General features: G+C 70.1%; 60 protein-coding genes and 1 pseudogene (1 of these 61 running past the window's edge). 41 read left to right on the top strand and 20 right to left on the bottom strand.

What is annotated here, in order from left to right; genetic code table 11:
- The first annotated feature begins 29 nt into the window (after positions 1–29).
- The 9 genes from C1N81_RS03615 (at position 30) to C1N81_RS03575 (ending at position 6,166) form a co-directional block, all read left to right on the top strand.
- Positions 30–497: a hypothetical protein gene (locus C1N81_RS03615; protein ID WP_394426670.1), complete on the top strand. Its 468-nt coding sequence runs from the start codon at positions 30–32 to the stop codon at positions 495–497.
- Between the two features lie 83 nt (positions 498–580).
- Entirely contained in the window at positions 581–1,339 is a 759-nt protein-coding gene (locus tag C1N81_RS03610; protein WP_394426668.1) for a hypothetical protein, read from the top strand.
- A gap of 86 nt (positions 1,340–1,425) precedes the next feature.
- Positions 1,426–2,055 carry a TetR family transcriptional regulator gene (locus tag C1N81_RS03605; RefSeq protein ID WP_394426666.1) on the top strand — a complete coding sequence of 210 codons (630 nt, stop codon included), beginning with the start codon at positions 1,426–1,428 and terminating at the stop codon, positions 2,053–2,055.
- Between the two features lie 44 nt (positions 2,056–2,099).
- Positions 2,100–2,486, top strand: a complete 387-nt coding sequence (locus C1N81_RS03600; RefSeq protein WP_394426664.1) for a hypothetical protein — start codon at positions 2,100–2,102, stop codon at positions 2,484–2,486.
- Positions 2,487–2,558: 72 nt separating this feature from the next.
- Positions 2,559–2,915, top strand: a complete 357-nt coding sequence (locus C1N81_RS03595) for a hypothetical protein (RefSeq protein WP_394426663.1) — start codon at positions 2,559–2,561, stop codon at positions 2,913–2,915.
- 138 nt (positions 2,916–3,053) lie between these two features.
- The gene (locus C1N81_RS03590) at positions 3,054–4,031 is read left to right on the top strand and encodes a hypothetical protein (RefSeq protein ID WP_394426660.1); all 978 of its coding nucleotides are present in this window, start codon (positions 3,054–3,056) and stop codon (positions 4,029–4,031) included.
- A 98-nt stretch (positions 4,032–4,129) separates the two neighbouring features.
- Positions 4,130–4,846: an HNH endonuclease family protein gene (locus C1N81_RS03585; protein WP_394426658.1), complete on the top strand. Its 717-nt coding sequence runs from the start codon at positions 4,130–4,132 to the stop codon at positions 4,844–4,846.
- Complete coding sequence (locus tag C1N81_RS03580; protein WP_394426657.1) at positions 4,843–5,808, top strand: hypothetical protein; 966 nt, start codon at positions 4,843–4,845, stop codon at positions 5,806–5,808. Before C1N81_RS03585 ends, C1N81_RS03580 begins: the two co-directional genes overlap by 4 nt.
- Positions 5,798–6,166 (top strand): hypothetical protein, encoded by a 369-nt coding sequence (locus C1N81_RS03575; RefSeq protein WP_394426655.1) that lies wholly within the window; start codon positions 5,798–5,800, stop codon positions 6,164–6,166. Before C1N81_RS03580 ends, C1N81_RS03575 begins: the two co-directional genes overlap by 11 nt.
- A 14-nt stretch (positions 6,167–6,180) precedes the next feature.
- Here C1N81_RS03575 and C1N81_RS03570 read toward each other — a convergent pair whose 3' ends face one another.
- The 4 genes and pseudogenes from C1N81_RS03570 to C1N81_RS03555 all read right to left on the bottom strand — a co-directional run.
- Positions 6,181–7,434 (bottom strand): hypothetical protein, encoded by a 1,254-nt coding sequence (locus C1N81_RS03570; RefSeq protein ID WP_394426653.1) that lies wholly within the window; start codon positions 7,432–7,434, stop codon positions 6,181–6,183.
- Between the two features lie 286 nt (positions 7,435–7,720).
- A complete protein-coding gene (locus tag C1N81_RS03565) occupies positions 7,721–8,425 on the bottom strand; it encodes a beta-ketoacyl-ACP reductase (protein WP_394426651.1) in 705 nt (234 codons plus the stop codon).
- Between the two features lie 44 nt (positions 8,426–8,469).
- Complete coding sequence (locus C1N81_RS03560; RefSeq protein ID WP_394426867.1) at positions 8,470–8,868, bottom strand: hypothetical protein; 399 nt, start codon at positions 8,866–8,868, stop codon at positions 8,470–8,472.
- A 192-nt stretch (positions 8,869–9,060) separates the two neighbouring features.
- Positions 9,061–9,201 (bottom strand): annotated as a pseudogene (locus C1N81_RS03555) (helix-turn-helix domain-containing protein); the annotation flags it as partial.
- Positions 9,202–9,437: 236 nt separating this feature from the next.
- Between C1N81_RS03555 and C1N81_RS03550 the strand changes: the two are divergent.
- The 19 genes from C1N81_RS03550 (at position 9,438) to C1N81_RS03460 (ending at position 29,382) form a co-directional block, all read left to right on the top strand.
- Entirely contained in the window at positions 9,438–10,313 is an 876-nt protein-coding gene (locus C1N81_RS03550; protein ID WP_394426649.1) for an MmyB family transcriptional regulator, read from the top strand.
- 88 nt (positions 10,314–10,401) lie between these two features.
- On the top strand, positions 10,402–11,358 hold the full coding sequence (locus C1N81_RS03545; RefSeq protein WP_394426647.1) for an MBL fold metallo-hydrolase: 957 nt from the start codon (positions 10,402–10,404) through the stop codon (positions 11,356–11,358).
- Between the two features lie 310 nt (positions 11,359–11,668).
- On the top strand, positions 11,669–12,193 hold the full coding sequence (locus C1N81_RS03540; protein ID WP_394426646.1) for a hypothetical protein: 525 nt from the start codon (positions 11,669–11,671) through the stop codon (positions 12,191–12,193).
- Positions 12,194–12,713: 520 nt separating this feature from the next.
- Positions 12,714–13,295 carry a hypothetical protein gene (locus C1N81_RS03535; RefSeq protein WP_394426644.1) on the top strand — a complete coding sequence of 194 codons (582 nt, stop codon included), beginning with the start codon at positions 12,714–12,716 and terminating at the stop codon, positions 13,293–13,295.
- On the top strand, positions 13,250–14,206 hold the full coding sequence (locus C1N81_RS03530) for an ATP/GTP-binding protein (RefSeq protein WP_394426642.1): 957 nt from the start codon (positions 13,250–13,252) through the stop codon (positions 14,204–14,206). Before C1N81_RS03535 ends, C1N81_RS03530 begins: the two co-directional genes overlap by 46 nt.
- A gap of 19 nt (positions 14,207–14,225) precedes the next feature.
- Positions 14,226–14,915, top strand: coding sequence for an SAF domain-containing protein (locus C1N81_RS03525; RefSeq protein WP_394426640.1), 690 nt, complete (start codon positions 14,226–14,228; stop codon positions 14,913–14,915).
- Positions 14,915–15,730: a hypothetical protein gene (locus tag C1N81_RS03520; RefSeq protein WP_394426638.1), complete on the top strand. Its 816-nt coding sequence runs from the start codon at positions 14,915–14,917 to the stop codon at positions 15,728–15,730. Before C1N81_RS03525 ends, C1N81_RS03520 begins: the two co-directional genes overlap by 1 nt.
- Before the next feature lie 13 nt (positions 15,731–15,743).
- Positions 15,744–17,312, top strand: coding sequence for a CpaF family protein (locus C1N81_RS03515; protein WP_394426637.1), 1,569 nt, complete (start codon positions 15,744–15,746; stop codon positions 17,310–17,312).
- Positions 17,309–18,250, top strand: a complete 942-nt coding sequence (locus C1N81_RS03510) for a type II secretion system F family protein (RefSeq protein ID WP_394426635.1) — start codon at positions 17,309–17,311, stop codon at positions 18,248–18,250. Before C1N81_RS03515 ends, C1N81_RS03510 begins: the two co-directional genes overlap by 4 nt.
- On the top strand, positions 18,247–19,143 hold the full coding sequence (locus C1N81_RS03505; protein ID WP_394426633.1) for a type II secretion system F family protein: 897 nt from the start codon (positions 18,247–18,249) through the stop codon (positions 19,141–19,143). The genes C1N81_RS03510 and C1N81_RS03505 overlap by 4 nt, the downstream gene beginning before the upstream one ends.
- Positions 19,144–19,161: 18 nt before the next feature.
- Positions 19,162–19,365: a hypothetical protein gene (locus C1N81_RS03500; protein ID WP_394426631.1), complete on the top strand. Its 204-nt coding sequence runs from the start codon at positions 19,162–19,164 to the stop codon at positions 19,363–19,365.
- Positions 19,362–19,784 carry a TadE family protein gene (locus C1N81_RS03495; RefSeq protein ID WP_394426629.1) on the top strand — a complete coding sequence of 141 codons (423 nt, stop codon included), beginning with the start codon at positions 19,362–19,364 and terminating at the stop codon, positions 19,782–19,784. Before C1N81_RS03500 ends, C1N81_RS03495 begins: the two co-directional genes overlap by 4 nt.
- The gene (locus C1N81_RS03490) at positions 19,784–20,233 is read left to right on the top strand and encodes a TadE/TadG family type IV pilus assembly protein (RefSeq protein WP_394426627.1); all 450 of its coding nucleotides are present in this window, start codon (positions 19,784–19,786) and stop codon (positions 20,231–20,233) included. Before C1N81_RS03495 ends, C1N81_RS03490 begins: the two co-directional genes overlap by 1 nt.
- Before the next feature lie 11 nt (positions 20,234–20,244).
- Positions 20,245–20,697, top strand: a complete 453-nt coding sequence (locus C1N81_RS03485; protein ID WP_394426625.1) for a hypothetical protein — start codon at positions 20,245–20,247, stop codon at positions 20,695–20,697.
- A 2-nt stretch (positions 20,698–20,699) separates the two neighbouring features.
- A complete protein-coding gene (locus tag C1N81_RS03480) occupies positions 20,700–24,425 on the top strand; it encodes a LysM peptidoglycan-binding domain-containing protein (RefSeq protein WP_394426623.1) in 3,726 nt (1,241 codons plus the stop codon).
- A 190-nt stretch (positions 24,426–24,615) separates the two neighbouring features.
- Entirely contained in the window at positions 24,616–26,238 is a 1,623-nt protein-coding gene (locus C1N81_RS03475) for a DUF2637 domain-containing protein (protein ID WP_394426621.1), read from the top strand.
- A gap of 96 nt (positions 26,239–26,334) precedes the next feature.
- On the top strand, positions 26,335–27,636 hold the full coding sequence (locus tag C1N81_RS03470) for a hypothetical protein (protein ID WP_394426619.1): 1,302 nt from the start codon (positions 26,335–26,337) through the stop codon (positions 27,634–27,636).
- Between the two features lie 131 nt (positions 27,637–27,767).
- Entirely contained in the window at positions 27,768–28,118 is a 351-nt protein-coding gene (locus C1N81_RS03465) for a hypothetical protein (RefSeq protein WP_394426616.1), read from the top strand.
- A 322-nt stretch (positions 28,119–28,440) separates the two neighbouring features.
- Positions 28,441–29,382, top strand: coding sequence for an ATP-dependent DNA ligase (locus tag C1N81_RS03460; RefSeq protein WP_394426614.1), 942 nt, complete (start codon positions 28,441–28,443; stop codon positions 29,380–29,382).
- A 71-nt stretch (positions 29,383–29,453) separates the two neighbouring features.
- Here C1N81_RS03460 and C1N81_RS03455 read toward each other — a convergent pair whose 3' ends face one another.
- Positions 29,454–29,957, bottom strand: a complete 504-nt coding sequence (locus C1N81_RS03455; RefSeq protein ID WP_394426612.1) for a hypothetical protein — start codon at positions 29,955–29,957, stop codon at positions 29,454–29,456.
- 735 nt (positions 29,958–30,692) lie between these two features.
- Between C1N81_RS03455 and C1N81_RS03450 the strand changes: the two genes are divergently transcribed.
- The 5 genes from C1N81_RS03450 to C1N81_RS03430 all read left to right on the top strand — a co-directional run bounded on the left by C1N81_RS03450 (position 30,693) and on the right by C1N81_RS03430 (position 34,643).
- Positions 30,693–31,409 (top strand): prepilin peptidase, encoded by a 717-nt coding sequence (locus C1N81_RS03450; protein WP_394426610.1) that lies wholly within the window; start codon positions 30,693–30,695, stop codon positions 31,407–31,409.
- Between the two features lie 278 nt (positions 31,410–31,687).
- A complete protein-coding gene (locus C1N81_RS03445; protein WP_394426609.1) occupies positions 31,688–32,038 on the top strand; it encodes an SH3 domain-containing protein in 351 nt (116 codons plus the stop codon).
- 236 nt (positions 32,039–32,274) lie between these two features.
- Positions 32,275–32,811 (top strand): hypothetical protein, encoded by a 537-nt coding sequence (locus tag C1N81_RS03440; protein ID WP_394426608.1) that lies wholly within the window; start codon positions 32,275–32,277, stop codon positions 32,809–32,811.
- 100 nt (positions 32,812–32,911) lie between these two features.
- The gene (gene trpA / locus C1N81_RS03435; RefSeq protein WP_394426607.1) at positions 32,912–33,742 is read left to right on the top strand and encodes a tryptophan synthase subunit alpha; all 831 of its coding nucleotides are present in this window, start codon (positions 32,912–32,914) and stop codon (positions 33,740–33,742) included.
- 295 nt (positions 33,743–34,037) lie between these two features.
- Positions 34,038–34,643, top strand: coding sequence for a GNAT family N-acetyltransferase (locus C1N81_RS03430; RefSeq protein WP_394426605.1), 606 nt, complete (start codon positions 34,038–34,040; stop codon positions 34,641–34,643).
- 303 nt (positions 34,644–34,946) lie between these two features.
- On the opposite strand, the gene C1N81_RS03425 is transcribed toward C1N81_RS03430, so the two are convergent.
- The 4 genes from C1N81_RS03425 to C1N81_RS03410 form a co-directional block, all read right to left on the bottom strand.
- Positions 34,947–35,762, bottom strand: a complete 816-nt coding sequence (locus tag C1N81_RS03425) for a hypothetical protein (RefSeq protein ID WP_394426603.1) — start codon at positions 35,760–35,762, stop codon at positions 34,947–34,949.
- 162 nt (positions 35,763–35,924) lie between these two features.
- Complete coding sequence (locus tag C1N81_RS03420) at positions 35,925–36,710, bottom strand: SAM-dependent methyltransferase (protein ID WP_394426601.1); 786 nt, start codon at positions 36,708–36,710, stop codon at positions 35,925–35,927.
- 62 nt (positions 36,711–36,772) lie between these two features.
- On the bottom strand, positions 36,773–37,003 hold the full coding sequence (locus tag C1N81_RS03415; RefSeq protein ID WP_394426599.1) for a DUF397 domain-containing protein: 231 nt from the start codon (positions 37,001–37,003) through the stop codon (positions 36,773–36,775).
- Entirely contained in the window at positions 37,000–37,869 is an 870-nt protein-coding gene (locus tag C1N81_RS03410; protein WP_394426597.1) for a helix-turn-helix domain-containing protein, read from the bottom strand. The genes C1N81_RS03415 and C1N81_RS03410 overlap by 4 nt, the downstream gene beginning before the upstream one ends.
- Before the next feature lie 206 nt (positions 37,870–38,075).
- Between C1N81_RS03410 and C1N81_RS03405 the strand changes: the two genes are divergently transcribed.
- From C1N81_RS03405 to C1N81_RS03375, 7 genes are all read left to right on the top strand, one after another.
- Positions 38,076–39,578, top strand: coding sequence for a transcriptional regulator, XRE family protein (locus C1N81_RS03405; protein ID WP_394426595.1), 1,503 nt, complete (start codon positions 38,076–38,078; stop codon positions 39,576–39,578).
- Positions 39,579–39,671: 93 nt separating this feature from the next.
- Positions 39,672–40,634 carry an asparaginase gene (locus C1N81_RS03400; protein ID WP_394426593.1) on the top strand — a complete coding sequence of 321 codons (963 nt, stop codon included), beginning with the start codon at positions 39,672–39,674 and terminating at the stop codon, positions 40,632–40,634.
- Positions 40,635–40,674: 40 nt separating this feature from the next.
- Entirely contained in the window at positions 40,675–41,142 is a 468-nt protein-coding gene (locus C1N81_RS03395) for a PPC domain-containing DNA-binding protein (protein ID WP_394426591.1), read from the top strand.
- Between the two features lie 15 nt (positions 41,143–41,157).
- On the top strand, positions 41,158–42,483 hold the full coding sequence (locus tag C1N81_RS03390) for a hypothetical protein (RefSeq protein WP_394426589.1): 1,326 nt from the start codon (positions 41,158–41,160) through the stop codon (positions 42,481–42,483).
- Positions 42,480–43,067 carry an NUDIX domain-containing protein gene (locus tag C1N81_RS03385; protein WP_394426587.1) on the top strand — a complete coding sequence of 196 codons (588 nt, stop codon included), beginning with the start codon at positions 42,480–42,482 and terminating at the stop codon, positions 43,065–43,067. Before C1N81_RS03390 ends, C1N81_RS03385 begins: the two co-directional genes overlap by 4 nt.
- The gene (locus C1N81_RS03380; RefSeq protein WP_394426585.1) at positions 43,064–44,422 is read left to right on the top strand and encodes a hypothetical protein; all 1,359 of its coding nucleotides are present in this window, start codon (positions 43,064–43,066) and stop codon (positions 44,420–44,422) included. The genes C1N81_RS03385 and C1N81_RS03380 overlap by 4 nt, the downstream gene beginning before the upstream one ends.
- 16 nt (positions 44,423–44,438) lie before the next feature.
- Positions 44,439–45,194, top strand: coding sequence for a 2'-5' RNA ligase family protein (locus C1N81_RS03375; RefSeq protein ID WP_394426583.1), 756 nt, complete (start codon positions 44,439–44,441; stop codon positions 45,192–45,194).
- Between the two features lie 14 nt (positions 45,195–45,208).
- Here the strand turns inward: C1N81_RS03375 and C1N81_RS03370 are convergent, their stop codons facing one another.
- The 3 genes from C1N81_RS03370 to C1N81_RS03360 form a co-directional block, all read right to left on the bottom strand.
- On the bottom strand, positions 45,209–45,796 hold the full coding sequence (locus C1N81_RS03370) for an HAD family hydrolase (RefSeq protein WP_394426581.1): 588 nt from the start codon (positions 45,794–45,796) through the stop codon (positions 45,209–45,211).
- The gene (locus tag C1N81_RS03365) at positions 45,789–47,228 is read right to left on the bottom strand and encodes a PEP/pyruvate-binding domain-containing protein (protein WP_394426578.1); all 1,440 of its coding nucleotides are present in this window, start codon (positions 47,226–47,228) and stop codon (positions 45,789–45,791) included. The genes C1N81_RS03370 and C1N81_RS03365 overlap by 8 nt, the downstream gene beginning before the upstream one ends.
- A 155-nt stretch (positions 47,229–47,383) precedes the next feature.
- Positions 47,384–48,376 (bottom strand): hypothetical protein, encoded by a 993-nt coding sequence (locus C1N81_RS03360; RefSeq protein WP_394426576.1) that lies wholly within the window; start codon positions 48,374–48,376, stop codon positions 47,384–47,386.
- Positions 48,377–48,539: 163 nt separating this feature from the next.
- On the opposite strand from C1N81_RS03360, the gene C1N81_RS03355 reads away from it, so the two are divergent.
- The gene (locus C1N81_RS03355) at positions 48,540–49,037 is read left to right on the top strand and encodes an NUDIX hydrolase (RefSeq protein ID WP_394426575.1); all 498 of its coding nucleotides are present in this window, start codon (positions 48,540–48,542) and stop codon (positions 49,035–49,037) included.
- 1 nt (position 49,038) lies between these two features.
- Here the strand turns inward: C1N81_RS03355 and C1N81_RS03350 are convergent, their stop codons facing one another.
- The 8 genes from C1N81_RS03350 to C1N81_RS03315 all read right to left on the bottom strand — a co-directional run.
- Positions 49,039–49,704, bottom strand: coding sequence for a 3'-5' exonuclease (locus C1N81_RS03350; RefSeq protein ID WP_394426573.1), 666 nt, complete (start codon positions 49,702–49,704; stop codon positions 49,039–49,041).
- Entirely contained in the window at positions 49,692–50,792 is a 1,101-nt protein-coding gene (locus C1N81_RS03345) for a DegT/DnrJ/EryC1/StrS family aminotransferase (protein ID WP_394426570.1), read from the bottom strand. Before C1N81_RS03345 ends, C1N81_RS03350 begins: the two co-directional genes overlap by 13 nt.
- The gene (locus tag C1N81_RS03340; RefSeq protein ID WP_394426568.1) at positions 50,789–51,832 is read right to left on the bottom strand and encodes a radical SAM protein; all 1,044 of its coding nucleotides are present in this window, start codon (positions 51,830–51,832) and stop codon (positions 50,789–50,791) included. Before C1N81_RS03340 ends, C1N81_RS03345 begins: the two co-directional genes overlap by 4 nt.
- Positions 51,814–52,512: a nucleoside/nucleotide kinase family protein gene (locus C1N81_RS03335; protein ID WP_394426566.1), complete on the bottom strand. Its 699-nt coding sequence runs from the start codon at positions 52,510–52,512 to the stop codon at positions 51,814–51,816. The genes C1N81_RS03340 and C1N81_RS03335 overlap by 19 nt, the downstream gene beginning before the upstream one ends.
- A complete protein-coding gene (gene folE, locus C1N81_RS03330) occupies positions 52,509–53,111 on the bottom strand; it encodes a GTP cyclohydrolase I (protein ID WP_394426564.1) in 603 nt (200 codons plus the stop codon). The genes C1N81_RS03335 and folE overlap by 4 nt, the downstream gene beginning before the upstream one ends.
- A complete protein-coding gene (locus C1N81_RS03325) occupies positions 53,108–53,842 on the bottom strand; it encodes a WbqC family protein (protein WP_394426563.1) in 735 nt (244 codons plus the stop codon). Before C1N81_RS03325 ends, folE begins: the two co-directional genes overlap by 4 nt.
- Entirely contained in the window at positions 53,842–54,543 is a 702-nt protein-coding gene (locus tag C1N81_RS03320) for a PIG-L deacetylase family protein (protein ID WP_394426561.1), read from the bottom strand. Before C1N81_RS03320 ends, C1N81_RS03325 begins: the two co-directional genes overlap by 1 nt.
- Before the next feature lie 80 nt (positions 54,544–54,623).
- Positions 54,624–55,206, bottom strand: the 3' portion of a protein-coding gene (locus tag C1N81_RS03315) for a glycosyltransferase family 4 protein (RefSeq protein ID WP_394426559.1). The gene runs 530 nt beyond the window's last position; 583 of the gene's 1,113 nt are visible here — the last part of the coding sequence; its start codon lies off the right edge, out of view; it ends in the stop codon at positions 54,624–54,626.

Here is a 55,206-nt window from a genome sequence, read left to right as displayed (position 1 = left end):
CTGCCCGTCCCCTTGCTCCGAGGAGAGCCATGTCCGACGACCGAAACTCTCGCGCGTCCGCATACCGCTGTCAGCCGCTGCACACCGTCTACGGCCTGGTCGCGCTGCTCGCCGGGGCTGGAGTCCTTCTCCAGCAGCCGGTGATGCTCCTGTTTGTCTTCCCGCTCGCCGTCATCGCACGGGAGGTGAACCGTCTCGTCCGCACCTGGACCGTCTCCGGTCCTGCCGGTGAGACGGAGGTCGAAGTCGAGGTGGTCCTCAAGACCGGTTCGGCCTTCGCCCGGCGGGTGTGGGGTGTGGCGGCCGGACTGCTGGACGCGCTGCTGGTCGTGACCGCATTCGCGGTCTGCGCGGTGCTGCTGCGCGGCGACGGGGCCGTCCTCGTTCCACGCGGCTCGGCGGCCGACTACCTCGCGCTCGCCGGCGCAGCCGTATTCATCGCGGCGCACGCCTACACCCACCTCAAGGCCGCAGGGCCGGCACGCACCGACGCCTAGCCCCACCCGCCGGGAGGAGTCCCGGCCGGCGAGCCCCGCCGGATCCGCGCGGCGACGGGCACTGAAGAAAGGAACCCGATCCGATGGCCGGCGAACGCCAGCGGCACACCCGACCGCACCCGAAGGAGGCGGAGATCCGCGCCTTGTTGCGCGAGGGCTACCGCGATGCCGAGATCCGGCGGCGCACGGGCGCGGACGTACGCGCCATTGCCCGGCGCCGGGCGGAAGGCGGGTTCGGTCCGGCGACGATTCGACGTCGCGCGCCCCGAAAGCATCCGAAGGACGCGGAGATCCGCGCGCGCCTCGCCGCGATGAGCAGCGAGGCCATCGCCCGGGAAGTGGGCGTGGACCGGGCCGCCGTGCGCCGCATCCGCAGGGAGAGCGGCATCCGGTTCGTCCCGCCGACGTATGCGACCGCCGAGGAGAAGTGGCCCGACCGCGTCCGCCCGGCCGGGGAGGGGCACCTGGAATGGACGGGGGAGCGCAGCACGCGCAGCGGCTCGCCGGTCATGCGCTTCCGGGAGAAGTCCGTCAGCCCGGCCGCGGTCTCTTTCCGGAAGCGGACCGGTCGGGATCCGGTCGGCCAGGTCAAGGCGGAGTGCGGGTACCCGCATTGCATCGCGCCCGCCCACGTCGAGGACGAGCCCGGACGTCGGCGTCTGCGCGAGCAGTTCCGGTTCCTCACGGGCGGCACCACGCCCGCTCCCGTCTGTCGGCACGGTCACGACCAGGTTGTTCATGGTCGCTTCCAGCCGGACGGTGCCCCGTATTGCGCGGAGTGCAAGCGAGAGCAGAGGCCTGTGGCCTCCTCCGCGAGTCATGACCACCAGGGTGTTGCATAGTCACTTTTTGCAATGTACTGTGATGGTCATTCGGGTCGGGATGCCCTCCCGGACCGCCTTCCCCCGTGACGACTCAGGAGACGACTATGACCACCTCTCTCGCGACCCGCTCGGCCGACGGCCGCATCCCTGGACAGCGCGGCCTCAAGACCCGCCAGAAGCTCGTGGACGCGACGATCGCACTGCTCAACGCGGGTTCATACCGCAACGTGACAGTGAAGGAGATCGCCCTCCACGTGGGCACCTCGCCCGCGACCTTCTACCTGTACTTCGCGGGCGTCGAGGACGTCATCCTCGAAGCTGCCGCTCCACTCGTCGACGACACGACGGCTGCCCTTGCCGACTTCGAGGACGGTACCTGGGCGGCCGACGGCCTGCCCGGCGCATCGCGCCTCGTCGACGCGGTGCTGGACGCCTGGAGGCAGCACCGCCCGGTCATGCGGGTGCTGACCGCCGTCGCGGCCGAGAGCGACTACCGCTTCATGCAGACGTACGCCGCCGTCACCCGGCCTGTGGCCCGCGTGCTGACCGCCGCCATCGTGCCGCACCCGGCACCCGGCCCGGTGCCCAAGGCCGTCGCCCACAGCCTCGTGGCGACGCTCGCAGCAGCGGCCGGGCACGAGGGCAGCAGGCGTGTCGCAGGGCTGAGCAACAAGGCGCGGCGCGAGGGGCTTGCGCACCTTGTCCTCGCGAGCGTGACCACCGCCGCGCTGTAGCACTCACCTGCCACTTGGCCCTACTCCACTCCACCGGGGGACCCGTGTTCCAGCTCGTCTCGTTCGTCGTCGGCTTCATCACCGGCACGGTGATCGCCTTCATCGGCCACCGCAGGCAGCCGCTCTGGCGCCGCCGGGTGCTCCCGCTCTCGGTCGCCTCCGCCAGCCCCGAACTCGTCGCCGCCCTCTCCCTCACCGTCGTCGAACGGCACCCCGGCCTTCATCGCCAGGCCGCGTACGCCACCGTGAGCGTCTTCGAGCGCGACAGCCCCGATTCCACGGTCCACCTCTATCCGGCGCGCGGCCCCCGCCTCGGTTCCATCCGTCTGGATCCCGGCGGCCCGGGCCTGACGGGAGACCGGCCTGCCCGGCTGCTGTCTGACATGAGCCTTCCGTGCGGCGTCATGGTGATCCCCCTCGCCACGACCTGATCCCCTGGCGCTGCCGCTCCTGCCTCCCCCGGGGCGGCCATCCGGCCGCCCCGCCCAACCACCGGAAGACACATGACGTCTATCGACACCGCTCGCCACTTCCAGCCGCAGGGAACCTCCAGCGACATCTGCCGTGATCACAATCGGGCAGTCCTCGCTCCCGCCGTCGCCCTCGAAGCCCTCCGCCAGGGCTGGGGTCCGGACCTGACGGACGAGCAGCTCGACCAGTGCGCCGCGAGAGCCGAGCGCAATCCTCTGTCCGACACCTCACGCGCCGCCGTCCGCACCGCACTTGAGCCCGCCCTCTGTGAAGCCGACTCCGCGGAGGCCGTACACGAGCGGCTGTTCACGCTGCCGCCCGGCCATCCGCTTCGGATCCGCCTCGGCGACCAGGAGCACTTCCTCGTCCCCGTCCCCATCACGCTGTGACCTGACCGTCCGCCGGCTGCGAGCAGCAGGCGAGCGGCTGGAGCCCGGTGCCGCCACAGCTGCACCAGCCGCCGTCCGACAGCGTTTTGGCAGGATCCCCGTCGCCCGAAGAAGCAAGATCCGACACCAGGGGAAATCATGTCCGTTCAACTGCGCCGACTCCTGCCCACCGCGCTGCTCGCCGTCTCACTCCTCGCCTCCGGCTGCGCCGCCGGACACGACACCACGCCCAACCCCTCAGGCACCCACACGAACAGCACCGCGCCTCACCCGACGTCCGCCGCCGAACTGCCCAAGGGCATCGCGAAGGCGGGAACACAGCAGCCCGTCGACGGCGGCAGCTGGACCGTCGCCCTCCAGCGTCTCGAGCGCCTGCCGGCCGGCACCGGCCCCTCGAAGACGCCCGCCGGGTCGAGCGCCTACCGGACCCGGATGACCGTGACGAACACGCGGCCCCAGATCGCGATGGCCCCGCAGATCGCCCTGACCATTCGCTACGGCGATCTCGGACACGAGGCCCGTGTGATGCCGGCCCACGGCCCGGCGGACGAGCCCGTGCGGGTAACCCCGAACGGATCCGTCGACCAGGACGTGCGTCTGGTCCTCCCCGATCAGGCGCAGGGCCAGCGCGTCACCATGACCGTCGAGGCCACCCCTGAGGGCCTGGCCGAGCCGGAGCTGCTGTTCTTCGAAGGCGCCGTACCGGGCCGGCCGGCCACACCTTCACCGGCGCAGATGCCCGGCGGTCTCGACCGCCGGGAGGCCGTCACGCCTCTGGGGCGGTGGAACGCCGGAGTGCGCTTGTCGGAGGTTTCGCTCACCGGCGAGGGCGCCTCCCGCCGCGCCCGCCTGGAGCTGAGCGTGGCCAACGGCACCAGCGACCCGTTGCCCGGGCTCGGCACCACACTGCGGGTCCTGGGCGGCCAGGACCTTCATCTGATCACCACTGTCCGCCCGGCGTATGGCTACCACGACGCCGCCATCGCGCCGCACCGCACCGCCACCCAGACCGTCGGCTTCCGCATTCCCGCGGCCGCCACCGACGGCCCGGTGACCATCGAGGCCGTCGCCGCAGACGGCGCCCGCATCACCACCTTCCAGGGCCGTATCGGCTGATCCTTCGCAGGAAATCCGGGCGGCGTGTCACACCAGGCTCCGTCCTCGTACCTGTAGCAGGCGACGGCGCTCCCTTACGACACGAACAGGAACTCACCATGGCCCCTCGTCGCCTTCTCGCCGCCGGCCTCACGATCGTCTCCGCGCTTCTCGCTTCCGCCTGCGGCCCGTTGACCGCCGCGCCCTCCGGCGCCGAGGCGGCACCCGCCGGCGTCGTGGCAGCACCCGCCCTGGCGCAGCTGGAGACCTTGCCGGTCAAGCCCCACGGATCCCTCGCCGGATACAGCCGTGAGGCGTTCGGCCCGGCCTGGAGCGACGACGGCACCGTCGCCCTCTCGCACAACCACTGCCCGACCCGCCAGGACGTCTTGGCCCGCGACCTGACCGACGTGGTGCGGGCCAAGGACGGCTGCACCGTCCTTTCCGGCGTCCTGCACGACCGGTACACCGGCAAGACCATTCACTTCCACCGCGGCCCCGGAACCTCGCTGGCGGTGCAGATCGACCACATCGTGCCCTTGGCCCTCGCCTGGCAGTCCGGAGCCCGCCAGCTGAGCGCCGGGCAGCGGCTGAACCTGGCGAACGACCCGGACAATTTGGTTTCCAGCGACGGTCCGACGAACGCCGGCAAGGGCGCCAAGGACGCCTCCGCCTGGATGCCGCCGCGCAGCAGCACCCGGTGCTGGTACGCCGCCGCGCAGGTGAAGGTGAAGGCCAAGTACCGGCTCTCGGTGTCCGCCGCGGAGCGGACGGCGCTGCGGACGGCACTGCAGTCCTGCCCGGACGCCGGCCACGGCGAAGCGGGCCGGCGATGACGGGCCTGGCACCGTTCCCCCTGCCCTTCAGCGGCGACCCCGGCCGCTGGGAGTACGCCCTTCGGGTAGCGGACCGCCTGTTCTGGGACGCGGGCACGGACCTGGTGGTGCCGGAACGCACGCGCCAGGGATGGCTGCGCTGGGAGGTGGTTGCTGACGAGCAGGCACAGCTTCACGGTCGCCTGCGGGAAGCCGGACTCCTCGACCCCGCCCAGCACCGCGGCTGGCGCTGGCTGTGCCGGGCCGTACGGGGGCACCGGTCGCCGACGTATATACGGGAGTTCGGCACTCTCGAGCTGCCGCGTCCCATCCCGGTGGGGCGGGCCGCCGTGTTCGCGGTCACGATGCTGGCCGCCCTCGGGCCCTCGACCTCCGTGGTGCCCGCTCCGTTCCGGCTGATCGCGGCCGTGTCAGTCGGCGCCGTCGCCGCGGCCGGGCTCCCCGCGCTCCTGCGGTACGTCACCCGGCGACGGGTGCGCGTCGTGGACAGCGGTGAGGCGTACGCGCCGGTCTTCTTCCGGCTGCTGGCCGGCCAGCAGCAGTTGCACGGGCTTGTCCGGCGCAGCGGGCATCACGAGCTGGCCCGGGCAGAGGCGATGCTGCCCGGCCTTCTGTGGGACGCGGCCGCTCTGGTCGTTCTTGCCGGGGACAGCGCCGAGGCCCGAGACGTCCTCCTCGGCTACGAGGAGTCGCTGACGCTGCTGGTAGAGCAGGCCGTCGAGGTGGAGCGGCAGGCAGAGGCCGTTGAGTCCGCGATCTGCGCGGAGCCCGCTGTGCCGCCCCTTCCTGTCGCCGGAGCCGGGCTGCCGGACGGATTGACCTCTCGTGCCTGGCTCGACGAGGCGCGAGAGCAACTGGAGGAACTCGGCCATGGGTTGCGCCATGCCCGGGATGTTCTGCGCGGTGCGCAGAACGATGACACGGACAACAGCGTGCGGAAGGGCGAGGAACATGCGCGGTAACCACGAGCAGCGGCCCCGGTGGCGGGACGAGAACCCGGACGTCTACGCGGAACTCAAGCGCTCCTACGGAGTGCTTGGGCACTGCGGCGTTCTCATGGTGCTCAGTCTGAGCCTGATCGGTACGACGCTGACCGTCGGGTTTCTGCAGTGGCCCGACTGGCTGGAACGAACCGTACGTCTGGTCGCGAGCCTGGGGGCGGTGTGCTGCGCCCTGTTCGCCCTGGGGCGGCTGGTGCGTGCCGTGTGGCGGACGCTTCGGGCCCTTGCCCGGTCGCGCCGGCACGGCGCCGGCGAAGGCGGCGAGGAGCCGCAGGGGGCAGCAGGGGTGGACACCGCTTCCGCTTCGGCGCAGTCGTGAGGCGGTCGTGCCGGTCACCACGGGGATCGTTCCCTCGCGTCGCAGACGGCTTCCCAGTCTGCGAGGGTGCGGCAGGTTTCGGGTGTGCGGGCACGCCAGGCCCGCTCGGCTTCGGCCAGGGAGGCGAGGATGCGGTCGCGGATGACGAAGCCGGGCGGATCAGGCGCATCCGGTTCAGCGGGCAGGTGTTGGGCGCGCAGGAGCTCCGTGGCCCGGCGGAAGGCCGGGTTGGGCGGAACCGCCGGCGCAGCTGCGGCCGGGCCGCAGGTGTCGGTGCCGGCCACGGGGGGCTGGTCGGCGCGCTCTCGCCAACGGGCCATGATCAAGCTGGCCGGGGAGGAGGGCCGACGTGGAACGCGCCAGGCGAGGAGCTCGGCGGCCATGTCCGGGGCCGAACGGCCGGCAGTGATCCAAGGTCTCAGGGCGAAGGCGAGCCGGCGCAGGCCCTCGGCCTGGGTCCAGGGCACCCGGGGGCGGATCCAGGCGGCCACGGACATCGCGTGGGCGGCCTGCTCGGGTGTGGCCCGGTAGGGCTCCGGGACGTCGTGGCGGCGCGTGGGCGGTCGGGTGTGCCGACGCCGTCGCGGCGTACGGGTGTTGTTCTTCTTTCTCTCTACCTCAGCTGTAGGACGTGGGTGGTTGGGCCTACAGGAAGGGGTGTCACGGCGGTCACGGCGACCGTGGCTGGTGCTGCGGCGGCGGGCGTCGGCGATGGCCAGTGCGCGGCCGTGGTCGGTGTATCCGATGTGGCGGGCGTGGTAGCCGTGACCGCTCACGCGGTGGCCAAGGGCGGTGTCCCAGGCGCGGGGCACGACGGCGGCGTAGATGGTGGCGGTGCCCGCCCATTCGCCGCTGCCGGCGGGGCGGGTGTTGGTGCGGCTGCCGTGCACGGCCCAGACGAGCAGGCCGAGTTCGCGCAGCACGGCGATGTGCCGTTCCAGGGTGCGGCGGCTGATGCCGAGGCGCCGCCACATGGTCTCGCGGCAGTAGGCGACCTGTCCGTCGGCGTTCAGGCGTGCGGCGAGGTCGCGGGCGACGCGCAGGGTGGTGTCGCCGGCCTTCGGGTGCAGGCCCTCGGTGATCGCCCAGGTGGCGGCGCGCAGGAAGCCGCTGCGCCGGGTGCGTCGGGACGCGGTGGTGCCGATCTCCTGGTCCGCGTGCGAGCGAATCGGCACGAACAGGTTGTTCGTGGATATTCGGGGTTGTCCGCGCGGTGGGTGCGGCGGGGCGTCGGCTTCTTGGACCGGCGCGCGGGCATGCTGCATCATGGGCAGGGCACGCCCTCCTTTCGGGCATGCGACGGCCCCGTCTCGGTGGGGCCGGGTTCTTCGGGAACCAAGAGATCCGCCCTGGCAGGGGCGGTGTTGCCCGGTCGTGGACCGGGTTCTTCACCGGGCGGGCTGGACACCCGCCGGGTGGTGGCAGAAGTGCGGCGGGGCAGGCCGAGGTGCTGGACACACCGGGTGGCTTGCCGCCGCGGGGCAGCCGCGAGGGGACTGCCCTACTGTCAGGTCATGCGCGCATCGGGCTCCTGGGGTCGGGCGGTCAGGAAGGTCAGTGGCCCATGCCCGCGCCGCCGTCGACGGGCACTACGGCACCGGTGATGTAGGCGGCCTGGTCGGAGGAGAGGAACGCGACGGTCGCCGCGATCTCCTCGGGGCGGGCGAGACGGCCCAGCGGGATCTGGCTCTTGAGGTTCTCGAGCTGGTCCTCGCTCAGCTGCTGGCTCATCGAGGTCTCGGTGAGGCCGGGGGCGACGACGTTGAAGGTGATGCCCCGGGAGCCGAGCTCGCGGGCCATGGAGCGGGCGAAGCCGACAAGGCCGGCCTTGGAGGCGGCGTAGTTGGCCTGGCCGCTCTCGCCGCGCAGGGCGACGGCGGAGGAGATGAAGACGACGCGGCCCTTCTTCGCGCGGAGCATGCCGCGGCTGGCGCGCTTGGTGACGCGGAAGGCTCCGGTGAGGTTGGTGTCGAGGACCGAGGTGAAGTCGTCCTCGCTCATGCGCATCAGCAGCTGGTCCTTGGTGATGCCGGCGTTGGCGATGAGGACCTCGACGGGGCCGTGCTGCTCTTCGACCTGCTTGAAGGCGAGGTCGACCTGTTCGGTGTCGGTGATGTCGCAGCGGACGCCGAGCAGGCCCTCGGGGGGCTCGCCCGAGCGGTAGGTCACGGCAACGCGGTCTCCGGCGTCGGCGAGGTGCCGGGCGATGGCCAGGCCTATGCCGCGGTTGCCGCCGGTGATCAGGACTGAACGGGACACGAGGTGGTGCCTTTCTGCGGTGCTTTGCGGTGCTGTGCAGTCAATCAGCTCGCCCGGCGGGCTCCCGAACGGGTCAGCCAGCCGCTCATCGCTGCGGCGGCGTCCATCACCGCGGAGACGTAGCGGGCGCAGGTCGCCGGCCGCTTCATCTGGGAGTCGCCGGCCAGGAGGGCTACGGAGCCGGCGACGGCCGAGCCGTACCAGAGGGGAGCGGCGATCATGGTCCGGCCCGGCAGCGGGGCGGGGCCCACGGCGTGACCTTCCTCACGGATGCGAGAAATGTCGATCTTGGAGCCGTTCGGGGCGCCGAGACAGGCGAGGATCGCCAGACCGGCGGCGTCGGCGTGCAGGGGAGCGGCCTCGAGGGTGCGCAGCGCCTCCGGGGTCTCGGTGAGCAGCGCTTCGCCGTGCGCACCGTATGCCCGATCTGCGCAGATCCTCATCGGAGTGCCGATCAGGTGCGGTCGGTAAACAAATGCGATCTGGCCGGTTCTCGACTGTAGTGTGACGAGCTCAGCCCTCACGGCAGGCGAGGGCTGTCCAGCCGACGCCGGCTGGCGAGTCGGAGTTGAGTGGGGTGCACCGTGCAGCGCGTCGACCAGCGCATATCCAGCGCGCGGGCCTCGCTGTTCAACGGCTCCCTCTCGCACCATGGCCTGCAGGTATCGATGCGCGGTGGCAGCGGGAAGCCCTGCCGACTCCGCGATCACGGCCACGGGATACTCCCCCGGGCCGAGCCGAACCAGAGCCCGGAGCACCGCCATGGTGCGCGCCACGGCGCCGCCAGTGCGGTCCGACGGTCCGGCAACGGGATGCAGCAACGCGAATTCCCCCTCGCGAAATCGAGGACCGTCACGTCTCCCACAACGCGCATTCGATCCGGTGGCCGATTCTTCCCGGCCAAGATCTCGCGCACCAGGTTCGGAATTTTCCGGTTCGCGACTTTCAGGAGCGAGGGCTTCCGGTAATTCGCCGTCCGCAGCGGCCCAGCACCACGGGGAAGGGTACAAAGTTGAACAATAAGGAGGCGTTGCAGCAGCTGCTGCAATGGAAGCGTCGGCAGATAGACCCCGTCGAGCTCGGCTGGCCCAAACGCACTGGGCGCGGCCGCCGCTCGCCCGGCCTCTCCCAGGCGCAGGTGGCCCAGGCGCTGTTCGTGAGCGAGCGCACCTACGCCGTCCTGGAGCGCGGCGACATGGAGGCGCCGAAGCCGGAGTTCCTCGACAGCGTCGCCCGGGTGCTGCGCATGGAGGAACGCGAGCGCACCGCGCTGTACGTCTACGCCCTGGGGTACGAGCCGCCCATCCCCATGGACCCGATGGCGGGCACCAACGTCGCGCCGGCCTGGCAGCACGCGGTCAACCACGTCACCGGGCAGCCCTGCTACATCAACGACCTGGCCTGGAACGTCCTCGCCGCGAACGACGACTTCATCGCGATGTTCCCGCAGGAGCCGGGCACGACACCGCGGCTGCCCGAGCAGAACCTGATCCGCTGGATGCTCCTGCGGGAGGACGCGCGCGAGCACCACCTGGTCGACTGGGAGAAGCGGTGGGCCGTGCCGGTCGCGGCCCAGTTGCGGGCCGCGGTGGCCGCGCACCCCGAGAGCGAGGACCTCAAGCAGCTCGACAAGGAGGTCGACGACGATCCCGTCGTCGGCCCGATCTACCGGAACCGCAACGTCGCCTACATCCACCCCGACGGCGACACCCGGGTCATGCGGCACGCCGGCTACAGCGCCCCGCAGGGCTGCGCCGACAGCCGGGACCGCTGCTGCGAGCGGCACGCTCCCTCGCAGCTGGGCAACGTCACCATGTGCGCGGCGCAGCCGTTCGGCAGCCCCGGCGCCCGCTTCTTCTTCCTGGTGTTCGAACCCACACGCCCCTGATCCGCCCTGCTCCCGCGGCCCGGCGGGCACGATTGCCGCCGGGCCGCCCCAGCACGCACAATCCATGCCTATGGCACTTGCACCTGACATGAGACAGATCGCTCCCGGCGTTTTCGGGTGGCTTCCTCAGCAGTCCTCGACCTGGGGCCTGGCCAACTGCGGCCTGATCACTTCCCAGGGCGAGGCCCTTCTCGTCGACACCCCCTACACGCCGGTCCTGACCGACGCGTTCCTGGACGCCGCCCGTGCGAGCACGGCTCCCGGCACCCGTCTGGACCGGGTCGCCGTCACCCACGCCAACGGCGATCACACGTGGGGGCTGCAGAGGCTGCCAGGAGCCGAGATCCTCGCCACGCGGGCCGCCCTGGAGCACCAGTGCCTGGAGCCGACCCCGCAGCAACTGCAGACCCTCACCCGCGACACCGACCCCGGACATCCCCTGGGGTGGTACTTCCGCCAGCACTTCGGCAAGTTCGACTTCGCCGGCATCGAGGTCCTCCCGCCGACCGACACCTTCACCGGACGCCGCGACCTCGTGGTCGGCTCCATACCCGTGGAGCTGCACGAGGTGGGCCCGGCCCACACCGTCGGCGACCTGATCGTCCATCTGCCCGAGCAGCGGGTCGTCTTCGCTGGTGACATCGTCTTCTCCGGCGATCACCCCTCGCACTGGGCCGGCCCTCTGGAACGCGTCTCCGACGCCTGCGCCCGAATCCTCGCGCTCGACCCCGAGTGGATCGTGCCGGGCCACGGTCCGCTGATGAGCCCCGAGGACCTGAAGGCGTACGTCGACTACCTCGACGACCTCGCCGACCAGGCCTATGTGATGCACGGTCAGGGCCGGACCGCCGTCGAGGCGGCGCGCATCCTGATCAAGGAGGACCGCTACACCGGTCTGGGCCTGCCCGAGCGTCTCGCGATCACCATGAGCACGGAGTACCGCCACCTCGAGAAGGACTCGGCCGCGCCGGACCTGCTGGAGCTCATGGACCACGCCGCACGCATCGCCTGGGACCGCTCGTCCGCCGAGCCGTCGAGCTGGTGAAGCTCCCGAGCCCTGCTTGCTCCTTGCGCTGTTCCAGCGGGTGAAACAGGCCCCGCCTTCATTCCGGTCATTGAAATATGAACTGCCTCGGAGGGCGGTCCGGCTTGCCCCCGCGCCGTCCGGCGCGGTCGACTACTGGCGTCGGCGCGCCGTGCACACACGGGGAGCGCCGCCCAGGCACCGAGGGCCCTCCCACGCCCGTCGACGTGCGCGGTCGAGCAGCAGCTGTTGCTGGACTCGATTCCGGATGCCGCCGCCGGCCCCCCGGCGGCGGCACCCGCTCGCAGCCGTCCCGCTCCAGGGAGAGTTCATGCCCTCCGTCACCCTTCCCGTTCCCGCCCCCGTCCCCGAGTTCCTCGCCCCGCGCGTCAACTCCGTTCGGGAAGCCGCCCGTGCGGGCCAGCCGGCCAGCGCCCTGGCCCGTGCTCGCCTGATCAGCACCGAGCTCGCCGACAGCTACGGCCCCCTGCACCCCTACGCCCTGCACGCCCTCGAGCTCGTCGCCTACTGCGCCCAGCTCGCCGGCCATCCGGCGACCGCCACCGAGACGGCGGTGCAGGCCGCTGCGGGATGGCAGCGAGTCCTGCCCGCCGGGCACCGCCAGATTCTGCGCCAGGCGCGCAACGCCGCGGCCAGCTGGCTCACGGTCAGCGATGCGACCGAGGCCGTGCGGACCGGCACCGCCCTCCTGACGCTGATGCCGTCGGTCTTCGGCCCCGGCCATCCCTCCGGCGCCTTCGTCGAACGGCGACTTACGGCCATCACGGGGCCCGACCGTCACGAGGCCGCCAAGGCCCTGCGCGCCACCGGCCCTGCCCTGCTTGTCCGTCCGTGAGGCTTTGGCCTACATGAATTCAACTGTCCCAGGACAAAGGCATATACCGGAACGTGGTCTACCGGAAAAAACCGGGCCTGGCTGCCCTTGATCTCCCTGGCCGAGAATCGGCCTCGGACCGCTCGCGTTGTGGGAGACGCGGGGTCCCCGACCGCGAGGGGGAATTCGCGTTGAACCGCACAGGAGCCGCATCCGCTCCGCCAGAAGCCGAGCCCTGCCCGGCCCGTCCACGGGCACATGCCCGCCGCGCGGCTTCCCGGGCAAGGACCGCACCCGTCCCTCACCGGGCGGGCGCGGGCACACGTGCTGCCGGCTCTCGGCGCCCCGCTGCATCGGCGGCCACCTCTCGCTGCGACCGGCCGGAACGCGACACCCGCCTTCCGGCCGTGATCGTAAGCTCGCCGGGTCCTGGCCCGACGTACCCGGCCATGTCCGCCGAGACGCGGTAGAGGAGCACCTCTCCGCGGCCTCGTCGCATGGCCCGTACGCCAGCCGACCCGACATCCGAAAGGGACCCGTCATGACAGTGTCCGCCCAGCCCCGCATCCACGTCCTGCGTCTGACCGGATCGGTGCTCGCCTGCGCCGTGGCCGCCGGCGTGCTGGCCGGCTGCGGATCCGACGACTCCAAGAGCACCTCCTCCGCGTCCTCCGCCCCCGCGGCCGCGTCCAAGTCGCCCTCCAGTGACCCGGACCAGGCGGCCAAGGACGACGTCCTCGCCGCGTACAACAACATGCGCGACATTCAGGTCAAGATGGCCGAAGACGGCGATCTGCACACCCAGGACCTGGCCAAGTACGCCAAGGGCGACGCCGCGGCCGACCTGAAGAAGTCCGTGCTGCGCAACAGGTCGATGGGCATCAAGTTCACCGGCCAGCCCGAGACGGACCCCGAGGTCACCTCGGTCGACACGAAGAAGAAGACCGCCACGCTGAGCGACTGCTTCGACGCGACCAAGTGGAAGCCCGTCTACACCAGCTCCGGCAAGCCCGTCGAGCTGGCCAAGCAGCGCCTGAAGTACCCCGTCACGTCCCAAGCCACGCTGGAGGGCGACACATGGCTCATTACGAAGATCACGGCAGACCGAACGAAGGGCTGCTGATACGCGGTGCCCGCGTAACGGGTGCACTTGCCGTCCTGTTCGCCCTGCTGCCCGCCGGCCTGGCCTACGCCGGCGGAGGCGCCCACGGCTGTTCGGACGTGGATGTCTGTGTCGACGCTGGCACCTCCGGCAAACCGGGCCACGGCGGATCCCACCAGAACGGCGGCGGAGGCGGCAAGGGCGACGGCGGCAAGGGCGACGGCATGTGCAAGCTCGTCGACGACACCGAGATCGCCTGCCTGCCCGGCTACAACCCGAAGGACCGCTGCTTCTACGAGCTGATGGACCCGCAGCCGGAGTCGGGCCCGGGGCACACCGACATGAACGGCGCCGACACCAGCGGGCCGGGCGCCTTCTACCAGAAGGACTGCATCGTCAACGACGTCGGCGGCACGGTCTGGCTGACCACACCACCGCCGACGGTCCTGCCCGACCCGGCCGAACTCGCGCGCCAGGCACGGGACAAGATGACCCTGCGCGGCGCCGACATCGGCTCCTCCCCCGGCCCCGGCAAGCCGGGCCTGGTCGGGATGCCGGTGTGGCTGTGGAACAACAAGAGCGACACCACCTGGGGACCCAACAGCGCCACCGCTGCCGTCCCGGGGCTGTCCGTGACGGCCACCGCCCGCGTCACCAAGATCACGTACTCCATGGGTGACGGCGGCTCGGTCACGTGCACCACGGCCGGTACGCCGTACAAGAAGTCCTACGGCGGCAAGTCCTCGCCGGACTGCGGCTACCGCTACACGAAGGTCTCCACCGGCAAGGCGGGCGGCAAGTTCACCGTCACCGCGACCAGTTCGTGGGAGATCACCTGGCAGTCCTCGACCGGTGAGGGCGGAACGCTCCCCGACGAGGTCCGTACGTCCACCACCACAGCGCGCGTCGGCGAGCTGCAGGTCGTCAACTAGCACGAGGAAACGCACCACGATGTCTCTTACCAAGGAGCAGGCGGCGCCCAAGAAGGGCCGCGCACAGGCCACCTCGGCGTTGCCGATCACCAACGACGCACCGCGCAGCCGGCGGCGTCCGGTGGTCGTCGGTGCCGGTCTCGCGCTCGCGGCCGTCGGCGCGCTCGTGTCGGTGTGGATGGTCAACGAGGCGGGCGACAAGGTCGCCGTCGTCGCAACCCGCCACGCCATCGAGGCCGGAGACACCATCAAGGCCTCCGACCTGGTCGCGACGGAGATATCCCACGACGCGCAACTGCACTCCGTGCCCGCCTCCCGCTCCTCCGAACTCGTCGGCAAGCGGGCCTCCTCCGACCTTCCCGAAGGCGTACTGGTCACCGAGGACTCGGTGAGCTCGGGCTCCAGCGTGACCGCGGGCAAGTCCGTGGTCGGCATCCTGGCCAAGCCCGGCCAGCTGCCCGTGCAGAAGCTGCACACCGGCGACAAGGTCACCGTCGTGCACACCCCGCAGGACGGCAGTGCCTCGGCCTCGTCCAGCAAGCCGGGCTCAGCCCCCGACAGCCTGCCCGCCGTGGTCGCCCGCGTCGGCTCCCCCGACGCCAACGGCGCCGTAGTCGTCGACGTCGCCGCCTCCGACGTCAACAGCACCTCGCTCGCCGCGTGGGCTGCGGGCGGGAACGTGTCGATCGTGCTCAAGGCGGACAACTGATGGCCATCATCGCGCTGGCCTCCGGCAAGTCCAGCGGCGTCACATGCTCGGCTCTCGCGCTCTCGCTGTCCTCGCCGCGCCCCTCTCTCTTGGTGGAGGCCGACCCCGCGGGCGGCACGATCCGCGCCGGCTACCTCGGAGGGGAAGGCACCGCACAGGTCGGCCTGCACCGCCTGGCCTCGGCCGACCGCCAGGGCACCCTCGCCCGGGAGTTCCGCCACCACTGGATCTCGCTGGACAAGGAGCACTCGGGCAACCGCATGCTGCTGCCCGGACTGACCGCACCCACCCAGGCCCCCTCCATGGCCCGGACCTGGGACAGCATCGCCGAGCTGCTGTCGGTCCTGGACAGCCAGGGCTTCGACGTCATCATCGACGCCGGCCGCATCGTGGCCGAGTCCGAGACCCACCTCAGCAGCCGCTCCTACCCCGCCCCCCTGCTGCGGGCCGCCGACGCCGTCCTGCTCGTCGTGCGCTCCACCCAGGCCTCCGTCGTCGCCGCCGCACCGGCCGTACAGGTCCTCAAGGAGGACCTGGCGAGCAACGGCACCGGCGCCGACGCGCTGGGCCTGCTGGTGATCGAGGAAGGCAGCGCCTCCACCAGCAACGTGCAGCAGTGGCTGCAGACCCCCGTGGTCTGCGCCCTGGACTGGGACCCGGACACCGCGGATGTGTTCACCCACGGGCAGGCGCGGCTGCGCCGCACCGCCAAGGGCCTGCTGCGCTCGGCCCGCACCGCGCACGACCGCCTGCACGAAGTCGTCACCCGGCGCCGTATCCAGCTCCACCCCGCGCACTACAGCGCCCTGACCTGAGGAGGGCAGGAACATGACCGACACCCGACCCGAACGGGTCCCGCCTGCCCTGGACTCCCTCGACGCGCTCTTCGAGCAGCGGCTGCAGCAACGCAGCGGCTCCCCCGACGCCGGCGCCTCCGTCCCGGCCAAGACGTCCCCCACCGCCGTGCCCGCGCCCATATCCTCGGGCGCCCGGGCCCTCGGACTGCTGCCCGTGGACTACGAGGTGATCTCCGACCTGCGCCAGCAGGCCAGCTCCAAGATCGGGCAGGCCAGCGCGGCCGACGGCACCATGAGCCCCCAGGACCAGCGCCAGCTCGGCCTGAAGATCATCCGGGAGACCGTCAGCGAGTGGGCGACCCGCTACGCGGCCACCGCCTCCACACCCCTGACGGACGCTCAGGAGACCCAGCTGCGCCAAGCGGTCTACGACGAGCTGTTCCGCGCCGGCCGTCTGCAGCCGCTGCTGGACAACCCGAACGTCGAGAACATCCTCATCAACGGTGACAAGGTCCGTGTCGACTTCGCCGACCGGCCCAGCCAGTCCTGGGACCCGATCGCCCCGAACGACCGCGAGCTCGTCCGGCTGATCAACCACATCGCCCGCATGCAAGGGCAGGGGGAACGCGCGCTCACGCCCGCGACCCCGAACCTCAACATGCGCCTGGGCGACGGCTCCCGTCTCGCAGCCAGCTACCTGATCACGCCGCGCCCGCAGATCGTGATCCGCCGCCACCGCACCCGCGGCCAGGGCCTGGACGACCTCATCAAATGGGGCACCATCGACAGCACGCTGGCCACCTTCCTGCGCGCGTCGGTGAAGGCCCGCAAGAACATCGTCCTCGTCGGTTCCCAGGGCGCTGGAAAAACGTCACTGCTGCGGGCCATGGCCCGGGAGATCCCGCGCACCGAGCGCGTGGGCACCCTGGAGAGCGAGTACGAGCTCTACCTGCACGAAGACCCCGACGGACCGGAGGTCATCGCCTACGAGGGCCGGGAGAGCAACGGCGAACGAGGCCCGGACGGCAAGGCGCTGGGAGAGCTGACCCTCTCCGACCTCTTCCCGCAGCTGCTGCGCATGTCGCTGCGCCGAATCATCGTCGGCGAGGTCCGCTCCAAGGAAGTCGTGCCAATGCTGCACGCCATGAACACCGGCGAGGGCGGCTCCATGTGCACCCTGCACGCCGAGACCGCCCAACTATCGGCCGAGCGCCTGGTCACCCTGTGCCTGGAAGCGGGCATCGGCATGACCGAAGCGCTCGCCTACCGCCTGGTTGCCCAGGCGATCGACCTGGTCGTCTACATCCGCCTCGTCGACGAGACGGAACTCGTCGACGCCGGCGGGCGGCCCGGGCGCAAGCACCGCTTTGTCAGCCATGTCATGGAGATCACCGGCATCGGCGAGAACAACCGCCCCAGCCACCAGATGATCTTCGCCCCGCGTGAGCAGGGTGACATCCGCGAACCGCGGGCGGTCCCCCAGCAGATGCCCAGCCCCCGCTACCTCGACGACATCGAGCGCGCGGGCTTCGCACGCCAGGAACTGACCCGGCCGTGGGGCACCTGGACCGAGCGCCTGGAGACGGTGATGCCGCTGTGAACCTCAATCTGGACGCCCTGCTCGCCGCGCTCGCCGCGGTCGCCGCGGTGGCCGGCGCCTTCATCGCCGTGGCCGGCCTGATGGGTTGGGCCGACCGGCCCGCCCGCCGCCGCAGCCGCGCCCAGCAGAAGCTGCGCGCCGCACTGGGCATGGACAACCAGCCCGGGCCCGTCGCCTGGTGGGCCCGCTCCAGCACCCGCATCACCGCCGCACTCGTCGGGGGCATGCTGGTCTGGCTGTTCAGCAGCTGGCCCATGGGCGGGCTGGTCACGGCCGTCGTCATCGTCGGCCTGCCCTGGCTCCTCAACCCCGGCGCCAACGCCACCCGTGATATCGCCCGCCTGGAGGCGGTCGAGGAATGGGTGCGCCGCCTGTCGGACATCCACACCGTCGGCGTCAGCCTGGAGGCGAGCATCCAGCGCAGCCTCCACACCGTGCCCTCCGCGATCAAGGACGAGGTCACCCGGCTCGTGTCACGCATGTCCGCCGGCTGGCACCCGGTCGACGCCTACCGGGCCTTCGCCGACGAGCTCAACGACGCCACCGCCGACGAGGTCGTCGCCCTGCTGATCCTGCACGTCGAGGACCGCGGCGCGGGACTCAGCCGGGCGATGAACGAGCTCGCCTCGGGCCTGTCCCACGAGGTCCTCGCCCGCCGCGAGATCGAGGCCGACCGGCAAAAGCCCCGCACGAACGATCGCTGGGTGACGATCTTCTGCCTGGCGATCTTCGGGCTGTCGATGCTCTCTTCAGCCTGGGCTGTGCCCTACTCCACCGTCATGGGCCAACTGGTCCTGATCACGCTGGGTATCGCGTTCGTCGTCGTGAAGGTCTGGATGCGGCGGATGGCCATGATCGAGCCCACCCCCCGGTTCCTGTCCGCCGACGACCGAGCGGGCGGCGACACCACCTTGACACTCGTGAAGGAGGCCGCATGATCTCGCCGTTCGCGATCCTGGGCGGCGCGGCCGTCGGTGCCGGACTGGTCGTCGCCTACCGCGGCCTGGCCCCCGGCCGCCCCGACGTCGGCGACGTCATCTCCCGCATGGACGCCAACCGCCTGGAGAACCTCCAGCCGGTGCGTACCGCCGCCCCGGCCGGCGGCCTGGAGAAGCTCGGCGCTGCTCTGCTGCGCTCGGCCGGCGAAGGCACCCTGCGACTGCCGCGCCAGGAGCTGGAGCTCATCGGCCGCAGCCCCACCCGGCACGTCGGCATCAAGCTGGCACTGGGCCTGTACGGGCTGGTGCTGCCGGCGCTGCTGGTGTCCGCGGCCTCAGCGGCCGGCTACCCGATGCCGTTCCCGGTGCCCGCCCTCGCCGGCCTGGTCCTGGGCGTGCTGTTCTGGTTCGTCCCCGACATCCACGTCAAGCAGCAGGCCGTCGAAGCGCGCGCGGACTTCCGCCACGCCATCAAGACGTACCTGCGGCTGGTCCAGCTCGAGCGCGCCGCCGACGCGGCCCCGACGCAGGCCCTCAAGCGCGCGGCCGAGGTCGGCGAGGGCTGGGTCTTCGTCAAGATCCGCGACGCAATCACCCGGGCCGAACTGGAGGGCATCAGCCCCTGGGAGGGCCTGCGGCGCCTGTCGGAGGAACTCGACGTGCCCGAGCTCGGCGCCCCCGCGGACATCATCTCGATCGCCGGCGAAGAGGGCGCAGCGGTCGGCGAGACACTCGGTGCCCAGGCCCGCTCCCTGTCCGGAGCCCTGGTCACCGCCGCCAAGGCCAAGGCGAACAGCGCCTCGGAAAAAATGGTCATGCCGGTCTCAGCCCTCGTCGTGATCATGACCATCTACATCGGCTATCCCGCCCTGACGCGGATCATGTCCGCCTGAGAACGACAAGGAACCACCGTGCACTTCAACGACCCCATTCTCAGCCTCCTCGTCGCGCGCTCCCGCGCTCAGATAGCCAAGCTGCGCGCTCTGCACAGCGAGGACCGCGGCGGCCTGTCCATCGAAGCGATGATCATCGTCGGCTCTCTCGTGGGCATCGCCATCGTCGCTGCCGGCGTGCTGCTGCTGAAGGTCAACGAGAAGGCGGACCAGATCAAGTGACCCGAACCGGACAGCGGGTTCGCCGATGGCTCCGGGCCGTCGCTGCGCGCAGCGCGGCCCGGGACCGCGGGGCCCTGTCCCTGGAGCTCCTGATCATCTTTCCCGTCGTGCTGATGCTCATCCTGCTGACCGTGCATGCCGGCCTGTGGTGGCACGCGCGCAACGTGGCGATGTCCGCCGCGCAGCAGGGGGTCGAAGCGGCCCGCGGCCGCGGCTCGAGCCTGGACGCCGGCACGCGGGAGACCCGGGACTTCCTGAACAGGGCCGGGGGCAGCATCTCCGGCACCCACGTCAGCGGCAGCCAGGGCCAGACCGTGCGGATCACCGTCACCGGACATGTCGACACCTTGATCCCCGGGCTGACGCTGCCGATCAACCAGCACGCCCAGGCCTCGACCGAACGCATCACGGAGCCGTAGTGAGCATCTCCGCCCTTCGCCGGCGACTGGCCGCCCACGACCGGGGGGCCCTGTCGCTGGAGGCCATGATCCTCTTCCCGGTGCTGATCATGGTGCTGCTGCTGGTCATCGCCTTCGGCCGGATCCAGTCCTCGGGCAACGCCGTCGACACCGCCGCGCGCAACGCCGCCCGGGCCGCCTCCCTCGAACGCGATGCCGGGGCGGCGCGCACGGCGGGCACCGAGGATGCCCGCGCGGGGCTGCGCAACCAAGGCCTGTCGTGCACCACGATGTCGGTCGACATCAGCACCGCCGGGTTCGGCGCCCCGCTGGGCACGCCCGCCACCACGACCGCCACCGTGCGCTGCACCGTGCGGCTGTCCGACATCGGGCTGCCGGGCCTGCCCGGCTCCAAGACCCTGACCTCCAGCTTCACCAGCTCGATCGACTCCTACCGCCAGCGCGACTGAAACAGGAACCCATGACCGCCGCCCGTCCCACCCCCGGCTCCCCTCGCCCGGCCGCCGCGCACCCGCGCTGGTGGCGGCGCGACGACGGCGCGCTGTCGCTGTTCGCGCTGGTGACGATCGTGGGGCTGTTCGCGATCGCCGCCCTGGTCGTCGACGGAGGCGGCAAGCTGCGCGCGCTCAACAACGCCGAGGGCGTGGCCAGCGAGGCCGCGCGCGCGGGCGGGCAGGCCATCGACGCCGGCAAGGCCATCTCCGGTGAAGGGGTCACGGTCGACCGCAACGCCGCGGTGGCCGCCGCGCGTTCCTACCTCTCCCGCGCCGGGGTGAGCGGGAGCGTGCGGGTCAGCGACGACGGAGCGTCCCTGGAGGTGACCGTGAACGAGAACTACTCCCCGCTGTTCCTGCCGGGCGGTAACTGGTCCGTCACCGGCACCGGCCAAGCCGACCTGGTCTACCGGGGGTAACGATGAAGACTCGCAGCAAGTCCGCCGCCTTCGCCCGCGGTCTGCTCTCCCTGGCCGCCCTGACGATCCTCCTGGCGGCGGTCCCGTACGCCCTGCTCCGCATCGGCGTCCTGCCCCACCACGTGCCCTCGGGCGGCGAGATCACCGCAGCCCTGACCGAGCAGGACACCGGTCAGCTCTTCCTCGGCGCGATCACGTTGATCGGCTGGTACGGCTATGTGTCGTTCGCCTTCTCCGTCGTGCTCGAGGCGGCCTCTATCGCCCGGCACCGCAAGGCGCCGCGGATGCGGATGCTCAGCGGAACCCAGCGGCTGGCCGGAATTCTGGTCGGCGGGATCTTCCTGCTGCTGCCCACCAGCGGCGCCTTCGCCGCACCCGCCGTCGCCGCACCCCAGACTGCGGCGACCGCCACCGTCACACCTGCGGCCAGTACGCCGGCTCCCTCCACGGCCGAGCACCAGTCGGCTTCGCAGAACACGCACACCGGGCCGGTTCACCACGTCAAGGCGGGCGACACGCTGTGGGACATCGCCGAGCAGCGCCTGGGGGACGGTCTGCGCTGGCGGGAGATCGTCGAGGCCAACCAAGGCATCTCAATGCCAGGCGGGCAGCACCTTACGGAGGACACCACCGACCTCCAGCCGGGCTGGACCCTGCGGCTCCCCTCCGATGCCAAGGCCGCGGCCTCCGAAGGCGAGGGGGTGCACACCCAGACCGAGGGGAGGGCGGCCCACGACCCCGAGCACACGGTCAAACCGGGCGAGACGCTGTCGTCGATCGCCGAGGACGAGCTCGGCGACGCCGACGACTACCCCGCGATCGCGAAGGCCAATGACAACGTCCGTCAGCCCGACGGCCGTACCCTGACCGATCCGGACGAGATCTACCCGGGCTGGCAGCTGAAGATCCCCGCCGCTCAAGAAGCTCCGGACGACGCCGCGAACACGCCCGCCCCCGAGCACGACTCCGACAGCAAGCAGGACCAGGCTCCGGAGCACGACCGCGGCGGTGAACAGCAGGACGAGGGCAAGGAGCACGATCAGGGCGGGGGCCAGGCGACGGAGAGGCCGGGCACGCCCGCCACACAGGCACCGGCGCCGCACGAATCCGCGAAGCCGGACGTGTCGGCACCGGCGCCGGACGCGCCCGACGCCTCCGCCGAGCCCGCCCCGCAGCACGACACGGGCACCGACTCATCGAGCGTGCGGACGGTCGCGGCGGCCGGAAGCATCCTGGCGGCCGCGGTCCTCGCCGTGCTGGCCACCCGCCGGGCACGGCAGCAGCGCCGGCGGCGCGCCAAGCGGCGTATCCCCATGCCCAGCGGCGCGGTCGCCGACTTCGAGAAGCAGCTGCGCGCGACGTCCGACATCACCGGCACCGCGCTGGCCGACCGCGCCCTGCGGACCATGGCCGCCCACTGCCGCGAAGCGGGCCGGCCGCTGCCCGAGGTCGAAGCGATGCGCATCGCCGCACGCGGAGTGGAACTCCACCTGTCCGCCGCCACCGCCCCGGTGGCACCGTTCACCGAGCGCGAGGGCAACCCGATGGTGTGGTGGTGCCCGGCCCGTGGCGCCGCCCTGCTGGACGCAGAGGAGGCTGCTGACGTCACCCCGCCCTACCCCGCGCTGGTCAGCCTCGGCGAGACGGAAGGGGGCGACGCGGTTCTCGTCGACCTGGAAAGCGTCGGTCTGCTGCGCCTGGCCGGCCACCCGGCCGACGTCCGCGCGGTCATGCTCGCGCTCGCTGTTGAACTGGCCTCCTCCAAGCTGGCCCCGGCCACGCAGATCGTGCTCGCCGGTGCCGGCAGCGATCTCCACCACCTCTACCCCGACCAGATCGACCACCACGCCGACTTGAACGGAGCCGCCGCCGAGCTGAAGGCCCACGACACCTTCCAGCGCGACGCCCTCGCCGACGGCGGACACGACCACCTCCGCGCCGCGCGGCTGAGCGAGGAGACCGGCGGGGACACCTGGATCCCCCGCATCCTGCTGTCGACCGACCCGGTCACCGGGCCATCGGCCGCCGCGCTTGAGGACCTGATCACGTCGCGCCCGCGCACCTCAGTCGCGGTCGTCACCGCGGCCGGAGCAGACCTGGACCTGCACGGCGCCTGGACCCTGCCCACACAGCCTGGTACCGCGGTCGAGCTGCCCGGACTGGACCTGGCGGTGAAGCTGCAGTACCTGGACGACGCGGCCTACGACCGGCTCGTCCAGCTCCTGGCCACCTCCAGCCGCACCGACGACGTGCCCCCTCCGGCGTGGACCGGGCACAGCGCCGACAACGGCCCCCGCAGCGCGGTCGACCCCACCGGTGAGACCTCCGCGCTCGCTCCCGATACGGCCTGGATCCCGCAGCCGGCCCCCCACATGCCCGCCCAGAGCAGCGACTTGAGCACGGCCCTGCCCAGCTTCGACTCCCTCGCGCCCGCCTACACATCCGCGCCCGCCCCAACCCCTCATCAGGACAGCAGCCCGGTTGAGGCTGGCGACAGCGCGTTGTCCCCCGCCGTCGCAGGTGCTGCGCCCGCCGCAGACGACGTGTTCGTCACGCATGCCGAGAATGGCACCCTCGACTCCACCGCTCATGGCGCGGCCGCGGACGAACAGGAGCCGGACGCCGACGAGGAGTCCCCCGCGCTGGCCACGGGCGTGTGGGACGTCGAGGAACCGGCCGAGGCCCTCGACCGCGAGGAACCGGCTGCGAACGGGGGCGAGGAGGAGCCCGCCGGGGACTTCGACTCTGTGCTCGGTGAGGTGCTCGCCGAACAGGACGCACCCACGCCGGGCGACGACGGTGAGAATGCCGCCTCCGCTCTGTCGGCAGCCGCACTCGGCGCGAACGAGCAGGAACAGGTGGTGCGCGAGGCCCGCATCATCCCGCGCCCGAGCGCCGCGACCTCCACCGTGCTTGCGGCACTGTCCACACCGCCGGCCTCGCCGGACGCCCCCCAGGTCCAGGTGCTCGGCCCGGTTGCCCTGACAGGCGCCCGCGGCCGGGTGGGAAGCAACCGCCGCAACAGCCTCATGGAGATCGCCGCCTACCTCGTACTGCACCCCGGCCTGGGCCGCCAGGACCTCGACGACGCGATCTGGCCCGGGATGCGGATCAACGCCGAGACCCGCAACACCGCGATCTCCCGGCTGCGTTCGTGGATGGGCCAGGACCCCCACCTCGCCGCCTCGGACCCCCAGGCGGCCTACCTCCCCCCGATCAAGGGCGGCATCTACCGGTTCAACACCCCCGTGACCTCCGACTGGGACAAGTTCCGCGAGCTGTACCAGCAGGGCATGCACCACGACGGGCAGGACGCCGACATCGCGCTGGCCCAGGCCCTCACCCTGGTCCGCGGCCGGCCGTTCGCCGACGTCGACCCCTCCAAGTACACCTGGGCCGAGGCGGACATCCAAGAGATGATCAGCGCGATCGTCGACGTCGCCCACGAGCTCGCCGAACGGCGCCGCCAGGTGCGCGACTACCGCGCCGCCGCCCAGGCCGTCACCAAGGGCATGCTCGTCGACAGCCAGAGCGAGCTGCTGTACCGGGACCTGTTCACGATCTGCCATGAGATGGGCGACCGCGAAGGACTGGAACGCGCTGCCCACCAACTGGCCCGCATCAATGCCGAGGAGGGCATCGACTCCTCTCCCGAGACCGTCGGTCTGCTGCGCACCCTCCTCAAGGGCGAGCGCGGTCAGGTGACTTGGGGATCCGCCGCTTCATGAAACGCACCGTCAGATCCACCATCCCGCACTGTCACACGGAACCGCTCCCCCACACCTGTAGAGAGCGAGGAGCCTCCTCGGCCATCCACCCGACGAAGGAGACCGCGCGCATGACCCGTCGCCGGCCGTACACCGCCCCGCCCGCCGGGCCCGATGCCCCGGCCCGGCACGCCCGGGAGGGAGACCGGTGATGGACCTGTCACCGTGGGCGCTGCCCGCCGGCCTGGCCGTCGCGGGGGTCGGCGCCGTCGTCGTCGCCTGCATGCTGCTCGGCAACCGCCGCCGTGCTGCGGAGCAGAGCGCCACGGCCGAAGAACGCGCGCAGCTCGTCCTCCAGCGCCGCCAGGCATGGCAGCGCCGGCTGGCCGTGATCGCTCTCGCCGTCGGCTGCGTGATGATGTTCGTCCTCGCGGGCATCGCCGCCTGGCTGAGCTTCGGCGCCCAACGCGAGTACGCCCACGCGCACAACGGCGGCGACTGGGACGCGGCGACCGGCTTCGCGCTGCTGCTGGACGCCGGCGCCCTGAGCCTGTCCCTGATCCGCTTCTTCGAGGCCCTCACCCTGCGCTCTTCCGCCAGCACCCGGGTCCTGCTGCTGGCGTTCGTCAGCGCCTCCGCGGTGATGAACCTGCTCCACACCCCCGAGGCCGGCGCCGGAAGCGCCTTCCTCGCCGTGGTCCCGCCGCTGGTCTACGCCGTGCTGCTGGAAAAGCTCCTCACCAAGATCGAGCAAGTGATCATGGGGCGGCAGAAGCGCCGCAAGGACGAGCACGAGCGGGGATACAGCCTGCTGCTGTGGCTGCCCTGGCCGATCGGCGCTCCCGTGAAGATGTGGAAGGCGTGGAGGAAGGAGTTGCTCTCCACGGTCGACAACGTCCGCGTTACCGGCTCCCGGCGCCCCCTGACGGCGGACGACAAGTCCGTTGCGGCCATCGCGGCAGCGGCCGAGGACCAGGAGACCGTCAGCGGACAGCTCCCCGCCAGCGCCGCGGCCGCGAAGGGCGAACAGAGGGCCCCTGCAGCGGCAGACCTCGCGCCGGCCGACGAGGAGAGCGTCGGGGTCTCCATGCAGAAGGCCCCGGCCGCGCCGGCACCGGAGAGGACGGTGGTCGATTCCGGTGCACCGACCACCGCCTCGGAGCTCGAAGGCTTGCCTGCCGTCGTGGATTCTGCTGCCGAGCCCGCGCCTGTCCAGCGCGCCGCTGCCCCGGACCCGGATCGCGAGACCGCATCGGCAGACCCCGAAACCGGTGGGGAGGCCGACACATCTGGTCTTCACGATGACGAGCAAGACGAGACAGCCGCCCAGATCCCTGACGACGGGGTGCAGGAAACCGCCGCCGACGAGTCCGAGGACGAGGAACTGACCGACGGCGTCGAGTCCGAGGACGAGGAGCCGGACGACGAGCTCGAGCCGGACGATGATGAGCCCGACGCGGAGCACGGGCACGCGCCGCCGCCCAGGGGCGACGACGAGGTCCGGGCCAATCCCCGGATCCAGATCGACCTGTCCACGCTCCCCAAGGACGAGGGCCCGCGCCAGCGGGCTGAGCGGATATATGTCGCCCATCAGGTCGCGGGCCTGCCGCTGGAGAAGTCGGATCTGGCCAGGTGGGCGGGCTATACGAATCCGCGCTCGGGCGGTAACGAGTACCGGCGGCTGGTGAGGCACTACGGGCCGATCCTGGAACGGAAGGGCGCCGCTTACGTGGATCTGGACTGGTCCAGCCTCGACCAGCAGGGCCCCCTGGCTGACTCCGAAGGACCGGATGACGATCGCGAGCCTGTCGTCGAACAGGCTCAGGCGGCCTGACCGTCGCTGGCCTGGTGCGAGGACGAGGCTGAAACCTGGTGTCGGACCGTGCCGGTAGCCTCGGGGCGACGACACGGACGGATGAGGGGGTTGGGGATGGACGTCGGCTGGCAGCGGGCGATCGCCGAACTGCGCGCCCAAGGCGAGGCGGCCGGCGCCGCCGCCCGGCGAGTCGACGACATCGGCATCGACAGCCCCCGCGAGGTGCGCCCCACTGCCGTCGCGGTCGAGTACGCGGCCGAGGCGGACTACGTGCGCAGCGCCCTGGCGCTGCTGCGTGCGCATCTCGCCGACCGCCGCCCGCCGCGCCGGCTTCCGGTCGCCCGGGTGCGGCTGTGGTTCCGTGATGTGTGGGAGGACCAGACCGTGAACCGGCTGGGCGGCGTGTGGCGGGCCGTCCCCGGCCGAGCCGCTCTGGAGCAGATGCGCAGCGCGGCGTCCGAGCCGCTCCTCGACGCAGTGATCGAACAGGCGGAGGCCCTGCAGGCCAGCCTCCGCGGGCACCGGCAACGGGACCGGATGTACGAGTCCTACATCCCCGCCCCAGGCGGCCTGCTGATCGACGAGGCCGTCGGCAGTTCCGGTCGGTCCGCTCCCACGCTGCCCGGTTTCCCCGATCCCGGTCACCCGCTCAACCGCGCCTTCCCCCGGGGCCGGGGGACGCGCATCCAGCCCGACCGAATGGAAGAGTTCAACCAGCTGGTGAGCGACCGGTTCGCCGTTCACCAGCGCGCCCGCGCCTTCGGCGACGCGGTCCTGGCCCTGCTTGTCGAACACCGCGCGGGCGGCATCCTGCCGCAGCCGGGCCGGGTACGCGGCGCCGGACGATGGGTGGGGCGCGAACGCGCGCTCGTCCCGCTCCGACCGGCCTGGCCCGCCAAGCCCAATGTCTTCCAGATTGCGACCCTGGCCGGGCTGGCCTGGCTGGTGATCGCATGCGCCGCCCTGCCGCTCACCTTCGGTATGAGCGCCCACCTGCTCTTCTCCCACGGCACGCTGCTGTTCCTGGCGGCCGGCGCCATCGCGGGCCTCGGTATCGCTACCACTATCCGATTCGGACCGAAGCTGATCCAGGCACCCGGCGCCCGCGCCGCCGCGCCGGGGGTCGTCGCCGCCCTCGCCGCCTTCCTCGTGGGCCACTGGCAGCAGCCCGTCGCCGACCACTTCTTCGCGGGCCCCTACGACCGGTACGAACGCGAGTACACCAACGGCTGCCTGGCCGCCAGCCCGTACCGAGACGACAACACCCAGTCCCGTGTCGAGGACCGCGTGCTCATCGTCGTCCCGATCGGTGGCGGTACGACGCTGCGCCTGGGTCCGGCCGAGGAAGGCGGCATGCACCCGCTGCGCCCCGTCGATCGGGCGACCCGGATGGAACTCGACAAGTACGGGTGCTGACCGGGGCACCGGGAGGACCACGCCTTCGTCCCGAAATCAGGAGCGACCACAGAAGAATTAGCCCATTGAAATGCTGGGCGACGTCGCCCGAGGTGACACCTTACGTTCATTACGGAATCAGGAAATGCACGATGAAGCTCATGGCACGGCTTGCCCAGCGGCACGCAAGGAAGACGGCACAGCGATACCGTCGGGAAGGGCGGACGCTCATGCCCTACGGCGAGTGGGAGGAACTGCTCACCTCCCAACATCGTCCGCCTCTTGTTCACAGCAACCTCTGGGATGAGCAGAACGACGGCAGCGAGGTCGCGACCTTTCGCGACGGCGACTCCTTCGTCTCCATGGTGTGGTCAGCCGGGTGGGCCAAGGAAGTCCGCTTGAGGAAACACACGGCCAAGGGCGAAACGCTCGAAAAGCGCGCCAAGGACTGGCACTACTGGGTTCTCGTCACAGAGCGTACGACCGAGTCTCTGATGTTCTGAGCCAGCGCTCCATATGCAGGCCAGAAAAACCACTGGACAAACTTCCATTAGACTCGCTGAAGGCTCCGCACTAGACTGGATCAAGACTGCCCTAGGGACTTATTCATAGCTCTGAACTGCAGCGATATGCCGATGCGGCTTGCGCAGCGCGATGGCTAATGCGCCGTCAAACAGCCGGGATATCTACATGTATTCCTGTCGGATGCCTGACCCGGTCGGAGCTTGAGGAGTTCTTCGCCGCCTTGTTCGAGCGTTTCGCCCTGCCCACACGTCGACCTTCGGTGAGAATCGCCTGGTGCGCCTGTCCCCACCCCTGGACCCGATGCTGGCCCGTTCCGTTGTTGCGCCCCCTCCGGCGGGCGCGCGGAAGGCAGTGTTCGAGCAGAAGGTGGACGGCTACCGCACCATCGTGTTCGCCGGTCCGGACCCCTACGTGCAGTCGCGGCGCGGCGCCGACCTGGCGCCCGCATTCCCGGAGATCGCTCGCGCCGCGGCCGAGCTCGGCGCCGAGGTGGTCCTCGACGCCGAGCTGGTGGTGCACAGCGCCGGCCGGCTCGACTTCGCGGCGCTTCAGCAGCGGGCCCGCCGCCGGGGAGCGGCGGCGGAACGCGCTGGCCAGGGGCAGCCGGCGCACCTGGTCGTCTTCGACCTCCTGGAGGTGGAGGGCGACGTCGTGATGCAGGAGCCCCTACACCGGCGCAGGGATGCGCTCGAGGACCTGTTCGTCGCCCGCCGGCTGTCGGCGCCGTGGGCGCTGTGCCCGCAGACCGAGGACCGGGATGCCGCCCTTGCCTGGCTGGACCCCGCCTGGGGAACGGCCGGGATCGAGGGCATCATGGTCAAGGACCCGGAGTCCCCGTACAGGCCCGGCGTGCGCGGGTGGTCGAAGCTGAGGGCCCGTACAACGACCGAGGCGATTGTCGGAGCCGTCACCGGCACCGTGCGCACGCCCACGAGTCTCCTGCTCGGCCGCCTCGACGCGTCGGGCCGCCTGCAGCTTGTTGCCCGCTCGACCCCGCTGTCGCGTGCCGCTGCAGCCGAGCTGAGCGCAGTCCTGCGCCCCGCCGGTCCGCAGCACCCCTGGCATGATCGGCACTTCTCTGCCGGATGGGGAACCAGGGAGCCCCTGGTGTTCCAGCCCGTCGTTCCCGAACTCGTCGCCGAAGTCGCAGCCGACACCGCCGTGGATCTGGGCCGGTACCGGCATCCGGTCCGCTACCTCCGGCTCCGCGGCGACATGGCTCCCGGCGATGTTCATGAGTGAGCGGAGCCCGCGCCGAAGCGAGGAGCGCGCGAGCTTCGGGCTCGCTCTACGGGCAGCGCGGGTACGTCGCGTCAGTACGTCGAGTCGGCTGAAGCCAGGCCGTCGATCACGCGCAAGGTGGCAGCGTCGATCTCTCCGGTCGCGGCCTCGTCGCGGACACGACGCGCGAACCCTCGGGCGGCACGGCGCGGGAGGATCCGCGTATTGAAGAACGTGGACGCGTTCAGCAGCGTCCGGATGAACTGCTCTGCATGCATGCGCAGTTCGGTGCCGTCTTCGGATCGTGCCGACGCAGCGAGCTCGCGTGCCTTTGCCGACAGCGCCCGCCGCTGCCAGCGGATCTCCTTGACGGCCTCCCACACAAGCCACCCCACGGCCGCTGCCGGTGGCACGGCCACCGGCCAGTCAGATCCTCGGACGTCCACCCAGCGGAAGTCCCCGAGCCACATGACCACGGGCGTCACGGCCGCGGCCAGCAGCAGACTGCCCGCCACGGATCCGCACGCCGCGACGAGGAACCAGCGCCGTATGGAGTCCGCGGACAGCGGCAGATGTACACCAGTGCTCTCGACCATGGCCACCATCATGCCCTCACCCCCTGGACGGACACGGCTTGCCGCGGCGGCACCGGCCGCCCTGCCGGCCACAGCCAGCCGTGCTCGCGCCGTTCCCATGCGACTTCACCCGGCCCCGCCGCGTAGTCATGAGATCGGGGCCCTATGGAAAGCGGACCTGTACGAGACGCCTTTCGCCGGTCCGCCTTCTACGGGCTGGCGGGCGGCGCTGTGCTCGCGTGGCTGGGAGCGACCGGCACCCAGCAACGGTGGCTGGCGCTCGTTGCCGCCGCGCTGCTGGCCGCCGCTACAGTTCCCGCGGTACAGCTGACCCGTCCGCACCGGAGCGCGTCATGGCCGCGATGGATCAGCGCCGCGGCGGTGTTCCTCCTCGTGCAGTGGTCGTGTCCGTCGTCCTGGTCGCATCACGCGCACGTTCCTACTCCCCCTGTCCGGTGTATGTTCTGTTGCCGGAATTGCGCTCTTCGCGCAGTGGTTCCTGGTCAGCAGCGCCAGCCGGCGTTCCTGAGTGTCGCCGGGCACGGCCGGCAAGGTCGCCGATCCACCCGCCAGGGCCACGGGCGGGTGGATCCCGCCTGCTCATGGGCCGACGCCACGGGGCAGTCGCCCACCCCGGGAGCGAGCCTGCCCGCACCGCGGATACCTGCGCTTTCCAGCCATCCTGGCCGGGTTAGGGTCGAAGCCGACCGGCCGCGACCGATGCCCCGCCGGCCGTGCGCAAGGAGTCCTCCTCACATGTCCGTCCTGAGCGTCGCCCTGTCCGCCGTCGTCGGGGTCCTGGTCGGCGCCGCGGCGCGACCGATGGTCTTCGCCCGGTCGGTGCCCTCGCCCGCCTCCTCACGCAGTCGGTGTCCGCACTGCGGGCGCGGCCTCCTCGGCCGGCCCCGGCCGCTGCCAGCGTCGGGCCGCTGCCCGAAGTGCGCCGGGCCCATCGGGCCGGCCGCGATCTCCGCGGAGGTGACGATGGGCGCGGCGTTCGCCGCGGTCGCGGCGGGCGGCGCGACCGGCTGGTTCGCCGCCGCGCAGTACTGGCTCGCCGCGTGCGGCATCACGCTGGCGATGATCGACCTCGCGGTTCAGCGTCTTCCCGATGTCCTCACCGTGCCCGCCTGCGCAGGAACGCTCGTGCTGCTCACCGCGGCCACCGTGGCGGGGGAGCCCGGCAGCCTCAGCCGCGCGGCGGCGGCCGCTGCAGTCGTCACAGCCTCCTTCCTCCTGCTGGCACTCGTTGCCGGGATGGGCCTGGGAGACGTGAAGCTCGCCCCGGCCATCGGCGCGCTCCTCGGCTGGACCAGCTGGAAGAGCGTGTTGTGGGGCACCGTCGCCGGCTTCCTCCTCGGCCTGGTCGGCGCGGTGCTGCTGCTCGCCTCCGGGCGCGGCCGCAGCACCCAGCTCGCCTTCGGTCCGTTCATGGTCATCGGGGCGCTCGCCGTGACCGTCACGGCCAGCTGACACCGCCTACCGGAATCTACTTTTCCTGTAATTCATTTTCCTGGCATCCCTCTTCCGGAAACCCGTGCTTCTGATCGCGAAATTCCGGAAGGCCATCTCGCGGAAGAAACTGGGCCTGGCGCAGCCTCCTTTCCGCGATTGAAGATCGAGTTCTGAACGACGGCAGTGAATGCCGCGCGTTCCTTCCCTCGCCCGGCGACCGTTCCGCGACTACACGGACGACGGTGATAAGGCCCGGCGAGCGAAGAGGGCCGACGACGACACCAGGAAGAGCGCATATGAACACCCTCACTCGCCGCGTCGCAACTGTTGCCACCGCAGGCGCGCTGGTACTCGGCGGCGCTGTCGCCACGGCGTCGACCGCCAGCGCTGCGCCCAACAGCAAGTCGTGCACCTCGAAGCCGCCGGCCATCGACGTACACACTTACGTCGAGACGGCAAACGTCAAGTTCCGGACCGGCCCCAGCACCAAGTACACGGCCAAGGGCCTCCTCACCAAGGGAACAAAGGTCTACCAGCCCTGCCAGAAGGGCGCCTGGTCCTACATCAAGGTGACCTCCGGTGCACACAAGGGCGAGAAGGGCTGGGTCGCTGGCCAGTACCTCGCCATCCACATGGTGCTGGACTGACTTCCGAGCCAGCCGCAGGATGAGGCTCTCCGCGCATCTACGCGACGGATGACTCCTCCCCCGCACGTCCCGTCCGTCACCCCGTACGGCGCGGGACGACGCCACGGCGGCCCGGCCCCCGTTGACGCCGGGCCGCCGTGCACGGCCCCTTGCTTCTGCCAGTCGACGGCGGGCCGCCGACACGAAGCCCGACCCGCGGGAGTTCTCCCGCCGGGAATCCTCAAGAAGGACGAGCCGTGACCACGACTTCCCGCATGATCACCGGAACCGTGGCCGCCGCCGCGGTGCTCGGCGGCGCCATGGTGGCCACCGCCGGCCCGGCCGCCGCTGCCGCGAGCTACCACTGCACCACCAGTAAGCACTCGGTGGACAACCCGGCATATAACGGCGTCTACGCCGACAACTTCGACTTCACGGTGCAGCTCTGCGCCAAGCGGTCCAGCGGCACCATCTACACCTACGCCAAGATCAGCTGGGACGGACCGGCCTGGTTCGTGGACGGTCCCAGCGAATTCGACGCCGCCCGCTTCCACCTGCAGACCAAGAAGAGTGTGTTCGGTCCCGACAAGGTCGTGAAGTGGGCCAACTACACCGGCATCAAGTCCCGTCTTGAGCACGGGGACTACAAGGGCAACGGCAGTTACACGACCGGCGTCCTCAAGTACTCGGCCGGCTCGGGCCGTTACCTCGCCGACGGCTTCCTCCAGCTGGACTGGGACAAGGACGGCAAGGGCTACAGAACCACGACCTTCTCGGCCTCGCCGACCGTCTGACACCCCCGTCCGTCACGACGCGACGTGGCCTGGGCCGTACTCCGGCCCAGGCCAAGCAGCCTTCCCACTCTGCTCGGGCCCACCGCCGAAGGACCGCGCCATGTCTGTCCCCCTGCCCCGTTCTTCCCGGCTCGAGGACGTCTTCACCGCGGCGCGCTCCCAGTCCCGCGCAGCTCTGGCCGCCTACCTCCCGGCCGGTTACCCCACCCGCGAGCAGAGCTTGGACGCCTTCCACCTCCTGGCCGCCGCCGCGGACGTGATCGAGGTGGGTCTGCCTTTCTCGGACCCTATGCTGGACGGCCCCGCCATCCAACGCGCGAACGCCCAGGCCCTGCGCGCCGGCTTCCGGATCGAAGACGTCTTCACCACGGTCCGCGAACTCGCTGCCTCATCCACCGCCGCGCTGCTGGTCATGACCTACTGGCAGCCCGTTCACCGCTACGGCGCGGCCCGGTTCGCCCATCGCCTTGCCTCCGCCGGCGGAGCAGGCGTCATCATCCCCGACCTCCCCGTCGAGGAGGCCACCGACTGGCTGCACGCGGCCCGCGACCACGGCCTGGACAGTGTGTTCGTCGTCGCTCCCAACAGCACCGACCAGCGCCTGGCCCGCGTCTGCGAAGCAGCCAGCGGCATGATCTACGCCCCCGCAACGGCCGGAGTCACCGGAACTCAGGGCCCTCTCCACCCGAAGCTCCACGCCTTCGTCGAACGCCTGCGCACCCTGACCCCTCTGCCCATCGGTGCCGGCATCGGCATCTCCACCCCCGAACAAGCAGCTTCCGTCGCCTCCTTCGCCGACGCCGTCATCGTCGGCTCCGCGTTCATCCGTGCCCTCGACGCGCATCCCGGATCCGCCGGCACCACCGAGGTCGGTCTGCTCGCCCAGCGCCTGGCCCGCGGACTCCGCCTCGCCGTGCCCTCCGCCGCCTGACGGCAGGCTGCCACCGCGGCGGCAGGCCCCGTCTTCGCCACGCAGCCCCCGCAGATCGGATCAGGGCGCACTCGTGCCCGGCCGGCTCACTGGCTGACCGGCAACCGAGCACGCGCCCGGGTTGATCACTTTCAGTGCATTCCGCCACCTACCGGGTCAGTAACATCACAAATTCGGTAAGGAGCAAGGGGAAAGCTACGACTACGGGGGTGTAGGCCTCTAGGGTTCCGCCCGGCACACCCACTCTTCCCACCTGCGGACGAGCACCTACAGGAGCAGACACCGCATGCTCGCGATGCGACCAGCCAGACCCGAGGACAAGTACGCCCTCGAGGTGATGATCCAGGCGCGCTCGGACTGGATGGCGAAGAGGCAGCTGGCGAACTGGCACAGCTGGGGCAGGCACGTGCAGGCGCTCGCCGCCAACTGCTCAGGTCGCTTCGGTGACATGTGGGTGCTCACCGAGAACGGCGACCGCATCGTCGGCTGCACCACGATCCTCACCACTGCCGCCCCCTGGGTCTGGACGGGAAGCGAAGCCTCGGACTCTGCCGTCTACCTCAACGCCACCGTGACCGACCCGACGGAGCGCCATCGCAAGCTCGGCACCCTCATCGCCCACTGGGCCGTCGACCGCGCCGCCCGCAACAACATCAGCTACGTCCGCCGGGACTGCACCTCTCCCGCCCTGGCCGCGTACTACGAGCAGCAGCAGTTCACGCTCGTCCGCACAGTCTCGGCACCCGGCGGCTGCTCTTCGTACGCCTTAGAACGAAGAGCGCAGAGAATCGCAGAACTGAAGAAGTGGCTCAGCCACGGAAGGCTCGGCAAGGAATCGGCCGCTATAGAGATCAGGCAGCCGACCGTAAACCCTGCCCGCCGGACCTTCGCATATGTGTGAAGCCCCCGCCGGCTGAACCGACTCAACCCCACGATCCGTGTGGGCTCGGCCTGATGAAATGCTGCGCCCCCACCAGCTGGCGGACGGAATTCACGACGATGACCCACGAGCCCCGTAGGGCGCCGCGAGAAATCGAGCCGGTCCGACCAACAGGCCGCAGACCACCACGGTCCTGGAAGACGAGGCCCAGCACGTCTACGGCAAGGCGCGCGAGTTGCCGCAGGCCGAACTCCTCCGGATGCTGATGCATCCGCGACGCCCCCGTGTCGCCTTCCTCCGATGGCCCATAGAGCAGCGCTTGCCCTAGACCGGCTGCGGCAGCGGAAACCCCGGCACGTACGTCGCCGACCTGCCCCTGCCGTCATTCGGCTCTAGGATGAGCTCGCCATGCTCGCTCGGCACCAAGCCCTGCTGCCCCACGGTCCATACCTGCACCGGACCGTCGTCACCGACCATCAGCGTCAGAACGCCGCTCGACGCCGCGATCAGCGAGGCGCCCAGCAGCGCAATGAAGCGCTCCCGGTCGCGATCCAGCACATCGGCCTGCTGGCTGACGACGCCGACCGGCACCGCGTAGCGGCCAAGTTCCAGATCACTCGCCTTGGTCGCCAAGGCGAGCCGGCCGCCCTCACCGCCGTACGCCGCGGCGCCCCGTACAACCTCCTCAACCAGAGCCGTCACGACGCCTGCCGAGTACCTCCTCGCCCACGCCTCCATACCGGGATGCTGGGCGTTCACCGCGTCGAATACCTTCCGGCAGCGGACCGCCATGGCCCAGGCATGCTGCTCCCGCTTCATCTGCAACAGCATCTCGTCGGCCGTCTCACCCGCGAAAGACCACAGCTCGGCCCTCCGGAACCGCCGGCTCGCGTAGGCGCGGAAGCCCCTCTCTGAGAGAGGATCCAGTCCGGCTTCCTCACAACCTCTGACGTAGGCGAAATCGACAATCGGGGCGAGCAGGAGCTGGTCCCCGGCCGACAGAGCGCGGACCGCACGGTCATGAACGTCACGCCAGTACGCGGAAAACGGACCACGAGCCTGAGGAACAAAGCGAAGATCACGCTCGTCGACGGCGACCAGCATGTTGGCACGCTCGTCCTCCAGGCTGCTGTCGCTCATCACGCAAACCCCCTGTTGCAGTCAGCGGAGTCCCTCTCCGCACGGCGGCACCACTGTGCTGGATCCAGGCCACACCTGAGACAGGTTCTACAGCACCGAAGTGATCCTTCCATGCGGCCCGCGGCTGCCAGAGCGAAGCAAATGCGCTACACCACGGAACACCTACGCCTTCTGCGCGACGCCGACGTAGAGGGGCACCTGTTCGTCGGCGAACTCCTGATCAGGCTCCGGATGCCAGTTGGTGACGACCTGGACACCCGGGTCGAGTAGGTCAAGTCCCGTGAAAAACCGGGCGAATTCGTCTCGTGAACGCACTTGCGCGGGCACACCGCTCTTGCGGTAGATCTCTACGGCCTTGTCCCAGCCGGCGGCATCGAAGTCCCCCGTCACATGCGAGAGCATGAGGAAACTGCCGGAGGGGAGCGGGGCCAAGAGCTCGTCGACAAGATCGTAAGGGCCGTACTCGTCGGACACGAAGTGCAGGAGGGCCACGAGTGAGAGGGCGACAGGTTCCTCGAAGTTGAGGACCTCCTTGGCGCCTTCGATGATCTTCCCGGGCTCGCGGACGTCCGCCTCGATGTACTTCGTCGCTCCCTCGGGGGTGCTCCGCAGGAGAGCCTCTGCGTGGCGGAGAACGATGGGGTCATTGTCGGCGTAGACCACGCGTGATTGCGGGTTGACCGCTTGCACGACCTGGTGGAGGTTGGGCTCGGTCGGGATGCCGGTTCCGATGTCGAGGAACTGATTCACGCCGCGGTCGGCCAGGAGCCGGGCAGCCCGATTCATGAAGCTCCTGTTGGTTCGGGCGGCGATTCTAATGGCCGGCAGGAACGATATGACCCGCTCGGCTGCTTCCTCATCGACCGGGTAACTGTCCTTGCCGCCGAGGTAGTAGTCGTACATGCGGGCCGGGTGGGGCCGGCTGGTGTCAATGGGGTCTAACGTCATTGTTCTTCTGCTTCCCCTTCGTGTCGGAAGTACGGCCTTGGGAGAGCGAGCGCTACCCGGCCTCAGGCGAGGAGGAAGTCGGCTTCCCCGGCCTTGGCCCCCATGATGAAAGCCGCGATCTCTCCCTGCTTGTAGATCAGCGCGGGCCCATCGGGGTCGGTCGATTGGCGCAGCGCTACCCGCCCATCGCCGAGAGGCTTCGCCTCCACGCAGTTGCCGGCGTTGCTACCGCTCCAAGGCTTCACCCACTGCTCGGCTCCAAGCTCTGTGGCGGCGTGGAGAACGTGACTCATAGGTACAGCTCCTTGCGAATATCACCAAGAAACGTCTTGGTCTTCTGCTTTGAAAATGCGTAGACGCTCATCTGAGACAGCGCTTCGCGGAACAGGGCGACTTCTTCCTTCTCCTCGCTGTATCCGGCGCGACTCAGGCTGTCAGTACAGACGATGTCGGGAAGCTCCGGAATCTCGAATCGGAAGATAGTGAAAGGGCCGAAGGCACCCGGGTGGAGCCCGGCCTCGAAGGGGCACACTTGAAGTGACACGTTCGGGAGGTCAGCCACGTCCAGGAGGTGCTCGATCTGCTCGCGCATGACAGCCGTGCTGCCGGCAGGACGCCGCAAGCTCGTCTCGTCCGTGATCACCCAGAGTTGGGGAGGCGCCGGCTCCTTACGAGTGAGGATTTCCTGGCGCTTGATGCGCAGGTCGACACTCCGTTCAAGAGCATCGGGTGACATGCGAGGGAGTCCCCGCTCCATGACGGCGCGTGCGTAGTCGGGTGTCTGGAGCAAGCCAGGGACGACTCCGGGTTCGTAGCCGCGGAGCTCGGTCGCGGCTGTCTCCAGCGATACGTGCACTCCGAACCAACCCGGGAGGACGTCGCGGAAGGTCTGCCACCAACCAGGCGTAGCTGCTTGGTCAAGGAGGGCAAGGAATTCTTGGATTTCGCCCTGGGGAGCACCGTAGATTTCAAGAAGCGTCTTGACGGTGGCGAACTTCAGGGAGGTCTCGGCCTTCTCCATCCTGGTGACCGTCGTCTGCGCAATCCGCAGCTGCTTGGCGGCCTGTACAGCGGTGAAGCCCGCCGTCTCGCGCAACGCGGCCAGACGCCGGCCCAGGACGATGGCCAGCACGGTCGGGGCCGACTTCGGCTCACTCACGCCGGTTCCCTCTCCTCTTCGGCCAGCAGCGGTCGCTCGCTGAAGTGTGCCACGGCGCCCGCGAGGCGAACAGACTGCAGCCCGAACTATGCAGACTGCAGAGTGAGGCTTGCCAACAGCGCTGAGTAGCGAGCATAGTTGCGTGGTGACCCAGCTCACGTAGCACGGATGCACGCTCCCCCGCCTTCGCCCCAGGAAGGTCTGAGATGCCCGCCCGCCCCACGTTGTTCCGCGTTCTCCTTCAAGAGCGCCGATGGGACCGATGGGTGGTCTTCTGTACCCACTTCGAGCGGACCGCGCGGGAACTAGCCAAGGAGACCAACTCGCCGCACCTGGCGGCCGTCTCAGTCTCGCGTTCCACCTTTGACCGGTGGGCGAAGGGTTACTGGTTCGGGCAGCCCTGGCCGGACACAGCTTTGGTTCTGGAGCGACTGTTCGGGGTCCCCTGCTCCGACCTCTTCAGTGCCGCACCATCCGTCATGCAGGTGCGTTCCTCACCGCACAGCCACGGAGACATACGCGCGGCCCTCGCGATCACCGATCGCTGGCCCACCAGCAGGGTGTTCCTGTCCGGTTCAGACGAAGTCGCCGACTCATGGGAGCTTGCCGGTCGCCAGGTCCTCGACGGCACAACCGCCGCGATCGGCTTCCGTACTGCCACCTTCCGGGAACACACCGCCCATATCAAAGTCGCCGACCCAGCGCTGAAGCAGTTCTTGCGACCTGCTCGCCGCGGGGTGCTCGTCGGCGTCACCGAACAGGGCGACGACACCCAGCTCTTTGTGGTCGATGCGGCCAATGCTCGCCGCACGCTGGCGGTGTCCTCCGACGGCGACACGCTCGCCCTACCGGCGGCGCACCTGCTGGACGACCTCACATACGGGCTGTTGTGGTCCCTGGTGCAGCTCGATGACGGGCTCCTGGCGGACGATCTCGCCCTCGCGGAGGAACAGCAGGCACTCGACACCTATCTCTCGCTTCCGCGTTCGGCTCCGAGCCGGGTGGCGTTGCCCGATCTCACGACAGCCGGAGCACAGTGGCTCGGATCCGCGTTCTGCGCCCGGCACATTGTGCGGCGACTCGAGGGGGTGACGGCGCCTCCTGTCTTCTGGACACGTGAACAGACCGGCGAGCAGGCCGCTCCATGGCTGTGGTTCCGTCACAAGGCCGACTACCTCAGGGCCCTGGCAGACGCGTACACCGACGCGGCGACGCCCATGGTCCGGGTCTTCTGCATTCCGGAGAGCGAGGTGATCCGAAGCAGCCGGTACGAACGCATTCTGCTGCTTCTGGCCATCGCGCTGATGGAACTGTACGGAATCAAGGTCGATGTACTTGCTGATCCGGAGTACTCCGAGGTCGACGGATTCGCGTTGGTCCCGAGGCAGCGGGCAGCCGTGGCCAACTGGGTGCGCACCGAGGCGATTTGGGCCGCCGATACGGTCACCCAGCGCCCCGCGCTGCGGACGTATCACGAGGCCTTCACCGAGGCCCAGGCACGCAGCGTGGCGACAGGCCCTGATCCGGAAGCTCGATTGCGGACACTGGCTGGCTTTCTGGACGTCCCTTGGCCGTGGCTGGTTCGCAGATGCCGGGAGTTGAGCGAGTGCGGAACGGCGAGCATCGTGCGTCCACGTAGTCGGCACCTCAGCGTGAACGCGCTCGATGATGTCTTCCATTTCCTCGCCGACCTGGCACCGGACCGGTGAGAATCCCGACGCTGACCCGTACTGCGTGATCCACTTCCCTGAAAGGCCGCCGCCTTGATCTCGACCCCCCGGGCCCTCCGACCCACCGTCCTCGTGCTGTCACTTGGCGGGACGATCGCCATGTCGGCGCCGGACGGGGGAAGTGGGGTGGCCCCCCGCCTGACGGCTGCTGATCTCGTGGCCTCCGCGCCGGACCTGGCCGAGGCAGCGACGCTGGAGATGCAGGACTTCCGGAAGGTCCCCGGAGCCTGGCTGGAGATCGACGACATCGTCGCTGTCGCCGAACTCCTGAACCAGCAGGCGCAATCCGGCACGGCCGGCTTCGTCATTACGCAGGGCACCGACACCCTGGAGGAGACCGCCTTCCTCCTCGACCTCCTGTACACCGGGGAAGCCCCGGTTGTGATCACAGGCGCCATGCGCAACGCGGAGATGGCCGGCGCCGACGGTCCAGCCAATCTCATGGCCGCGGTGCGCACCGCGGCCAGCCCGTCCGCGCGCGGCCTCGGCGTACTCGTCGCCTTCGCCGACGAGCTGCACGCCGCCCGTCATGTGCAGAAGGTTCATAGCACCAGCACGTCGGCCTTCGCTTCACCCGGAGCAGGCCCCGTCGGGTACATGGTGGAGGGCCAGCCCCGCTTCCACTTCGCCGTGCCGCGGCAGGCGCCGGTGGGGCTGCCATGGGTCCGTCCGGCGTCCGTGGAGGTGATCGAGGCGACCATGGGGGCCTCCGGCGCCCTTCTGAAGGCCGCCGACCTGGCCGACGGCCTGGTCATCGCAGCCTTCGGAGCCGGACACACCCCCAAGACGTGGGCTGAGCCGCTGGGTGACCTGGCAGCCCGTGCACCAGTTGTCCTCACCTCCCGCACCGGTGCGGGAAGCGTTCTGACCAGCACCTATGACTTCGGTCCCGGCTCCGAGACGGACCTGCTCAAGCGCGGCCTCATCAACGGCGGCGGCCTGGAGCCGCGCAAGGCCCGACTTCTCCTTCTGGCCCTCCTGCGCTCCGGGGCGGAGCTGCCGGAGATCAGGGACGCCTTCGTCCGTCGACGCTGAATGCCCACCACAAGATCCGATTCGTAGATCCAGGAGCCACATGCGTGCCACCGAAGTCACCACTGGCCGGCGATTCGCCGTCGCTTTCGATCACGGCGAGGACTTCTTCGCTGCGCTGGACGCCTTCTGCCGCAACACCGGGATCCGGGCTGGCCACATCCCCACGTTTATCGGCGGCTTCAGCAGTGTCCGGCTGGTGGGCTCGTGCGCCCCGCTCGAGCATCCGGAGCGCCCGCTGTGGGACGAGATCGAGGTCGAGACGCTGGAAGTGCTCGGAGCTGGCACACTCGCGTGGGACACAGCGAACAGCCGGGTCGCGCCTCACATTCACGTTTCTGCTGGCCTCAAAGGAGCCTCTGCCGATGGGCGAACCAGTCACCTCCTGGGTGGCACCGTGCAGTTCATCAGCGAACTCGTTGTCGAGGAGTGGACCGCCCCCGCGGTGACCCGGCTGCGGAACCCGGATCTGTATGACGTTCCCCTGCTCACCTTCGGCGAGACGAACTGAGCCGAGGAGAAGGCGATGCGGCGCGCGACCCGGTTCCGGCAGTTGATCGAGGAGAACCACTGGACGGTGTTCGCTACGTTCAGCATCCACTTCCAGCGTGCTGCCCGCGACGTTGCCCGTATCGACGACGACCCGCGGCTGGCGGCGGTCACGGTCTCGTCCCGCAGTTTCGACCGGTGGATGGCCGGGGATCTCAAGAGGATGCCCTGGCCTCCCACCTGCCGCGTGCTGGAGCATCTGCTCGGTGAGCCGGCCGTGGCACTGTTCGGGCCGCCAACCGGTGATTCCACCCGCTCATTTGAGGAAGATCCCCAGGCCGAAGCCGGACCGGGTGTACCCGCCTCTGGTTTCGCGCCCTTATCCGTGCTGGAAGGTGCTGCACCGGCCGACAGCACGGGACCGTTTCCGTACCTGGGGGCGCTGGAGTCGTTCAGGCACGCGGACCGTCAACTCGGCGCTGGGCATGTCTACTCGTCGCTCCAGCAGTACCTACAGACATCAATCGCAGTCGATCTGTTCGGGCCCAAGGGGCGCTCCCCCGGCACCGACGTGTTCCTGGCCGCAGCAGTGCTCACGGAAATGGCGGGCTGGATGGCCCACGACCTGGGACGCGATACGGAGGCCTCCGAACACTTCAGGGTCGCCTTCGGTCTCGCGCATGCGACTCCCGAAACGTCTGTGGGAGCAAACGTCCTGGCGAGCATGAGCCACTTGGCTCTGCAACTCGGCGACGGCAGCCAGGCGCTGGCCCTAGCCCGACGCGGGCACGCACGCATGGCGACCACCGAACCCGTCCCGGTGCTCACCGCCCGCCTTCATGCGATGGAGGGCCGTGCTCAGGCCAGGCTCGGGGGCGGCGTGGCCGCCCAGCGCGCGCTGGAAGCAGCGCAGGTAACTCTGGAAGCAGCCTCCACTGCGCCGGCCCCGCATTGGGTTGCCCCCTTCGACCAGGCCGCGCTCGCCAGCGAGTCAGCGCTCGCCCTACGCGACCTGGGGATGCTCAGTGCCGCAACCACCGAGGCCGAGCGCGCCGTGGCATTGCGTGGAGAGAACCGTGCCCGCAGTCGGGCATTCAGCCAGTCCGCGCTCGCCGAACTTCTTGTCCAAAGCGGAGACCTCGAAGCGGCCTGCGCCACCGGGGTGCAGCTTCTGACCGCCTGTGAGCCGCTCGGCTCGTCCCGGGTCACCGACCACCTGCACGCCCTCAGCCGAACACTGACCCCCTTCCGCAACGTCCCTCAAGTGCGGGACATGCTAGAGCAGTTGGCACTGGTCAACCGTCGCCGGTCGGCCCTGCTTGCCAGCTTCGATGCGCGTCCCGGAACGGGCAGGCATCCATGACGAAGCCCCCTCCCCCCGGGACGCCCGAGTGGGATGCCTACCTGGCCGAGGGCAACGCCAAGCAGGCCCGCAAGCGCGTGACCGCCGACGCGCTGCTTCGCGATCCCGACGGCCGACTACTCCTGGTCAAGCCCACCTACAAGCCGGGCTGGGACCTTCCCGGAGGGATGGCGGAGTCCAACGAGGCTCCCTCCGATGCCGTGCGCCGGGAACTCGCCGAAGAGCTCGGGCTCGACATCACGCTGTACGCACTCCTGTGCATCGACTGGGTGTCTCCCCACGGCCCTTGGGACGACCTCATGGCGTTCGTCTTCGACGCCGGGCAGCTGTCATGGGACACGTGCGCAGCGCTGCGACCGCACGACGAGGAGCTTTCGGAGTGCGCCTTCTTCCCCGAAGACCAGGCGCTTTCCGTTCTCCGGGACCGTCAGCGGCACCGGGCTGAGCAGGCCCTGATCGCCCTGAGGGAGAGCGTCCCGCGCTATCTCCAGAACGGGCAGCCGCTCTGGAACCGGGGCCACGCTCCCGTGCACGAGGGGGAGCAGTCGACCGTCCGAACCGAACCCGAGGGGGGAACCCGTTGACCAGCACGACCACCACTCGGTTCGCGCTTCTGGTCCAGGAAAACCAGTGGGATTCGTACGAGAAGTTCTGCATCCATTTCGCCAGGGCCGCGGCGCGCGCCGCAGAGAAGGAGAACGATCCCCGGCTCGCCCGCGTCGAAGTGTCCCGCAGCAGTTTCGACCGGTATATGGGCCGCCGCGGCTCGATCAAGAGCACGCCCCGGCGGGACGCCTACCTCGTACTCCGGCATATGTTCAACATGGCCCCCGAGCGGCTCTTCGAGACCGTGGAACCGGGAGTACTGGCCTCGCGCCGCGCCAGCGCTGACATCAGCAGTGCCCCGGCGGCAAGCCTCGGCTTCGACGACGCCCTGGCCGTCGTCGCCCAGACCCACAAGCTGACCAGCTCCAACGCGGACGACCCTGTCCTGATCATGGTGAGACGGTCCATCTCGGGCATCATCGACCGCTACGAGGCGCAGGGGCCCCAACAGCTGGCGGGCGAAGCCCGAGTCGTGCGCGAGATGCTGCACGGCGTCCTGGCCGGCCAGCAGCCCCCACGAGTTCGCGCGGAACTCTTCCGCCTCGCTTCCCAGGCAGCCGGACTTCTCGGGTACATGGCCGTCAACGCTGGTGCGGCCTACGACCTGGTGAATGCGTACTGCTCGGAGGCAGAGTCCCTGGCACGCGAGGTCGGCGACATCCCCATGGAGATGTGGGCGAGCGGTACCCGCTCGCTGGGTCTCTACTACCAGAAGCGGTATGCCGAAGCCGACGACGCGGCCCTGGCCGGAATCGCTCTGGCCCCGGACAACCCGCAGGCGATCCGGCTGCTCGTCAACGGGCGCTCCCGCGCGCTCGCCCGACTCGATGACCGCCGTGGTGCAGAGCAGGCGATCGGCGAGGCCTTGGAGCTCTCCGACCGGCAGACTGCCCTGCCCGGTGGCCTCACCTCCTGCATCAGCTTCGGGCCATACTCCATGGCCCGCACGCTGGCCAATGCCATCACCACGCGCCTCTCGCTCGGCGACACAGGAGAGGTCCTGACGCACGCCAAGCAGATCGACGAGCTGATCGCACACTCCGACTCCGACTGGAGCCGCGCCCTGGTAGGCCTCGACACGGCGACGGCTCTGCTTCAGCAGCCGTCTCCTGAAGTCGAGCAGGCCATGGCACTTGGTCGGCTAGCTCTGCGCTCCGGCACCACCGCGCCCATCAGATCCGTGTGGGAACGCGCGAACGAGCTCTATCAATGCGCCGAGCGGTGGCATGACGAACCCGATGTGGGGGACTATGCCGAGGAGCTGCGGACGTGGCAGTCACAGCCGCAGGCCGGAATGATCGTGGTCGGCTCGCGCGCTCAGATCGCGCCCTGACATACCTAGGAGATCCGTGGCGCCCGAGCTGGCCGTCGACCCCAGGGCCTTCCCCTGCGCACCTCCGGCCGATCTCGACGATCCCCGCGTGATCGTCGAGCACGACTGGCAGGCCTTCCGAGCCGTCGACCGCATGAAGAACCACTGGGACCGCCCGGGATGGTCGGAACACCAGCACACCTACTACTGGATGCTGACTTTCGCCGACGCTACCGCTCTGGTACGACGCACAGAGCACTACCAGGGCGCACTTGAGCCCCTCAACATGGACCCGGTCCCCGCCGACGGCCTGCACGTCACCATGGTGCGGATCGGTGCTACGGAACTCGTAACGCCTCCCCAGCTCCAGCGCCTGGTCGACCTGGCGCAGCACCTGCCCGTCATCGAGTTCCGAATTCTGGCTCATCCCCTTGCGGGCTCGCGCGGCGCGGTCCGCTTCAGCCTCACCCCCTGGAGTCCGCTCGTCGGTCTTCACGCTGCGCTCAGCACGCTCGGCGCTCAAGCCGGCGTCCCCGGCGGCAAGCCGACCAGCGCCTTCCGGCCGCATCTGGGAGTGGCCTACAACAACACCGAACGGTCGGCGGCACCGGTCATCGACATGGTCTCGCAACTGCGTTCGCTCCCCCCAGTAGCCCTCGACGTCACGTCAGTGGACCTGGTGAAGCTCCGTCGGCAGGGCCGAACCTACCGGTGGGAGACCGTCCGCACCGTCCCGCTGCGCCCCGCAGGAACGGCCTCGACTGTCCCGGGAGCCGTGGCAGGGGCGCAGTGATCTTTCGCGCTGGCTCACGTGACCGGAACCAGAGTGGCGCCGCTCACGGTCAGCAACCGCATGCCCGCTGACCGCGCCGCGGCGAGGCCGTCAGGGGCGTCGTCCACTGCCAGACAGCGCGAGGGTGCCGCACCCACCTGTCGGGCCGCTTCCAGGTAGACGTCGGGAGCTGGTTTGCCGCGCGCCACGGACTCGACGGTGACCACGACCGGAAGAAGCCAGTCCAGTCCCAGGCGCTTGATCCCGGTGTGTACCAGGACCGCGGCTGCACTGGATGCGACGGCTCGGGGAATCCTGCGTGCACAGGCCTGCTGGAGCAGGTCCAGCGTTGCCGTGATCACCTCCGGCGGAGGACCGTTCAGCAGGAGTTGCCGGCTGGCGTGAACCACCTCTTCGGCGGGGAGCTCGCGTCCGTCGGCCAGGACTCGGAGCAGGTCGCGTACTGGCAGCCCGGCATGCGCCGTGTACCAGTCCTCCTCGACTTTGAGTCCGTACGGCACGAGCGCTTGGCGCAGGGCGTCGAGTCGCCGCCGACCGTTGTCGACGACTGTGCCGTCCCAGTCCACGATGAGGCCGTCGGTGTTGTCCAGGAGGTCAGTCATGAAGGCCTCGATGGTGGAGAATCCGGCCGCTCGGATCGACGGCGACGATGGTCTCGGGCACATCGCCGCTGTCCACCGGCCACAGCAGGCGTCCGAGCGACTTCAGACGAACCACCTGGAAGCCCTGTGACTCTGGAGTGACGATGTCCTCGTCCATGATCAGCACCCCTACCGTCCCGAGCTCGCCCGACGCTGTGGGAGCGGGCAGCACAGGGCGATGACCTGCCGGTGATGAGTGCAGCAGGAGAGTGGCGGCACGTCCGTCGCGGACGGCGGTGGCCGGCAGGCGCTGGACCACTACCGCCGCCCCGTCCAGGCTGGCGCGGTCCGTCCGTTGTTCTGGGATGCCCGTGACGGGACGCACGGTGCCTTCAGTTCCGTTGACCTCGATCAGGCGCCCCGACGGGATTTCGGTCGCGGCCTTGACGTTGGTGACGCAGGGGATGCCTAGCTCGCGGGCGATGATCGCGGTATGGGAGAGCGGGCCCCCCGTGGTGGAGACGACAGCGGCGGGCTGCTCAAGCAGGGCGCCGGCCGCTTCGGGACCGAGGGCGCCGCAGATCAGGACGGTGCCGGCCAGCGCCGTGCTGTCGCCGATGCGAACAGCCGGGCCTGCTCCGGTGCCTGCGACGGCAGGGATGCCGGTCCAGCCGTCCTCACAGTGCTGACGGGTCGCATGGCTTTCGTGGAGGGGGCGGGTGAGCGGGCGTGCTTGCACCAAGTGCAGGGTGCCGTCGGCGGTCAAGGCCCACTCCACGTCGATACGTTCGATGTTCAGCGCGACCGCTGCGGCGACTGCGTTGTCCAGGAGGGCCTGGCGGTGTTCTTCGCTCAGTACGGGAACAGACGCCCACGACGCCGGTGTGTAGAGCTGCAGGACGCCCTTCTGTGATGTCTTGATCTTCGCGAGTGTCTCGTCCTGGGTGACGCCGGTGAGCGCTGTCCACTCCCCCGGCGGCAGCCGCAGCTCGTCGGGGGTGCCCGGCATGAGGATGATCCGCTGCTCGGCTGGCTGGACAGGGTGCATGGTGTGACGCAGGCCGGAGTGGACCTCGCCGGTCTGCGTGCCGCTGACGAGTGGCTCGGCCAGGCCACGGACGGCCTCGATTCGCCAGCGGACGCACCGGCCGGCGAGCACCTCGGCAGCCAGCACGCCTGCGGCAGCGGGACGGAGTGCGGGCTGGATCGCGACGGCCATCCCGGGGGCGGTAGTGATCTTGTGAGCACGTGCGTAGGCCTGCGCCGTCGGCTGCAGCGCGGAGTCACGGACCTCGGCAATCGCGGCGCGCAGCGGGCCGAAGCGGGTGGGGGTGAAGCGTGAGGTGTAGATCCCAGCGAACGAGGCGGCAGCGCCGTCCTCGGCGACGGAGGAAGACCGGACGATCAGCCCGTACGGGGCGCGCTGCTCGGCCCAGGCCAGGATGCGTTCCACGAGGATCGGAACCGCGCTCTCCGGTGTACCGACCGGGACCACAAGGCCCTCGGGGACGGGCAGGTCGTGGTGGATCAGCCGGGCCAGGGCGGCTGCCTTCCCGCCGACGCGCGCCGGATCGTGGGCCTGGTCGAGGGCGAGCAGGGCGTTAGGGGTCATCGGCCTTCTCCCAGGGCGAGCAAGTCGGGTGTGGTGACGCGGGTGGCATCACGGTCGGCGGCGGTGGACCAGCGGCGTACCAGCGACAGGTAGCGGTGGCGTAACTCCTTGCGCCGTTCCTCGCTGTCGGCGGCCCAGGCGAGGGCGGTGCTCAGGGCGCGCACCGCGGCGAGCTGGCCGGGCTGGCCGGCGGCCGCCAGCAGCGCCGCGGTCTCCCATGCCTCGCGCACGGCGGCGGAACGGTCCAGGGAACCGGTGAGGGATACAAGTTCGGTTTCGGGGTCCGTACTGGCCGACAGTGTTCTCAGCAGGTCGGCGGCGCGGTCGGGGTCCTCCAGCGGCATGGCGGCAGCCGCTGGTGAACCCGCCCCGTACAGAGTTCCGGCCTGGGCGCTGACGTCGGCCGCGGCCAGGGCAAGTGGACGTCCGTCACGGATGCTGGTGGCAGCTTCCAGGAGGAGGCGGTGCGCCTGCAGTAGGTGGCCTGTGCGGTTGGGGGTGGCCAGGGCGAGAGTGCAGTCGCGGGCGCGGGCCCTGCTGGAAAGCACCTGCGTCAGGAGGTCCTCCCACTGCTGCTCGGGCAGCAGCCAGTTGACGATGTGGGCGGACATGACCTTCAGGAACGCCGCCGTTCCCGCCGCGATGGCTCCGTCCGCCGCTTTCAGGTCCCGGTCGGTCAGGGCGTGTTCGGCCTGATCCAGTGCGCGGGCGGTCTGCTCCCGGTGAAGAGCGGCGCGATAGGCCAAGTCCCGGACACGGTCGGGGTCGGACAGGAACTTCTCCAGCTCTGCGACGAGCCGAAGATGCACGGGCTCGTCGATGTCGACGATGCCCGGCCGCCGCAGCCGCCCGTACGGGGTCGAATTCTCCATGAGCACCCTGGGCCAGTCCATGAGTGACGTGGTGTAGAGATCCCACTCCAGCAGCGTGCTCGCGGGGCGGCTGCGCTCGTAGTCGCAGGTCAGCATCCCGTTCCAGACGGGTTCCATGGGGGTCCTCCCGGGGTCTGGGGGGCGGATCGACAAAGGTGCGGGTGATGTGGCGCGAATCTGCGGTGGTGGCTCTGGGCACTGTGGGAGGCTCGATGCGGGTCTGGGGCGGCCGTGCCCCGTGGGGCCGCGAAGTGCTTGTCGAGCCGAGGGATGTGCGCTGATGGTCGTCAAGGAGTCCACCGCGAGCGTGTTCGTCTTCACCCGTGGTCGGGAGGGGGTATGGCGCTGCGCGCTGGTGTGGCATCCGCGTCTGGAGGAGTGGCTTCCCGCCGGCGGGCATGTGGAGAGTGACGAGAGCGCCGCCGAGGCGGCGGTGCGTGAGGTAGACGAGGAGACCGGCTTGACCGCGCGACTGCTGCCGGGGCCGTCGCTGCCGCTGCCCGCCGGCTTTCCGCACACGCAGGTCGTCGCGCCGTGGTACGTGTGCGAGATGCGGGCCGGCGCCGACAACCACACGCGCGCGCCGCATCGGCACGTCGACCACGTCTTCGTGGCCGTGGTCGACGACACCACACCGTCACAACAGCCGGTGCACGAGGTCCGCTGGTTCACAGAGCAGGAACTGGCCGAGGCACCGAGCATCGCCGAAGACTCCCGGCTGCAGGCCAAGGAGCTCTTCGGACGGATCGGTGACATCGCCGAGGCCAACCGCATCTGAGCTACCCGCCGCCGAGCCCGAACAGCGAGTCCTGGACGGTGGCCCCCACCGACGGCTTCGGACGCGGTTGAAGCCCTGCGGCCGCGTCGAGCTCCAGAAGCGTCGACCAGTGGCCTGCGGCCGCGCCCTCCTCCAGGAGCCGAAGGAAGACCTCGGCGGTCACCTCTACGTCCGGCATGGCTCGGTGCCGCTGCACGGGCTTGGGAATGCCGTAGTAGCGCAGCAGCTCATCCAGCCCGTACGAAGACATGCCGCGTACGGTCTTCCGGGCCATCCTCACGGTGTCCACGAGCGGCGTGGTGGCCAGGGCAGGGCAGTGCTCCCCCTGCCGGGCGATGAGACCGGCCTCAGTGGAGGCGTGCTGCGCCACCAGTCGGTAGGGGGGTGCCGCCAGCAGCCGGTCCAGCACGCCGAGCACCGCGGCCGCGGGTGGGGCGGAGCGCAGCGCCGCCTCGGTGATCCCGTGGCTCATGTCGCGGGCGGTCACCGGCACGTCGGCCGGTGGCCGGATCAGCGACTCGAAGCGGCCGTCTTCCACCAGCTTCCCGTCCCGTACGACAAGCGCCATCGCAGCGACCTCGGTGGGCTCGGCGGGACGGCCTGCCGGGGTCAGCGCCTCGAAATCGATCACGACGAAGGTGCAGTGCAGGCTGGTCAGGATGTCCACTGTGCGGCCTCCCGGCGGATCGTGGCCGCGATCTTGTGAAGGTCCTCGTCGCCTGTGCGGGCGGTGAAGGGAACGGCCAGGAGCCGGTCTACCGCACGGGCCGCGTTGGGACACGGATTCTGGCCAAACGCTCGGCACGCCGGATGCTCGGGGGCGGCGCGCAGGCCGAAGGTACCGACGCTGTTGGTCACGCCCTGTTCGGCGAGGCGCACGCTGAACGCCCGCGGGCGGTCGAGGGTGAGCTGCCACACTGCGCTGTAGCCGTTGGGCTCCTGCTCGTCCGGAGGACGGTTCGGGACGAGGCCGGGTGTGTCGTCGACGAGTTCGTGCAGCAGCCTGCATTGGTGTCTGCGGAGGGCGAGCGCGTCATCGAACGAGGCGAGTTGGTGGCGGGCGATGGCGGCCAGCGGTTCGGCGAGCCGGAGGCCGAGCCCCAGTCGGCTGCCGGCCGGGGCATCGGGAGCCGGGGTGTGCCAGTGGGTGCGGAAGGCGGCGGCGCGCGCGGCGAGTTCCGGATCGTCGGTGAGGAGGTAGCCGCCCTCTCCGCTGGAGATGATCTTGCCATCCTTGAGGGAGAAGCAGCCGATGTGGCCGATCGTGCCGGCCGGGCGGCCGCGGGTGCGGCTGCCCTGCGCCTGACAGGCGTCCTCGATCAGGCGCAGACCAGTCGCCTGGGCGTACGCAGCGAGTTCGTGGACGTGTTCGGTGCGGCCGGCGAGGTGGACGGGGAGGATCGCCCGGGTGGCGCGGGTGGTCTTGGCGGCCAGGTCCTCGAGATCGATTCCGTCTCCGCCCGGGGTGGAGTCGACGAAGACGGGCTTGGCGCCCGTCGCGGCCACGGCCTCGACGGTCATGATCACGGTGGCGGCGGGCATGAGGACCTCGTCCCCGGGCCCGATGCCGCAGGCCACAACCGCGGTGTGGAGCGCCGACGTGCCCGAGGCCACGACTACGGCGTGCCGCATGCCGAAGGCAGACGCAAGTTCGCTCTCCAGCGATTCGGCCTCGCGGCGCCCGGCCGGGTCAGGCATGCGCGCCAGAACCTGTTCCAGGGCCTGCATCAGCGCGGGATCGACTCCAGTGGTCACGATGCGCTCCCGGCAGGTGTGGGGTCCACGACGCGGTCGAATCCCATGAGCGGCCACATGTTGACGCAGTCCACGCTGAACAGCGCGCAGTCCGCGCAGCCCGCCGGACGGAACGCGTCCGCCGCAGTGGTCTCACGGATGTTGCGGCGCCGCTGCGGCGGGGTCTGGGCGATACGCAGCGCGGAGGGGCAGTCCCACACCGAACCGTCCGGTTCGACAAAGAACAGGTCGTTGCCGCCGAAGCAGTCGCGGACCAGACCGGTCGACTCCTGGACGGCCGAGACGAACTGGCCCGGGTAGTCGACGGAAGGCAGGGTCAGCGGCAGGCCGGAGGCGTAGAGCTGCCCGAACTCCCGGCGCAGGCGCGGGATGTCCGTCTCGTTGAGCACGAGCTCGTCGTGGAGATTGTGGTCGGCGGGCAGCGAGACGGGCTGCGCGACGAAGTAGTCGCAGCCCAGATCGGCGGCCAGACGGGGCACCGTGGTGATGGCGTCCAGGTTGAGCTTGGTGATCATGCTGTAGATGCCGACCCGGGGCTGCGGCCGGTCACCGCGTGCCGTCAGGAGGGTGCGGATGCCGTTGACGACGCCCTCCCAGCCGAAGCCGGGCTTGCGCGGCGGACGCCAGCGGTCGTTGTACTCGGCGTCGGTGGAGTCGAGTGAGACCGAGAACGCGTCAACGCCGAGGTCGACCAGCTGCTCGGCCATGCCCGGCTTGTTCAGGGCGGGGCCGCTGGTGCACACCACGACCTCGATCCTCTGGGACTTGAGCGTCTCGATCAGCTTCAGGACCGGGGCCCACAGCAGCGGCTCGCCGCCGGCGAGGAAGACGCGGCGGACGGGAGAGTCGCCCAGGGTGCGGGCGAAGGCGAGCAGTTGCTGGGTGGGGACGTCGTGCGGCGACTGATGGTCGAGTACACCGGCCCCCGGCAAGGCTTGGAGCGTGGCGTTCTCGGGCCAGTTGAAGTAACACGGCGGGCACTCGTGGGAGGCGCACCATGAGCGCAGCGCCCACAGCACGGTCACGTTCCGGTCGGACATGAGACGGCTCCTTTCGGTGCGGCGGCGTCCGCGGCGCGCTGGCACACATCGGTGATGAAGGCGACGGAGTGCGGTTCGTCGGTCTGTTGGCGGTCGAGGACGTAGTACTGGCCCTGCTGGGTGTGGGCGAGCAGCCGGTAGAGCCGGTCGACCCGGGCCATCAGGGAGCGTTCGCTGGCGGCGGCCGTACGGCCGATGCGCTGCTCGAATCGCTGGAGGCAGCGGCGAGGGTCGTCGAACAGCAGGATCGTGGCGGTGGGCCGCGGGCGCCAGGATTCGATCGTCGACAGGATGTGCCAGGCGGTGGTCAGGGCCTGTTCGTCGGAGTGCTGCTCCGCCTCGGCGAGCACGGCGGCCTGGTAGACGGCCACGGAGTGCGGGCCCCGGTCCTCCAGGACGACCTGTCCCGGTGCCACCGGTCCCAGGCTCTCGAAGCGGTGGACCTGCAGTCCCATGAGGAGCAAGGTCTCGGTGCGCGGGTGCCCGGTACGCAGGAAGAGGTCGCCGTCCTGGTGCAGCGCGGCAATCACCTGGCCGGGCAGTCCGGCGGGCGGGGTGTCGGGCAGTTCGACCAGCGGGACGCAACGGGGGCCAAGACGCTCTGCAGCCTGGCGGCTGAGTCGGGTCTTGCCGACCCCGTTGGTGCCCTCGACGTTCACCAGGGCGATCTGCCTGCTCACCGCGCCCCCAGAGGGGTGAAAGCGGCGGTGCGCAGCCGTTCGGCAAGTCGATCGTCGTTCTCGAGGCGGCCGAGGAGACAAGCTGTCGTCGTGCGGGCGGCCTGGTCGCGGACGCCGCGCATGGCCATGCACAGGTGCTCTCCCACCGCCCAGACCCCGACGTCGCCGCTGCCGGAGAGGTGGGCGACTTCGTGAGCGACCTGCGCGGTCAGCGCCTCTTGCAGTTGCAGCCGGTGGGCGTAGGTGTGAACGATCCGGGGCAGCTTGGACAGGCCCAGGACCTGTCCCGTCGGCACGTAGCCGATGTGGACGTCCAGCCGGAACGGGAGGAGATGATGCTGACACAGGCTCCAGGCCCGGATGCCGCTGACGACGACGTACTGGCCGCCGGATTCCTGGTGCGTGAACGCGGTGTCGGTGGTGCCGGGGTCGTGCTGGAGGAAGTCCCGCCAGAAGCGAGCGACTCGAGCGGGGGTGTCGCGCAGGCCTTCGCTGTCGACGTCCTGGCCGAGCGCGACCAGGAGCTTGCGGTAGAGCGCCTCGACCTCGTCGACGTCGATGCCTGCGTCGGTGGGCAGGCGGGTGTCGGTGGTGGTCATCCGAGCACCGCCATCTCCGGGGTCCACGGCCGCAGGTGGGCGCTGTCGGTGATGACCGCGCGGGCCTGGGGTCCTTGGTGCAGAAGCAGGTCCAGGGCGGAGAGGCCGGGGGTGAAGGGTCCGCGTCCCTGGTCGTACGGGGGGCTGCTGTAGGTGGCGACCTCGACCTCGATTCCGGCCTGTGCGAGAAGGCCGGCGTTGAGGTATTCGGCGGCGCCGGTGCCCACCCGCAGCACACGGGTGCCGGTCGTCTTGCACAGGTCGATGAGCATGCCCGTCTTCGCTCCCGTGGGGGCGAGGGCGGAGGAGCGGACGAGCTCGATCTGCAGACCGAACGCGTCGAGGAGGAGCCGGATCAGCTCCTGGTTCAGGTCGGCCAGGTGCGTCCAGGAGCGTCCGTAGACCGCGCGCAGTGATGGCTCCCACTGCGGCCAGTAGCGGGCGTGCTGGTAGCACTCGGTGAGAGTGCGCCAGTGACGTGCGCGCCAGCGGTCGTCGGCGGTGCGAGCGCTGCGGATTCGCTGCCCGAACCGCCCCGCTACCGGCACGGTCAGGCGCACTTGCTCGCCACGGGGGCTGCGGACGAAGTTGCGGTTCTGCCAGCCGCGCTCGGTGTACTGCACGTGGTCGAGCAGAATGAGCCGGTCGACGTCGAGCAGGCGGGAGAAGTAGCCGGGCCACGGAAGGTACGCGGGCTGGTGGGCGACCAGGACGTCGGTGCGGGCGGTCATCAGAAGGCCATCCGGTAGGGGAGGAACCGTTCGGCGGTCTCCGTGCCGATCGTGGCGCCGGCCGCTTCGTCGAGTGCGCGGATCTTGGCGGTGCTGCGTGGGTGCGGGGCCGCGCGCAGCTGGCTGGTGTAGCAGAGCAGCGCCTTCTCCTTGGTCGGCCAGACGGTACTGGTGTCCACCACCACGGTCCGGGGCTCGTCGGCGGCGCGCCAGCAGCGGTCCTCGGGTCCGTCGTAGCCGAGGACGAGCGGCGGAATCCACCGCGTGTCTGCGGTGCCGGGCCGGGCCGCGGCGAGCGCGGCGGCGTGGACGGCCTGGTGGTCCTGGTGGTGGGCATCGACGGTGGGGATGAACAGGGCGCGCGGCCGGCTGCTGTGCAGGCACGGGCCGGGCCCGGACTCGATCAGGGTGATCAGCTCGGGCAGGTACGAGCCGGGGTAGGCGGCGCGGTCGGTGTCGACCCAGGCAACATGCTGCTGATGGACGCCGAGGACGGAGCAGGCGGCGTCGAATTCGGCACGCCGGGTGCCAGCGTCGGAGGTACCGCCGTACATGGGTGCGGTGGTGCAGGCGACGGCGAGGACATCGACGTCGATGCCGTGCTCGGTCAGCTTGGCGATGGTGCCGCCGAGTCCGAGGGTCTCGTCGTCGAGATGGGTGCTGACCACGAGGGCGCGGTCACCGGGTTTCAGGCCGAACATGAAGGCCCTCCTCTTGTCCGTGGGAAGGGAGCGACGGGACCGCACGGCGCGCCCGTGCGGCGAGGCGGAAACTGATTGCGTCAGATCTGCAGTGCGGCGAGCAGCGTCCGGGCGGCTGCGGCCGGGTTGAACGCAGCGACGCGGTCGGGGGCGGCTTGGCTGGAGGCCCGGTAGTCGTCGGGGTTGGTCAGCAAGGCGCTCAGGGCCTTCCACAGGGCGTCCGCGCCGTGATCGAGGGGGACGGCGCGGCCGGCGGGGCCCGCCATGCCCGGCACGTTGCCGAAGTCGAAGGTGATCACGGGGGTGCCGACGGAGAGGGCTTCGGCGGCGGTGTGGCAGAAGGTTTCGGGTTCGGTGGAAGAGATGACGGTCGCGGCGGCTCCGGCGAGGAACTGCGGGACCTCGCGCCAGCCGAGCGCGGGCAGGATGCGGATCAGCTCCGGGCGCGCGGCCTGCTGTTCCTTGCAGGCCGCGATGACGTCGCGCTGCATGCCGGGGAAGAACTCGAAGTCGGCTTCAGCCAGGACGAGTTCGATCGGCCGCTCCCAGTCGGCGGGCATGGCCTTGAGGAGCTCGGCCAGACCCTTGGCGGGCTCCACGCGGGAGGCGATGCGGATCGGTCCGGCGGCTCGCAACGCTTCGCGCTGGTCCGCGGGGACGGGG

This window comes from Streptomyces sp. SGAir0957, assembly GCF_043523415.1.
This window is presented reverse-complemented; position numbering and strand designations above follow the sequence as displayed.

What these genes read in the sequence shown, in the direction of transcription:
- C1N81_RS03455 (WP_394426612.1), bottom strand. Translation starts at nt 29,957, where the DNA reads ATGGTCGAGAGCACTGGTGTACATCTGCCGCTGTCCGCGGACTCCATA.
- C1N81_RS03575 (WP_394426655.1), top strand. Translation starts at nt 5,798, where the DNA reads ATGCGCGGTAACCACGAGCAGCGGCCCCGGTGGCGGGACGAGAACCCG.
- C1N81_RS03395 (WP_394426591.1), top strand. Translation starts at nt 40,675, where the DNA reads ATGCGTGCCACCGAAGTCACCACTGGCCGGCGATTCGCCGTCGCTTTC.
- C1N81_RS03425 (WP_394426603.1), bottom strand. Translation starts at nt 35,762, where the DNA reads ATGAGCGACAGCAGCCTGGAGGACGAGCGTGCCAACATGCTGGTCGCC.
- C1N81_RS03355 (WP_394426575.1), top strand. Translation starts at nt 48,540, where the DNA reads ATGGTCGTCAAGGAGTCCACCGCGAGCGTGTTCGTCTTCACCCGTGGT.
- C1N81_RS03595 (WP_394426663.1), top strand. Translation starts at nt 2,559, where the DNA reads ATGACGTCTATCGACACCGCTCGCCACTTCCAGCCGCAGGGAACCTCC.
- C1N81_RS03480 (WP_394426623.1), top strand. Translation starts at nt 20,700, where the DNA reads ATGAAGACTCGCAGCAAGTCCGCCGCCTTCGCCCGCGGTCTGCTCTCC.
- C1N81_RS03445 (WP_394426609.1), top strand. Translation starts at nt 31,688, where the DNA reads ATGAACACCCTCACTCGCCGCGTCGCAACTGTTGCCACCGCAGGCGCG.
- C1N81_RS03535 (WP_394426644.1), top strand. Translation starts at nt 12,714, where the DNA reads ATGACAGTGTCCGCCCAGCCCCGCATCCACGTCCTGCGTCTGACCGGA.
- C1N81_RS03385 (WP_394426587.1), top strand. Translation starts at nt 42,480, where the DNA reads ATGACGAAGCCCCCTCCCCCCGGGACGCCCGAGTGGGATGCCTACCTG.
- C1N81_RS03450 (WP_394426610.1), top strand. Translation starts at nt 30,693, where the DNA reads ATGTCCGTCCTGAGCGTCGCCCTGTCCGCCGTCGTCGGGGTCCTGGTC.
- C1N81_RS03515 (WP_394426637.1), top strand. Translation starts at nt 15,744, where the DNA reads ATGACCGACACCCGACCCGAACGGGTCCCGCCTGCCCTGGACTCCCTC.
- folE (WP_394426564.1), bottom strand. Translation starts at nt 53,111, where the DNA reads ATGACCACCACCGACACCCGCCTGCCCACCGACGCAGGCATCGACGTC.
- C1N81_RS03405 (WP_394426595.1), top strand. Translation starts at nt 38,076, where the DNA reads ATGCCCGCCCGCCCCACGTTGTTCCGCGTTCTCCTTCAAGAGCGCCGA.
- C1N81_RS03545 (WP_394426647.1), top strand. Translation starts at nt 10,402, where the DNA reads ATGAGACAGATCGCTCCCGGCGTTTTCGGGTGGCTTCCTCAGCAGTCC.
- C1N81_RS03560 (WP_394426867.1), bottom strand. Translation starts at nt 8,868, where the DNA reads ATGAGGATCTGCGCAGATCGGGCATACGGTGCGCACGGCGAAGCGCTG.
- C1N81_RS03370 (WP_394426581.1), bottom strand. Translation starts at nt 45,796, where the DNA reads ATGACTGACCTCCTGGACAACACCGACGGCCTCATCGTGGACTGGGAC.
- C1N81_RS03485 (WP_394426625.1), top strand. Translation starts at nt 20,245, where the DNA reads ATGACCGCCGCCCGTCCCACCCCCGGCTCCCCTCGCCCGGCCGCCGCG.
- C1N81_RS03475 (WP_394426621.1), top strand. Translation starts at nt 24,616, where the DNA reads ATGGACCTGTCACCGTGGGCGCTGCCCGCCGGCCTGGCCGTCGCGGGG.
- C1N81_RS03420 (WP_394426601.1), bottom strand. Translation starts at nt 36,710, where the DNA reads ATGACGTTAGACCCCATTGACACCAGCCGGCCCCACCCGGCCCGCATG.
- C1N81_RS03360 (WP_394426576.1), bottom strand. Translation starts at nt 48,376, where the DNA reads ATGGAACCCGTCTGGAACGGGATGCTGACCTGCGACTACGAGCGCAGC.
- C1N81_RS03470 (WP_394426619.1), top strand. Translation starts at nt 26,335, where the DNA reads ATGGACGTCGGCTGGCAGCGGGCGATCGCCGAACTGCGCGCCCAAGGC.
- C1N81_RS03415 (WP_394426599.1), bottom strand. Translation starts at nt 37,003, where the DNA reads ATGAGTCACGTTCTCCACGCCGCCACAGAGCTTGGAGCCGAGCAGTGG.
- C1N81_RS03530 (WP_394426642.1), top strand. Translation starts at nt 13,250, where the DNA reads ATGGCTCATTACGAAGATCACGGCAGACCGAACGAAGGGCTGCTGATA.
- C1N81_RS03325 (WP_394426563.1), bottom strand. Translation starts at nt 53,842, where the DNA reads ATGACCGCCCGCACCGACGTCCTGGTCGCCCACCAGCCCGCGTACCTT.
- C1N81_RS03460 (WP_394426614.1), top strand. Translation starts at nt 28,441, where the DNA reads ATGCTGGCCCGTTCCGTTGTTGCGCCCCCTCCGGCGGGCGCGCGGAAG.
- C1N81_RS03605 (WP_394426666.1), top strand. Translation starts at nt 1,426, where the DNA reads ATGACCACCTCTCTCGCGACCCGCTCGGCCGACGGCCGCATCCCTGGA.
- C1N81_RS03505 (WP_394426633.1), top strand. Translation starts at nt 18,247, where the DNA reads ATGATCTCGCCGTTCGCGATCCTGGGCGGCGCGGCCGTCGGTGCCGGA.
- trpA (WP_394426607.1), top strand. Translation starts at nt 32,912, where the DNA reads ATGTCTGTCCCCCTGCCCCGTTCTTCCCGGCTCGAGGACGTCTTCACC.
- C1N81_RS03585 (WP_394426658.1), top strand. Translation starts at nt 4,130, where the DNA reads ATGGCCCCTCGTCGCCTTCTCGCCGCCGGCCTCACGATCGTCTCCGCG.
- C1N81_RS03570 (WP_394426653.1), bottom strand. Translation starts at nt 7,434, where the DNA reads ATGATGCAGCATGCCCGCGCGCCGGTCCAAGAAGCCGACGCCCCGCCG.
- C1N81_RS03615 (WP_394426670.1), top strand. Translation starts at nt 30, where the DNA reads ATGTCCGACGACCGAAACTCTCGCGCGTCCGCATACCGCTGTCAGCCG.
- C1N81_RS03340 (WP_394426568.1), bottom strand. Translation starts at nt 51,832, where the DNA reads ATGTCCGACCGGAACGTGACCGTGCTGTGGGCGCTGCGCTCATGGTGC.
- C1N81_RS03610 (WP_394426668.1), top strand. Translation starts at nt 581, where the DNA reads ATGGCCGGCGAACGCCAGCGGCACACCCGACCGCACCCGAAGGAGGCG.
- C1N81_RS03580 (WP_394426657.1), top strand. Translation starts at nt 4,843, where the DNA reads ATGACGGGCCTGGCACCGTTCCCCCTGCCCTTCAGCGGCGACCCCGGC.
- C1N81_RS03525 (WP_394426640.1), top strand. Translation starts at nt 14,226, where the DNA reads ATGTCTCTTACCAAGGAGCAGGCGGCGCCCAAGAAGGGCCGCGCACAG.
- C1N81_RS03465 (WP_394426616.1), top strand. Translation starts at nt 27,768, where the DNA reads ATGAAGCTCATGGCACGGCTTGCCCAGCGGCACGCAAGGAAGACGGCA.
- C1N81_RS03540 (WP_394426646.1), top strand. Translation starts at nt 11,669, where the DNA reads ATGCCCTCCGTCACCCTTCCCGTTCCCGCCCCCGTCCCCGAGTTCCTC.
- C1N81_RS03390 (WP_394426589.1), top strand. Translation starts at nt 41,158, where the DNA reads ATGCGGCGCGCGACCCGGTTCCGGCAGTTGATCGAGGAGAACCACTGG.
- C1N81_RS03590 (WP_394426660.1), top strand. Translation starts at nt 3,054, where the DNA reads ATGTCCGTTCAACTGCGCCGACTCCTGCCCACCGCGCTGCTCGCCGTC.
- C1N81_RS03520 (WP_394426638.1), top strand. Translation starts at nt 14,915, where the DNA reads ATGGCCATCATCGCGCTGGCCTCCGGCAAGTCCAGCGGCGTCACATGC.
- C1N81_RS03430 (WP_394426605.1), top strand. Translation starts at nt 34,038, where the DNA reads ATGCGACCAGCCAGACCCGAGGACAAGTACGCCCTCGAGGTGATGATC.
- C1N81_RS03320 (WP_394426561.1), bottom strand. Translation starts at nt 54,543, where the DNA reads ATGTTCGGCCTGAAACCCGGTGACCGCGCCCTCGTGGTCAGCACCCAT.